Genomic DNA, 41,154 nt, shown 5'->3' with positions numbered 1-41,154 from the left:
TGGTACTGGCGAAAGCCGGGAGAGTAGGTCACTGCCGGAATTACTCACTCAAAGCCCATCCCCTTAACCTCATCACCTGGATGGGCTTTGCTTTTTTACACCGTATAAGCCTTAGTTATTACGCTATAATTAATATTTTTGTTCTCTATGTTATCTGAAGAAGAGAAATTTAAAGAATATCTCTTATCGAAAAAATTAAAATTTACTCCGGAAAGACAGGCAATACTCGATCGTATATTTGCAAACCATAAGCATTTTGAAGCAGATGAATTATTGGTTGATCTTAGGAATAATAATCTAAAAATATCAAAGGCTACCATTTATCGTACTCTTTCACTCCTTGTGAAAAGCGGATTGTTGAGAGAAGTGATTTTTGGTGAGAGGCATGCGCATTATGAACATGTATATGGGCATGAACATCATGATCATTTAGTATGTAATAAATGTGGAAAAATTATTGAATTTATAGAACACAGGATAGAAAAACTACAGGATGAAGTTTGTAAAAGTAAAAAATTTAAACCAGAATCTCATCGCTTACAGATACAAGGCTTGTGTGAAGATTGTAACAAAATAGAGGATTCTGCTAAAAGATAAAATATTATAAAGATAGGAGTATAGTGTATGGCTCGGGTATGTGAAATATGTGGTAAAAGAACCGAAGTGGGGAATCAGATCGAACGGAGAGGTTTGGCTAAGTGGAAAGGCGGTGTAGGAAAAAAAATCACTGGTAAGACAAGGCGAAAATTTAAGGCAAATTTACAGAGAATAAAGGCGAATATTGAAGGTTCCGTAAAGAAGGTTAAGGTATGTACCCGATGTATTGGTGCTGGAAAGGTTACGAAGGCTCTGTAAAAAGAAAATAAATAATTATTATCTATATATTTATAGTAATGGATAAAAAAGAAATTGAATATATTGCTAACCTTTCTCGGATAGAGCTTACAGAAGCTGAAAAAGAGGTTTTCATTCATCAATTGAGCAATATTTTATCTTATATTGAAAAATTAAACACTTTAGATACAGAAAATATTAAACCATTGGCACATACTATGAATGTATCCAACGTGTTTAGAGAGGACAAACCCGAATCATCAATTTCAAGAGAAGATGCCTTCATCAATGCCCCTGCCAAAATTGATGCTTTTTTTAAAGTGCCAAAGGTAATTGAATAAAGGTATTTGAAAATAAGAGAAGCATCTTTGAAACTTCTAGAATTCAACTCGTTACAAATAAAGGAAAAAATAGTATCCAGAGAATTGCATTCTGCAGATATTGTTAGACATCTATTTGAACGGATAAAAGACCTTGAGCCTGATGTTCAAGCATATATAACTACTACCGAAGAAGATGCTTTAAAAAAAGCAATAGAAATAGATAAGAAGATAGAAAATAATCAGCAGGTAGGCTTGCTTGCAGGTATTCCCATCGCAATTAAAGATAATATTTGTACAAAAAACGTACCCACTACCTGTGCCTCAAAAATTCTTAAAGATTTCATGCCTCCCTATGATGCCTTTGTTACGAAACGTCTAAAGGAAGAAGATGCCATAATTATTGGTAAGACGAATTTAGACGAATTTGCAATGGGATCATCCACAGAAAATTCTCGTTATAAGATAACACGTAATCCATGGAATGTAGACTATGTTCCTGGTGGGTCTAGTGGCGGATCTGCCGCTGCCGTAGCAGCAGATATGGCATTTATGGCCTTAGGATCTGATACAGGCGGTTCTGTCAGGCAGCCCGCTGCCCTATGTGGTATTGTGGGTGTAAAGCCAACCTATGGCAGGGTATCACGGTACGGTTTGGTTGCCTTTGGATCTTCTTTGGATCAGATCGGTACATTGACAAAGAATGTTAAAGATGCTGCGGTTCTGCTGCAGGTAATTGCAGGTTATGATCCCCGTGATTCAACTTCTCTTCAAGTTCCTGTTCCTGATTATTTAGATACTATTAATTCTGGTGTTAATGGCTTACGGATAGGTATTCCTAAGGAATACTTTACTGAAGGATTACATTCAGACGTTAATAAGGCAATAAAAGATGCCTTGAAGATATATGAGAAGCTCGGCGCAAATATTGTTTACCTGTCGCTGCCACACACTGAGTACGCTGTTGCAGTATATTATATCGTTGCAAATGCAGAGGCAAGTTCTAATTTAGCTAGGTATGATGGAGTCAGGTACGGCCACAGAACAAACAATGCACGTGGAATAATAGATATGTATAGCCGTACACGATCTGAAGGATTTGGCAGTGAAGTCAAGCGCCGCATTATGTTAGGAAATTACGCATTAAGTTCCGGATATTACGATGCATATTATTTGAAGGCATCGAAAGTAAGAACTTTGATAAAAAACGATTTTGATAATGCCTTTGAAAAAATTGATTGTATAATTTGCCCTACCTCTCCTGTGCCTGGCTTTAAAGTCGGTGAGCGTGCTAATAATCCCTTACAAATGTATCTCTCAGATATTTATACTATCCCGGCAAATCTTGCAGGTATCCCAGGAATTTCCATTCCTTGTGGATTTTCAAGTGATGGTTTACCCATTGGAATGCAGATTCTCGGAAAGCATTTTGAAGAAAAAAGATTACTACAGATTGCGTATGCCTTTGAGCAGGAAACGGATTTTCATGTGAAGAAACCTGCATTGAGAGTTCCATCAAGACAAAGATAAAATACAAGGCTATTCATTATGAAATATGAAGTTATTATAGGCCTGGAAACCCATGCAGAATTATCCACAATAACAAAGCTGTTTTGTGGATGCGGCACACAATTTGGCGTTGAGCCGAATACCCAGGTGTGTCCTGTGTGTCTCGGTATGCCAGGTATTTTACCAGTGATGAATAGGAAAGCCTTTGAATATGCACTTAAACTGGCTGTTGCATTAAGTTGTGATATTAACAGGTTCACAAATTTCGATAGAAAAAGCTATTATTATCCGGATTTACCAAAAAATTACCAAATATCCCAGAATTACTATAATTTGGGCGTAAACGGATATATGAATATTGAGGTAAATGGTAATGTTAAAAAGATTCGAATTCATAATGTCCATTTAGAAGAAGAGGCTGGCAAGCTTATTCATCCTGAGGAAATTGGCGCTGACTACAGTCTCGTTGATTTCAACAGAGCTGGTGTTCCCCTGCTTGAGATTGTATCGCATCCCGATATGCGGAATGGAGACGAAGTAGAAAGCTATATGCAGACCTTAAGAAAAATCCTCTTGTATACAGAAGTCTCCGATTGCAAGATGCAGGAAGGATCATTGAGATTTGAAGCAAGTATCTCCCTTAGGGAAAAAGGTTCTGATAAGCTCGGTAACAGAGTAGAGATAAAAAACCTTAATTCAATGAAATCCGTTATAAAAGCTATTGAGTATGAGACTGTAAGGCAGGGTAAGCTGTTAGATAAAGGAGCAACAATCGCCAGGGAAACGAGATTGTGGGATGAAGTAGCTGAAAGAAGTGAACATATGCGTTCAAAAGAAGAGGCCCAGGATTATCGGTATTTTCCTGAACCAGACCTATTACCTGTCTTGATTGATGAGAAATGGCTTCATGCAATAAAAGATACAATTCCGGAACTTCCCTTAGACAGAAAACAGAGATTTATCGGGGTATTTAAACTCTCGGATTACGATGCCGGTATTCTTACAGAAGAGAAGGTACTTGCGGACTTCTTTGAAGCATGTGTAAAAACCTTAGATCGTCCGAAAGCCTTTTCTAATTGGATTATTAATGATTTATTGAGAGAAGTAAAGGACAAAAAATTAGATACAAACAACCTGCCAGTTAAACCAAAGCAGTTGGCGGCATTAGTTGAGGTTATTGAAAAAGGTATAATCAGCAGCACAATTGCAAAAGAAGTTTTCTCTGAGATGATCCAAACTGGAAAAGCCCCTCAATCAATCATTGAAGAGAAAAAGCTAGCACAGATCAGCGACGGAAGTTTGATCGAGGCGGTGATCGCTAAAATTATAGCAAGCAATCCGGAAGCAATAGAAGACTACAAAAACGGGAAAAAGAATGCCCTTACATTTTTGGTAGGGCAAGTAATGAAAGAAACAAAAGGTAAAGCAAACCCCAAGATGGTGAATGAGCTTTTAAAGGAAAAAGTAGGTATCTGATGGGAAAGTTTCGTTTGTAATTCCCGATAAAGACATTCGGGAATTACAAACGAAACAGAGGATTGTACTTGTCTGGGTTATAGCTGTAGGATCAAAGGAATGTCTTAGAAATACTCGCAAACATGGTCAAGTGCTATGAAAACCATGATAATACCACGAACTTCATGTGCTTCTCTGTCATGATTTTTGATATTACCAGACTTATAGCGAAGTAGAAAGAAATAAACAAATTATTGAGGTATTGTTCATCAGGGCATTATGCTTGTTTTGAACACTAAACGATAGAATCGAGATGTCGCTTGTGATGTGCTATTGTTACGAAAGCGTTTCTGGCGCGTATTTGATTGTTTATAAACAATGGTGCTATTCTTATTGAGCTACCAGCCGTTTCCTACGAATACCTAATGTTAGAAAGCCGCTGCTCCTGCCTCTGCTACAGCATGATCCTGTTCTCCAGAACCACCGCTTACACCTATAGCTCCAACTATCTTACCATTGCGTTTAAGAGGGATTCCACCTGCAAATATCATGATTCGCCCATCGTTTGATGCATGTATACCAAAGAACTGACCTCCGGATTGGCAATGAGGAGCCAGATCTTTCGTAGCAACATCGAAGGCACGTGAGGTATATGCCTTCTTTATTGAAATATCAATACTTCCTATCCAGGCTTCATCCATTCGCACATGGGCTACCAGATTTCCTCCAGCATCAGCGACAGCTATATTCATAGGCTGACCAATTTCTTGAGCTTTCTTCTCTGCAGCAGTAATAACTCTTTTTGCATCATTGAGTGTAATCATATTGTTTCCTTTATATTTTTGACGGCGAGCGGATCTTTAAATTTGCTGTTTTGGACAACTTGTTTATCAACCGATTTATAATTGTGTAATGTAACTTAAGCTATCGGCTATTTCCTTTTGATTGCAATCATATCTCTTTATTATTGATTCTATTCTTTTATGCTCTTAGGAACGTTTCTGTGATATATAATCTATCAATTACACAATCATGTTTCAAGAAGAACATTAAAGTCTTGATTTTGCCGGTAAAATAATTGATAGTTTCGTAAATTTTCCCTCAATACTGTCCACCATGAGTTTACCGCCATGGTCTTTAACAATACTATAACTAATACTCAGACCTAATCCGGTTCCCTCCCCTCTTGGCTTTGTAGTAAAAAAAGATTCTATTACTTTATTCCGTATTTTAACAGGAATTCCTGTACCATGGTCATAAAAGGTTATCTTTACGTATGGCCAATTATCAAGCATTATCTCTTCGCCTAAGATCTCAAGAATTTTATTCTCATGTGTGCTTGAATATTTTTGATTTAAGGCATACCTTGCATTATGAATAGCATTTAAGAACACTTGTTGAATGAGGTGCTTGTTCGCTACAATTTCTGGTAGTCTTTGGGGAATATCGAGCCTTACTTTGATACCATCTTTTCTTAATTGTGTACCTATTAGTACCAATGTATCGGACAGTATTTCGTTTACATGGACGATCTCTTTATTTTCTTTGCAGGTAGGCCTTGCAAAGGAAAGGAGGTTATGGACGATCTTTGCTATACGATCACCTTCTTTCATAATCCGTTTGGCAAGGTCTTTTTCTTTGCTTCCTTCTGGACTTTTATTGATAAGTATTTGGGTACAGTTAATAAGGCCGGTAATGGGATTGTTGATCTCATGCGCTATACTGGCTGCGAGTTCTCCCAATGATGCCAAATGTTTGGATCGCTCGGATTCCTTTTCCAGGAGTACTTTTTCAGTGATATCCTGATTTATCCCATCCATTTTAATGGGCCTGCCGGAATCATCGAAGATAACTTCACCCTCTGAATGGATAGTGCGTTCTGTACCGTCTGGTAAAACGATACGATAGTTAATACTGTAAGGCTTTTTTTCATATAAGGCCTCATGAATAGATTTCCTTACAAATTCCTTATCGTCAGGATGGATGCGTTCCAGGAACGTATTATATGTTACGATAGATTCCTTTGGACACACACCAAAGATGTGATAATTCTCATGAGACCAATACACACTATCTTTTACGATATCCCATTCATAATTTCCTAAATGAGCTATTTGTTGTGCACGAACAAGACTAGCTTCACTCTTTTGTAAAGCAGCTTCTACCTGCTTGCGTTCCGTAATATCCGATGCAACACCGTGCAGACGTATGGTCTTATTTCCAGTTTTCTTTGCAAGAACACTATCGCGTACCCATCGAATCTCTCCATCCGGCAAAGTAATCCGGTATTCTTCCTCTGTGTGATCCAATTGTCCGGTTGTAATTTTCTTAAAAACATTGCTCAATCGATCTCTATCATCGGAATGGATCGTATTTAGCCAGTGTTCAGGTCCTTTCATATAGAATTCCGGCGGCCGGCCCGTAATTTTCTCAACTACAGGAGAGTAATAGTGGTAAGTAAATTGACTTTTCTCATTAATCTCAGCACTCCAAAGATAATCTGAGATAGAGCTCATTATTTGCCGAAGCTCTTCTTCTATCTGTTTGCGATCGGTTATATCACTTATGGCAGATTGACACAAAAAACCTCTCTTGCTATCGTGCATAGCAATACTTTCTATTGATACAGAGAATGGGGTTCCATTCTTTTTTAATAACATCAATTCACATCTCTGTTTGGTATTCGCCGATAAAACCTTTTGGACGTGGTTGAGAAGCAGAATTTTAAATTCATTTGCTATAAAAAGAGGAAATGGCTTATTCATAAGATGTTTTCTCTCTATACCTAGTAGATTGCAAAGGGTAAGGTTTGCTTCTACAATTATTCCTCTTGGATCAAGAGTTACATACCCGATAGGGGCAAAGTCGTACAGATCAACATATTTGATTCGTGATTCTTCAATTTCTTGCTGTACCTTGAGAAGCTCATTATTTTGCATTTCCAGTTCAATTTGATGTGTCTGTAATTCGTGGATTAATTTCTCAATATCGGATGCAGGCATCTTTTTAGTAGTTTCTCTATTTTTTCTGCATCGTGTCTGTTGTGCCTGTTTTTTCAGTTTACCGGTTTGTTTTATGATAGTGGATTCAGATTTTTTGTAAGGGTCATTTCTTTTATCTTTCATAATATATCTCAAGCAGAAGCTGTATCTTAGTGCAAAATAATTTTAGAACTGATACTATCTCAAAGGGATATATTGTTTGATTGTATTGAAGAAAAAACTAAAATTAGTATCTAGCATGGCTCTAAAATATCTTTGTAAAATACTTACTAAATTACCTATTGATTATATCAGGAATATTCTGTTACAGGTAATTGTTTTTTTTTTTTTTTTGAATTTCGTAAGTAATTAATATGTAAATATTTATGTATTTTAATAATAACTATTTTGTAATTGTTGTTAAAAAATAATTGAGACTAAGCAAAGTTTGTACGCTTTACAGTATGGGTTGTGAATTGTGTAAAACTTGGATTGCCTTTTGTTAATTCCTTAAGCAGGGAATATTTGAAGGTGGTTTTTCGTTTAATATTGAATAATTATTTTTGTATAATATTACATTTTATAGAGGTAAAGAAGATAATAATTGTATGGAATCTCTCTGTTTTATTTAACTTGATTGGCGTATAGATGAAATTAAAGGATGAGATGCGAAGCCAGGTTCTGTCGAAGGTAAAGAAGATCGTTATCAAGATAGGGACAGGAGTTTTGACTACTGATAATGGATATTTGGATAAGGAGCAGATCAAGGGCCTGGCAGGGCAGGTTGTAGAATTAAAGAAGATGGGATACCGTGTGGTGGTGGTAAGCTCCGGGGCGATTGGCTCTGGAATGGGGGAGCTCGGTATCGGGAAGAGGCCAGGTACACTGCCAGAGCTACAGGCGGTAGCTGCAATTGGTCAGAGTAAATTGATTAGTATGTACGATGCGTGTTTTAAACTCCACGGTTACCATGCAGCTCAAATACTCCTTACCCGTGAAGATTTTGAAGACAGGCAAAGGTATTTGAACACCTGCAATACGATTCATACACTATTTCAACTCAATGCCATCCCTGTAGTAAATGAGAACGATACCATTTCTGTGGAAGAAATCAAGTTTGGCGATAATGACGCGCTCTCTGCAATGGTCACAAATCTCCTGAATGCAGAATTACTTATCATCCTCTCCTCTGTTGATGGGCTCTATGACAGATGTCCAACAGCGAAAAATAAAGCAACGGTTATTCCCGTTGTAGAAGATGTTTCTGATGAGATTAAACAATTGGCATTTAACTCAAAAACACAAAGAGGCGTGGGGGGAATGCAGACGAAGTTAGAAGCTGTATCTGTTGTAGTAAAAGCGGGAGAAGCGGTGATTATCGCAAATGGGAGAACGGATAAGGTATTAAAAAGGATTGTGCAGGGTGAGGATATGGGCACCTTGTTTCTCCCGAAAAAGGAAAAGCTTGCAAACCGTAAGAGATGGATCGGTTTTACTATAAAGCCAAAAGGTAAAATCTATGTTGATGATGGAGCGATGAGTGCCTTAACCGAAAAAGGGAAGAGCTTGCTTGCTACGGGCATCGTATCGGTAGAGGGTGCTTTTGATAAAGGAGATACTATTTCTATTTGTAAAAAAGGGGATGGAGCGATATTTGCTAAAGGCCTGACAAACTATTCTTCTAAGGAGATTGAAAAGATTAAGGGATGTAGTACGTCTTCTATTACTAAAATACTTGGTTATAAACTCTATGATGAGATTATTCATCGGGATAATATGGTAATTTTGTAAATAGATTTGGATATATTGGACTCAGATGAACACAGATAGACGCGGATTGTTAAGATGCTTTTTATCTGTGTTTATCTGTGTCCTATGTAACTAGAACCCGGGGCAAATTTCTAATTGTTTCTCAATCTCCTCAATCATAGCAATATACTTCTCATGAACGCCGGTCTCAATATCATTTTTCTCCAAGGCCTCAAATTTGTTTTTTAATAATATTTGCTCATCATGAGTTAATACCTTATTTACCCAGGGGAAGAGAACTTTTTCCTCTGTTTGAATATGTTTCCTGGTATGTTTGATATAGGCATAGGCAATTTTGGTGAGCTTCTTTTTTGCCTTTTTACCGAGATAAAGATTGTTGAGTGATAGAGACAGATCCCGTATTTTGTCACGCGAAGTTACATGCTCCATAAGCAACCGTCCCAAAAGATCTTTTTTTTTCCCTTCTTCTTTGTCCTTCATAAGTGGAAACAGTATCTTGTCTTCTTTCTCTTGATGGCATTTGTCCGAAAACTCTTTAATAATTTCTATAATATTACTAAACGTTTTCTGAGAAACCGGCTCACCCTTATCGAGGCAATGGGAGGCTTTTTCCAGGATGTGGAGTACTCTTCTTATCGTCTCAAACTCCTGGTGTAACATCTCTGTCGCAAGTAAGCTCTGGTCAACCGCAGATGTATTGTGTTGATATGTGCTGTATGCGGATGAGATATACGGAGAAAGATAGGTACAAGGAATAAGAACAATTATGATAAAAATTTTTTTCATAAAATTACTATTTTATGGTAAAAGTAATGCTTCTGCGAGGCGGAGATCCTCAGGCGTTGTAATTTTAATATTTTCATCTGAACCGGGGACGATACAGACAGGATAGCCTGCTTTTTCCACCATTTCAGCGTCATCCGTAAACTCTCTCTCTGAATTTTTAAACTCGTGAAATACCTTGAGAATGAGATGCTTCTCAAACCCCTGGGGGGTTTGAGCCATCCATAAGCTGCTTCTCGGTACAGTCCGTTGGATGAATAAATCATTTCCTGTTTCTTTAACGGTCGCTTTCATGGGCGCTGCAAGGATAGCCGCCCGTGATTCTCTTACTTTTTCTATAACGGCTTCAATATGCTCTTTTCTCACCAGAGGTCTTACAATATCATGAATAAGTATAATCCCGGCATCTGCTGCTACCTGGCAAAGCCCATGATAGACACTATCCTGACGTCTTTTGCCGCCAGGAATAATTTTTTTAACCTTATAAGTATCCAGAACCGTTTTCCATTGCTCACAGAGCAATTTTATTTCAGTCTCACCGATAACAAAAATAATTTCACTAACGGTATTGACTTGTGAAAAACGTTCAATAGTATGGAGGAATATTGGCTTACCACAGAGCTGTAAAAATGGCTTTTTGACAGATCCACCCATCCGTAACCCAAGACCTGCTCCCACTAAAATTGCTGACACTTTCATATTCAAACCCTCTCGTATGGATAGAACAGCTTCTTGTATTCATCCTGCGCAAAACGATCTGTCATTCCTGCGATATAATCGCAAACACCTTGATAAAGCCCGGCTTTTTCTATCCATTTTTGATATTCAAGAGGAAGCTGTTTCGGGTTTTTGATAAAAGCGGTGAATAGTTCTTCCAAAAAACGCTTTGCTTTATCTGCCATTCGGGCTACCCGGTAGTGTTGGTACACATTTCTGAAGAGAAACTGTTGAAGTTTCTTCTTTTGCTCGGATAGCAATGGGGAGAAGGATACAATGGTGCCCGGGTACTTTCTTACATCCTGGATGCACTGTATACCCTCATGCTTAATTCTGGATACCGTGTTTTCCAGAAGATCAATAACCTCAATATTAATCAGGGCTTTAATGGTTTGCGCGATTAATACATCATGATCGTGGATGGTATATTCTTGTTTGACTTTTTTTTGTGTTTCCCGCCATAATTCGACCGATAGCAGCTCATCATGAGTAATAATGCCTGCCTTCAAACTGTCATCGAGATCGTGGTTATCATAAGCAATGGAATCTGCTTTATCCACAATTTGCGCTTCAAGTAACGGTTGCTCATTGGTATTATATTCTGCTGAAACCGAGGTATTATCGTAAGGAGATTTATGCTTTACGATGGATTCCTTTAACTCCCATGATAAATTTAATCCCGGAAAGTCCGGATATTTTTGTTCAAGGATATCAACAACGCGAAGTCCGTGAAGGTTGTGTTCAAACCCTCCATGTCCTTCCATCAACTTTTTCAAGGCGTCTTCACCTGAATGCCCAAAAGGGGTATGGCCAAGATCATGCGCAAGTGCGATAGCCTCTGCAAGATCCTCATTGAGATTCAAAGCCCGGGCAATGGTTCGTGCAATTTGTGAAACCTCAATGGTATGGGTTAACCGGGTCCGGTAATAATCTCCTTCGTGATTTACAAAAACCTGAGTTTTATACTCAAGGCGCCTGAATGCTGTAGAATGGATAATACGATCCCGGTCCCGTTGATAGATACCGCGATAATAGTGCTCCTTCTCCGGATATTTTCTGCCCCTGGAATCCTTACTTTTCATGGCATAAGGGGCAAGATCACGTTCTTCTCTGGATTCAATTTCTTCCCGTGTCAACATACAAGTAATTTACCAATATTTTTTGAATTCTTTATGGACATCTTCCAGAGATTGTGGGATAACCTTTACGTCTGAAATGACAGGCATAAAATTGGTATCACCTCCCCATCGGGGTACGATATGGAGATGAAAATGTCCAGCAAGACCTGCCCCCGCTGATTTCCCCAAATTTATACCGATATTGAATCCTTCTGGTTTCATTATTTTCATAAGGGTTTCTTTCATATCCCTTGTCAATTTCATAATCTCCAGCATTTCTTCATCGGTAAGATCGGAAATATCTGCTTTATGCTTGTTGGGCGTAATCATCAGGTGCCCACTGTTGTATGGGTATCTGTTAAGGATGCAGAAACACTCCTTACCCCGATAAATAACGAGATGTTTCTTATCCTGATTATCCTGAAATGCGTTACATAAGAAACAACCGTTTTCTTGAGAAGATTCTTGTATATATGCTATGCGCCAGGGCGCCCAAATATTCTTCATTTTTTATAACTCTCTTATACAGTAAATAAATTGCCAAAGGCAATCTGATCAGGTGAATAATTGCAGGAATTCATGCGGTTGAAATTATTACCTTGTCCATGGATAATCATATTCTCTCAGGAACATCCGGTACAGGTGGAAGCAGTGCAACTACCACAACTGCTGGAATCACCGTTTCCGTCACTACCCGAAGACATTCCAAACAGGGAGAACAACTTATGGATATGATTACTCTGACAGGATGGACAAAAGAGCTCTTTCTGTTCGGATGCACTCCGGAAATATTCGTCAAACTTTGTATTGCACTGGTTGCATTGAAATTCGTATATTGGCATAGTAATTACTCCTTTACATGACCAGACATTATTTAATAGATTGCATCTTTACGGGCGATAGGTTTTTGATTGGCATCTTTCGGTTTTTTGCCTTTGGTGTTAAAATCTGTTAGTCTCTGCTCGCTGGTGGGGAAATTATTCCCTAAATAAGATTGGCGCGCAATGGGATTGCTTAAGATTTCCTGTGTAGTGCCGCTGGCAACGACAGTACCCGCGTTGATAATATAAGAGCGCGTTGTGATACTAAGGGCTTCACGGACGTTATGGTCGGTTATCAGTAAGCCAATGCCTTTGCTCTTTAATCGTAAAAGGATATCCTGTACCTCATTTACTGCAATAGGATCAACGCCGGTGAATGGTTCATCTAAAAGAATCATAACCGGAGAACTGGCAAGCGCCCGTGCAATTTCCAACCGCCTTCTTTCTCCGCCCGAAAGGGTACATGCTTTATTTTTTGATAATGGCTTCAGATTAAATTCGGTAAGTAATTCTATCAGTCGCCTGTATTTTTCGTCAGAATTGTATCGATGTGTTTCAAGGATAGCAAGGATATTTTCCTCTACCGTTAAACGTTGGAAGACAGATGTTTCCTGGCATAGATAGCCCATCCCTTTCCGGGCGCGGAGATATATGGGAGAATCAGTGATATCCTCATTCCGGAAGATAACCCGTCCGCTATCTGGCTGAATAGTACCGATAATCATATTGAATGAGGTGCTCTTTCCCGCTCCGTTTTGACCAAGTAATCCTACAATTTCCCCATCATTGATTTCAAAACTAACCTGATTGACGACAACACGTTTGCCGTATGATTTTGTTAAACCTTCTGCCCTTAATAAATTCATAATAAACCTTTAGCTATAACCTTTAATCCCCGGGCCATAAAGGCTGTATAAAGAAGGCATTTATGCCTCCGGGTGTTTGCTTTTCTGAGTTAAGACTATTTTATAAACTCGATAGTATCCAGCGGCCAGAATACAAAGAATGCTTTTCCAACGATATTTTCCTCCGGAACAAACTTCCACACACGGCTGTCGTTACTGTTCCTGCTATTATCACCAAGCATAAAATAATCCTTTTCTCCCAACTGGATTGGTTGTTCTGTTCCCCATGCATCAGGAGAAAGATTGGTATAATAAATATCGTGAAAGATTTTGATATTTTCAAAAGTTGCGTGTACGTGACCACCGCCAAAATGAATTCGGCTTACATCAAATGGACGCGGCGCCGGTACCGTTCCATCGTCATTATCAAAAGAGAAAACTTCTTTATCATCTATCCGGAGAGAAACAATACGGTCGACATGGGAAAACTCTATCGTATGTTTTTGTCCTGTTTGTAAATGGATATCCTTTTCCAGGACAACGTTTCCTGATTTTGTAAGGCGACCTTTTTTATCCACATCGCTGGTTGGGATAATAGCGGTAAATACATCCTGGTTTCTTTCCAGGGCAAGCTCCAGATAATGAGATCCTTTTGATGGTGTTACATCAAAGCTGATCTTTATATCCCCCATCTCACTATTACTGCCCCTGTTGTAACCATTTTGGTCAGAAATTTTCCGCCCAAACGTTACCATAGATACCGGTGAATTTCCATCTGAAATAGTATTCAGAGTGAGCGATTCTTTATCGATCTTCCACGCTTTGCTATCGGCTATCCATAGTGGGTTAACTTCGTCTTTTGCCGGATAATGGCTATTGTAGACAGGCAACCACAGGGTGTCCTGTACTTTTTGGGGTTTTCTTTGTATCCTATCGTTGATATAGATATCGCCGTTAATAATCTGCAGTTTCTCCCCTGGTAAACCAACAAGTCTTTTAATATAATTTTTCTTCTTTTTTGAAAACCGTGTTGAACCGCATCGGGGACAGCGCAGTCCCTCACTCCATTCCGTATCGGGCAGTTGTGTATAACACCCTTTGCACGTAAGGTCATACAAAGGATAGATAAATACCATAACATCCCAACGTTCTGGATTTTTAAATTTATACCAGAATTTATTAACAAGAATCCTGTTCCCGCCATGAAGTACACGATTCGATAAATCTGACCAGGGAATGGTAATTTGGCATTTTGGACATGTTCCCTTCCTCCATAGCCATGCAGGCCAATTGTACCGGATTCTATCGTTACAAGCACTACAATACATAGAGATATTCGTCTCAGCCTGGCAATTAGGACATAGAGCGATTTCCGTATTACGGTCTGCATAAAAGAACCAGCCGCAATTTGGACATTTTACATCTTTGTGTTCGCCCAGTAAGGTGGGCGCCATAGAGCCTGTTGGGATTTTAAATGCTTCTATTACAAAATAGCGGATGGCAAAGGCGAGCGCAATGGCAATCGCTATGGATTCAATATTTTCCCGTAATTTGCCTTTCCGTTTTTTCCCCTTATCATCTGCCGTAGATGTTGTTTGTTTTTCTTTTATATTAGCCACTCTGTACCTCATGAGTATTGTTAAATTTAACCACAGAGAACGCAGAAAATAGAGATATCCTGTTATTCATCAACAGACAATACCGATAAAAATGCTTTTTGTGGAATTTCTACGTTACCTACGGATTTCATCCTCTTTTTACCTTCTTTCTGTTTTTCCAAAAGCTTTCGTTTCCTGGTAATATCACCACCATAACACTTAGCGGTAACATTCTTTGCAATCGGGCGGATTGATTCTCTTGCAATAATCCTGCTTCCTATTGCTGCCTGCAGTACGACCTCGAAGAGGTGCCGTGAAATCTCATTCTTGAGTTTTTTTACTAATTTTCGGCCTTTCATGTCTGCATCCTTTCTATGCACGATTGTCGAAAGGGCGTCTACCCGTTTTCCAGATACAAGGATGTCCAATTTTACAAGATCTGCGTGCTCGTATCCGATAAAATCGTAGTCCAATGTTCCATAACCTCTGGTGGCAGATTTCATCTTGTCAAAGAAATCAAAAATGATTTCAGATAAGGGGAGTTCATAGGTAAGAATTGCGCGTTTTTCACTCAGATATTCAGTGCCTTTGTATTTTCCTCTGCGCGCCTCGGCCAGTTGCATAATGGCTCCTAAGTATTCAGTTGGCAAGACAAAGCTGGCGCGTACTATCGGCTCCCGAAATTCCTCAATTTCATTTACTGGAGGTACTTTTTCGGGATTATCAACCTTAACTATCTCTTTATTTATTTTTAATATCTCATAGGTTACGTTTGGTGCAGTTTGTACTATATTAATGTTGCTCTCGCGTTCCAGGCGTTCCTGGACAATTTCCATATGCAAAAGCCCAAGGAATCCGCATCTGAACCCGAATCCGAGGGCTTGTGATGTTTCCGGCTCAAAGGTAAATGACGAATCGTTCAGGCTCAGTCGCTCTAATGCTTCGCGAAGCAGATGAAAATCGGCATTATTTGCCGGGTAAATACCACAATATACCATGGGTATCGGCGGCCGGTATCCTGGCAATGCTTCTGCCGCTCTTTCTCTCGCATGAGTAACCGTATCTCCTACCTTGACGTCCCGGATGGATTTAATATTAGCAATGCAATAGCCTACTTCCCCGGCGGAAAGGCCGTCTTTGGCTACCATTTTGGGTTTGAATACACCTACCTCTTCCACCTTAAAAGAACGGTTTGTTTTCATCATATATATCTCATCACCCACCTTGATAGAACCATCAAAGATGCGGAGGTAAATAATAACACCACGATATTCATCGTATACCGAATCAAAGATCAGCGCCTTTAATGGCGCATCTGAGCTATCTTTTGGCGGCGGGATATGTTTGATAATGGCGTCAAAGATTTCGTCAATACCAGCTCCTGTCTTTGCGCTAACCATGAATGCTTCTTCCGGAGAAATGCCTAACGTTTTTTCCATTTCGGTAAGCACATCGTAGGGCCGGGATTGTGGCAGATCGATCTTACTGATAACCGGGATAATTGCCAAATTGTGTTCCATCGCAAGATAGGCGTTCGCAACAGTCTGGGCCTCTACGCCCTGTGAGGCATCCACGAGAAGAAGAGCGCCTTCGCAGGCGCCCAGGCTTCTGGAGACTTCATAACTAAAATCTACATGGCCTGGCGTATCTATGAGGTTTAAATTATACTCCTGACCGTTCCTTACAAGTTTTAGTGCAACCGCACTTGCCTTAATGGTGATGCCGCGTTCGCGTTCCAAATCCATATCATCAAGCATCTGGTGACGAAACTCTCTGGAGGTAATAGTATGTGTCTTTTCCAGAAGACGATCTGCCAGGGTAGATTTTCCATGGTCAATATGTGCAATTATACAGAAATTTCTAATTCTTTCAGTAGACATCCTGCCGCTCCAATAATTCCCGCATCATTTCCAAGTTGTGAAAATACAATTTTTGTATCTTTATACGAGGCCTCGAAGGCCTTTTGCTTTGTTAACTGTCTGACGGGCTCCATCAGTAATTCTCCCGAAGCTGCCATTCCTCCCGCTAATACAATTACCTCGGGATTTACTATATGCATAATATTTACAAGGGCAATACCGAGGTACTGTCCTGTTTCTTTGATAATATCCAAAGATGCTTTATCGCCCTGTAAGGCTGCATCATTGATCATCTTTGCCGTTATTTCATCTGAATTTTTGAGTAATGATACGGCACCGCTCTTTAATAACTCCTTAAAACGCCGCACCATGGCCGTAGCCGAGGCATATGCCTCGATACATCCGTAGTTGCCACAATTGCATTTTCTTCCGTCCTTCTGAATTACCATATGGCCAATTTCACCAGCCACGTTATTAGCGCCGCGCCAAAGTTTGTTATCTATAATAATGCCGCCTCCGATACCTGTACCAAGAGTTATCATTACTACTGAACTGGCTTCCCGGGCTGCCCCTACCCACTTCTCACCCCATGCGGCTGCGTTCGCATCATTTTCCAGCACACAGGGAACAACAAACCGTTTTGTTATCATTTCTTTAATGGGTATATTACGCCATTGTGGTAAGTTTGGTGAAAATAGAATAGTTTCACCTCTTTTATCAATGAGGCCGGGAGAGCCAAGCCCGATACCCACAATATCGGATGTTTTTACCTGAGCTATCATGATAATATCATGAATGAGTTTAAATATTTGGTCGGAAATTGTTTGAGGATCGGCATTATAATGAGTTTTTATTGAGAGCCTGGAGTGAATTTTCCCTTTTTTATCTACAATACCTGCCTTTAAATTCGTACCTCCCAGGTCAACGCCAATAACGTAGTTACTCATGTTACCAATCCTCATGAATCCGCACTCTTTTATTTATTTTACACAAGCTAAAAATTCTAACAAAAGTATTGTTTTAAGTCAACTTATATACAGGTATAGAGGATAGCAGGCATTAAGTAATAGAAAATCTTACATTTTGATTTCTCAAACCATAAAACAATTCCTTGCCTGTCTATGGATGATTTTATACAATAAATGACTATGAACATTTCTATTTTCATGAGTCGCTGTCAAAGGCAGCTTAAATGTAACAATAGGGTTTTTACGTGCTTAGATTAAGATTTCATGGCAGGGGTGGTCAGGGGGCAAAGATCGCGAGCAGGATCCTTGGCACTGCTGCTTTTTTTGAAGGGTACTGTGCCCAGGACTTTCCGCTCTATGGTGCAGAACGGAGAGGTGCGCCGATATCTGCCTTCACCCGCATATCGAAAGAACCCATTCTGGAGCGTGGTGTAATAGCAGAACCAGATAGTGTGTTTGTGCTGGATGAAACCCTCCTTGACGATCCCCATGCGCATCCTTTATCAGGGCTTGAAGAGCATGGTATTGTTTTTGTTAATACCGCTCGCAGTGCAGCAGAATTGAAGGATACGTATAAAATTCCTGTGCACGTTATTACCTTAGATATAACAAAAATCAGCTTAAAGATGCTGGGGAAACCTATTCTTAGCGCCCTGGCAGGAGGAATTGCCGCAAGGATTGTTAATCTTGGAGAAGATTCCCTAAAAAAGTCCATTGAAAAGGAACTGTCGGAGATTGTAACAGAGAAAGAGTTTTTACTCAAGAACAAAGAAGCATCACAGTACTGTTTTCATGCTATAAAGCCTGTCGAAATAAAGATTGCTAAAGGTATTCACAAAGCAAACCCAGTTATCGCAGTTCCTTTTGAAACAGCCCTTATTTCTAGTCCTGCCATATATGCTACGGGAAATACCCCTTTACGGAAAACAGGTAACTGGAGGGTATTTAAGCCTGTCTGGAACTACGATATCTGTACTAAATGTATGGTCTGTGTAGTCCGATGTCCCGATGCCTGTATTTCTGTGAATGAGAATGGCTATCCATATACTGATTACGATAATTGTAAAGGATGTATGATATGTGTTGAGGAATGTCCGGTAAAAGCAATAGAGAGCGTGCGGGAAGTCCGTGCGTGGTAAGTTTATATACTCATTATTTTTGTGAAAGACAAGAACCATCTGACTGAAATTTACCTGGGGAAGTTATTGTGGCAATGATAAAGGAAATGCTTACAGGTAATGCTGCGGTTGCCTGGGGTGTTAGATTGGCAGAAGTTGATTATATTCCCGCATATCCGATAACACCGCAGACAGAGATTATTGAGACGCTGGCAAGGTGGATATCCAATGGAGATATGGATGCCAGGTTTGTAACCCTGGACTCGGAGCATTCCATGATTACAGCAGCGGGCGCTGCTTCTGCTACAGGGGTGAGGGTCTTTACGGCAACATCGAGTCAGGGACTGCTGTATGGATTTGAGATGCTCTATACGGTAGCAGGATGGCGCGTTCCTCTGGTAATGGTAAATGTATCAAGGGCTTTATCCTCCCCGATAACCCTTGAACCTGATCATAATGATATCCTTGCTGCAAGGGATGCCGGATTTTTACAGATCCACTGTGAGACCTGTCAGGAGGTGTTAGATTCGGTCTTGATAGCATACCGGTTAGCAGAGGATGAGCGTGTCCTTTTGCCAGTACTTGTTAATATGGATGGGTTTCACCTCTCCTTTACGAGAGAACCGGTAGAGGCGCCTGATAGAGAACAGGTGGTAAGGTTCCTGCCGCCATATCAACCTAAACACGCATTTTTCAAGGCAAGTCAACCAATGGCACAGGGAACGGCAGTTATTGGCGGTTCCGGATATTCTTATTTTAAATATCAGATGCATTTGGCTAGTATGGGCGCATTAGATGTTTATAGAGAGGTATCAGAAGAGTTCGGGAGGCTTTTTGGGAGAAGTTACAATACTACTGAAGGCTATATGACCGATGATGCGGAATATATTCTGATCATGACCAACTCATTTTCAACCCTTGGGAAGGCCGCTGTAAAGAGGGCGCGGGAAAAAGGTGTTAAAGCCGGGCTTTTGAGGTTGAGACTTCTAAGACCGTTCCCGGAATTGTGCATAAAGGGGGCGATAAGAAAAGCAAAAGCTGTAGCTATTGTAGACCAGAATATCAGTGTAGGGAAGGGCGGTATCTTGTATTCAGAAATTTCCAGCGTCATGTATAATGAAAAAGAACGACCTCTCTTGTTGTCGTTTATTGGCGGGCTTGGAGGAAAAACTCTTAGTTCTGAGGAGTTTGAGTTTATCTTTGACCGTATGATTGAGGCGGTCGGTACAGGAGCAGGTAAAGTTCCTTACCTTCTTTATACAGAAATGGAATGGAAGGAGATGAAGAAATTGAAGAACGTTGCCGGGAAGGGGACTGAAAACGATAATAATTATCACGGAGAAACGCGCAATACATAGAACACGGAAAGAATACTATATTTGTTCCTTAAATTTATGAATATAACAACGATAAAATCCATAAAAGATATTCCTCAAGAGGAAAACCTTTCTCCAGGCACTCCTACCTGTGCAGGATGTGGAGGGCTTTTATCCCTGAGGCATTGTTTGAAGGTATTGGGGGAAAATATTGTTGTCGTAAACGCCGCAGGCTGTTTTACTTTACTTGCTGTTTATCCGTTTACCCCTTTTAAAAGTTCCTGGCTTTACACAGCAATGGCCTGTGCTCCGGCCGGAGCGCAAGGTATAAGAGACGCCCTGGATATACTGATAAGGAAGGGGCGGCTTGATTTGAAAGAAAATGTAAAGGTAGTTGTATTGACAGGTGACGGAGTTGCTTACGATATCGGTCTTGCATCCACATCGGGAGCCCTCTACCGTAACCTCGATTTTTATTATATATGCTCTGATAACGAGGCGTATGGAAACACAGGTTTCCAATCGTCCGGAGCAACACCCTTTGCATCAAAGACCGGAACTACACCGATAGGGAGAATAAGCCCAACAGGGTTAGAACTTCCGAAGAAGAATCTCTTTGAGATATGGAGGAGCCATACACCACCCTATCTTGCTACCATTTCTCCCGCTCATCCTGTTGACCTGATCAATAAGTTTAAAAAAGCAGAGCAGTATAAGGGACCAAAACTCTTCATAAACCTTTCTCCTTGTCCTGCCGGATGGGTAACAGATCCATCACATTCTGCTAAATTTGCAAGGTTAGCTGTCGATACAGGTATCTGGGCTTTAAAAGAGGCAATCTACGGTGAAGTAAAGCATACGGTTGTTCCGAAAAGTTTTAGGCCTGTTGAAGAATATTTAAAGGGACAAGGGAGATTTGCGCATCTTTTTAAGCCTGTAAGACAAGAGGAGACACTCAAGAGAGTACAAGAAATGGTTGATCAGTACTGGGATAATGCTCGTAGCAGTGAATCACGAAAGAGATAATCCATCGTTTAAAGCAAGCTCATCCTAACGTTGAATAAAATAGAATGCACGAACAAAAATCATCTCTGCTTAAAGCTTGCAGGGATAAGGTTTATCCATGCCACTCTGTCTCTTGACGGAAATAAGAGATAGGAGCAATGTGAGCTTGTGCAGAAAGATATAACCGTACCAAATGTTTCAGTTCAATCGGGGACGATTGCTTTATCTGTAGTAAAAAATATAAGTTGAGCAGGTATAAGATACCTATATTTTCCGAATCAGAGGCATTATCCGCTCTTTAAATTGCTTTAATGCATCCGCACGGTGGCTAATCATATTCTTAATTGAAGAGTGCAGTTCTCCAAAGGTTTGATGGTATTGAGGTACATAAAAAATAGGGTCGTATCCAAATCCTCTTTTTCCTTTTGGTTCTTCGGTAATGAAACCCTCACAACGGCCTTCTACCACAAAGAATAATTCGTGTGGACTTGCAAGGGCAATAGTACAGACAAACCTTGCCGTACGCCTTTCTTTTGGCACTCCCTTTAATTCTGATAATACTTTTTCTCTATTCTTTTCGTCGGTAGCATTTGGACCGGCGTACCTGCATGAGAAGACGCCAGGACGGCCATTGAGCGCATCAATCTGAAGTCCGGAATCATCTGCCATTACCCATGTATTACAGGCCTTTGCCAAAATGGTTGCTTTTTTCACTGCGTTTTCCTGAAAGGTATTTTTGTCTTCTTCTACCGTTGGAAGAAAAGGAAAATCCTCAATATCCCGAAATAAAATTCCGGGAATGTTTTTAAGGATATCCAGGATCTCTATTCTCTTATTTTTATTTTGTGTAGCAATGAGTATAGTTTTTTTATGAATATCGTTTGTAATTGATGTCATATTTCCACTCTCTCTTCTAATACCTTTTTTTGAATTTCAGTAATCTTGCAAATACCTTTTTTTGCCATCTTCAACATTTCAGCCAATTGTTCATCGTCAAAGGAATATTCTTCCCCAGTACCTTGAATTTCAATAAATTTACCCTTACCGGTCATTACAATATTCATGTCAACCTGAGCAGCAGCATCTTCTGCATAACAGAGGTCTAAGAGAACCACGTTATTTACAATTCCCACACTTACCGCAGCAATACTGCTCAAGACAGGATTTTCCTGAATCATGTTTTTACCTTTTAACCATTGAATAGCGTCCATTAATGCTATATAACTACCCGTAATGGCTGCAGTGCGTGTGCCTCCATCTGCCTGGATGACATCACAATCGATCCATATCGTTCGCTCTTTCAATACAGCAAGATCGATAATAGAACGTAACGAACGGCCAATGAACCTTTGGATTTCATGTGTTCTGCCAATTACTTTTCCTTTGGTAGATTCCCTGGGAACCCTGACGGGGGTGGACCCCGGGAGCAATGAATATTCTGCTGTAATCCAGCCTTCACCGGTGTTTTTTATATGCGGAGGAACACTTTCTTCAACCGATGCGCTACAGAGAACCTTGGTATTTCCTGTTTCAATCAGTACAGAACCAGGCGCGTATTTCGTAAAGCGCCTTTTCATGGTTATTGGACGTAACTCATCTTGTTCACGGTTATCGACTCTCATATTAGAAATATCTCATCTCTCTATCTTTCATAAATTCTCTGTACGAAATCCAATTCGTACTCCAAAGCATTTCAGAGAACAACCTGCCGATGGTTTATTATTTTTCATGAAATTTCTTGTAGTTCCATGATAAACTCCTCTTATCTGCGCAGCAGGAGCTTCAAAAGCGCCTTTTCCAGATGAAGTCTGTTTTCAGCCTGATCATATACAATAGAATGCTGACCATCAATAACTTCATCAGTTATTTCTTCTCCCCGATGAGCCGGCAGGCAATGCATTACCTTGACATCGTCTTTTGCCACCTTTAAAAGATCACTATTGATTTGAAAGCCCTTAAAGGCTTGTTTTCGTATTTGCGCTTCAGCTTCTTGCCCCATGCTAACCCAGGTATCTGTATAGAGTATATTCGCATTCTCAGCAGCTTCTTTGGGGTCCTGGTAGAGATGCAGTATATCGCTCCTATCGGTCATCTGTTTCACTTGAGAAGTAAAATCTGATGTAAGCTCATATCCTTTTGGAGAGGCAATATGGAACGGGATACCAAGCTTTGCACTGATCTGTGCCAGAGAGCGTGCAACATTATTCCCATCCCCGATAAAGACTATCTTTATATTGGTATAGGCGCCAAATTTTTCCTGAATAGTATACAGATCACTGAGCGCCTGGCATGGATGAAGATAATCCGATAAAGCATTAATAACAGGTACGGTAGCATACCGGGCAAGTTCCTGAATTACTTCCTGACTAAAGGTGCGGATAACAATGCCATCTACATATCGTGATAGCACCCTGGCGCCGTCTTTTACCGTCTCCCTTTTTCCCAGATTGATATCATTTTGGGTCAGATAGATAGGATGACCACCGAGTTGTACCATTGCTACTTCAAAAGAAACGCGCGTGCGCATGGAACTCTTCTCGAAAATCATCCCCAGGGTTTTTCCACTCAGGCACTTTTCATCATACCCCTTACTGTGCCATTCTTTTAACTCTCTGGTAACGCTAAATATTTCCTCAATATCGGATGGTGTAAGTTCTGCGATTGAAATTAAATCCTTACATTTCATGGATATTCTCTCACTAAATTAAGGTTTAGAAAGAACCGTTTTTAAAATATTTAGCCCTTCATCAATATGCTGTTTTTTAACGTTAAGTGGCGGCATAAATCGAATAACTTTATCATGGGTACAATTGAGGAACAAACCTGCCTGGATACATTTTTTAATGAGGTCTGCGCCATTCACCGTGAGTTCAATTCCGATCATGAGACCTATACCGCGAACTTCACGGATAATTCCCTGCGTCTTCTGAAGGGATTTTAATTGCTCTACGGAATAGCTTCCCATTTCTTTTGCATTATTGAGCAAGTTTTCTTTTTCTATTGTTTCAAACACTGCTATTGCTGCTGCGCATGCCAGCGGATTTCCCCCAAACGTAGAAGCATGGCTGCCGGGGACAAGACTTTTTGCAATCTCTTTTCCGGCTACCATAGCTCCAATGGCTACACCGCCGCCAAGCGCCTTTGCCAGCGACATAATATCCGGTTCTATGCCGTAATGCTGATAGGCAAAATATTTTCCAGTCCTGCCCATACCACATTGTACCTCATCAAGGATAAGCAACAATCCTTTCTCGTTACACAGTTTTCTCACACCTTGCAGAAAATCTTTGGTAGCGATATTAATTCCGCCTTCGCCCTGAATCGGTTCCAGCATAATGGCACAGGTCTTATCATCTACTGATTTTTTTAATGCTTCCAGATCATTAAAAGGAACATAGGAAAATCCTTCGACGAGTGGCGCAAAGCCCTTATGATACTTCGGCTGTGCGGTTGCGGTAACCGTAGCGATTGTCCTGCCGTGAAATGAATCGGCAAACGTGATTATTTTATATTTTCCTGTATGAGAATTATGGATACGGGCAAGTTTAATTGCTGCCTCATTAGCTTCAGCTCCGCTGTTGCAAAAGAAGCACTGCCCTCCAAAAGATTTTTCTGATATGTGCTTTGCCAGTAAACCCTGTGGTTCTGTGTAATAAATATTCGGGGCATGTTGTAATTTGGCAGCCTGACGTTGAATAGCCTCTACAACATGAGGGTGGCAGTGACCAAGTAAGCTTACTGCCCAGCCTGAGAAGAGGTCAAGATAGCGTTTGCCTTCTGCATCCCACACATCGACACCGCTACCTTTCTCTAAGAGAATAGGGTTCCGAATATAATTCGGAATAACGTACTTGTCATACACTTCTTTTATCTCTTGTGTGTTCATATTTTATTCTTTACATCCCCTCGAAAATGAAAAGGGGGATTGAAATTTTCAATGGGCTTCAATCCCCAATGGTACAATTATACAATATTCATTATGAGATACAATAGTCTTATAGAAATATATACACCATTAAAAGGCGCTGAAAACAATACTTCCAAAGGCGCCAACGGGAATTTGCTCGCGATAGCTTTGTATTGTTTCTCTCATATCACTCAATAATTTTTTCACTTCTACATACAGTTCATCATTGGTAAGCATTTTAGATAAGGAACCTTCGCCCTGCTCTATCTTTTTAAGGAGATTCTTTACACTTTCCGAAGCCTCAGAAAGTCTTGACAGGGTATTATTGATAGTTTGTTCATTATTCGCAAGTACCCTTTGAGTAGTATCCACAGCAGATTCTATTTTGTTGCTGAGTGTTGTATCAACGATTAGTTTGCCCAATGTCCCTTGTCCTGAATTAATTTTTTCAGTGATGTTAAGCGTAGAATCCAGCAGTTTATTCAATTTAATGTTTGCTTTATCCAATGATTTTCCGGCGACCTTGAATGAATCAAAGACTTCTTTGGTTCCTTCAAAGGATGCAGAAATGTTTTGCACACTTGCCAGTGCACTATCCACTTTCGCTAACATATCAGCAAGGCTCGGTGATTCAATAGTTTTTATTATTTCACCAGCATTATATGCTGGATTAGAGACCGATGCAAGGGTAATGTTTACATGGCTTTTTCCGAGTAAGAAATCGGAGATAATCGACGCTTCCGATCCTTTCCGGACTACGATATCTTCTTGAATAGATATGACGACCTTAATCATATCACCTTCAACCGTAACACTTTTCACATGTCCAACCTTTGTGCCTGCCAGGGTAACATCATTTTGAGCCTCTAAACCTCTGGCTTCTTTGAAATAGGCTATAAGATCGTAGTAGTTGCCCCATTTCCTGAATGTCTCCAGGCGGAAGGTTAAAAGGGCGAGTATCGCTATGCCAATGATAAAGAATATGCCTACCTTAGTAGCGGAGATTGATGTTGATTCCATATTACATTCCTCCAAAGTTTAAAGGTAATTAATGAAAGAAATGTCCTCATAGGATTCTTGTCTTTTTCAGGATAAACACAAGGTTCGTTTCTGCAAAGAATATTCTGCAGGAAATCCTCTCTGGTTAGCTTGATGCATATGAGGAGCCAGGCTAAAGCCTTGCCCTGCATTTTCAATGGTTTATGTTTGTACACTTTTATGTCGGGTAATAAATTGAATAACGTAATCGTTGCTACTGCGCCTGATAGATTCCGGACTTCCTTCCTCAATGATCTTCCCCTGATAAAGCATGCAAATGTGATCACCAATATAAAACGCCGATTCCATATCGTGAGTTACAACAACTGCGGTCATTTTAAATTTCTGTTTTAATTCGAGGATAAGCTCATCAATATTTCCGGCCATAATCGGGTCAAGACCAGCTGTCGGCTCATCATACAGCACAACCTCCGGACTCATAGCTAGGGCGCGGGCAATGCCGACCCTTTTTTTCATTCCTCCGCTGAGCTCGCCCGGCAAACTGTTATATTTATGTTCCATTTTTACGAGTTTTAATTTTTCTATAACAATCTCGTTAATTTCCTTTTTTGAAAACCGGTGTTGTTCTTTGAGTCCTAATCCGACATTTTCAGCAACGGTAAGTGAATTTAGTAATGCAGCAGATTGAAATACCATAGCGAACCGGCTTCTGATGGTATCTAACGCAGGGCCTTTTTGTGTTGTAATATCTACACCCCGTATGAATATCTTCCCGGAATCCGGACTGATTAATCCAATAATGTGTTTTAGCAGGACGCTTTTTCCTGTTCCACTGCCGCCCATAATCACCGTCGTCTCACTTGCCCGTATCTGTAAATCGAGATCCTTTAATACCTGAAAGTTGCGAAAGGATTTATTGAGTTTCTGTATATCGATTTCAATAGCGTTTACAGCCATAATCTTGTGATAAAATAATTCAATATATATATGGTAACAAATGAACAGACCACAGATCTCGTTGTTGCTTCACCCACACCTGCAGCCCCTCCTTTAGCCTCCAAACCATAACGGCATCCTATAATGGCTATCGTAGCGCCAAAAACCGCTGCCTTTGTCAGTCCCTTAATAATATCAATAAATTGCAGGCTTTCTGCCATACGATCAAAATATATTTTTGCAGGGATGTGGAAATAGGTCGCAGCTACAGATGCACCGCCCAGAATACCTATCACATCTGCATAGACAACGAGAACAGGCAGCATACATAAACAAGCCAGGAAACGGGGCATAGCGAGATATCCTACCGGATTAATGCCCAGGGTCTTCAGTGCGTCTACCTCTTCTGATACCGTCATGGTGCCGATTTCTGCGGTAATTGCAGCGCCAATCCTGCCCGCGAGTAAGAGCGCTGTGAGTACCGGCCCTAATTCCCTTGCCATTGCGATGGGGACGATGGCGCCCAGAGATTCTGCCATACCGAATTTTTCCAGAGTATAACCAGTTTGAAGCACCATAACCATTCCCACAAAGAGCGAAGTAAAGGTGGCGATTGGTAACGTGTTAACCCCCATTTTTACCATAAAGTGGAAAATCTTGTCTACATTCCTGAAGGTATGTTTAGACCAATAGATGGTGCTGGCAAGAAGTTGGAGTAATTCACCTGTCAATTGAAATAAGGTAAGCGCTTTTATCCCTATATATGCTATTGGATTTGCCATGATATGAAAATTCCTCTTTATCGAAAATCTTCTTCCTTATTGTTCTATGGTTACCTTCTCATTTTTCGCCGTAAGAGTCAAAGGTATTTTTACGAGATACAACAGCTTAATATATCGGTCTGTTTCTTTTTTCTTATATTGAAAGATATTGCAGAAGAGAGAGAAACAGGTAATGTTGTTATTTTTATTTTTATAGAGAGAGAAAAAGGGTGCCATCTCCAGATAGGAAAGTCGCTCACTGTTTTCTGTATGATAGAGCCTCCACAACAGGCGTGTTGTTTTTCTCCCGGATGTCTTATCATTTCTCCGTTCATACATATGAAAGAACGATTTCCAGTTTCTTTCCCATGATTCATCATCTAAGAATGGATAGAGAGAGAATACTTCAAAATTTGTGGAATGATCAGGCTCTTTTTCTCGTTTATAAAAAGGCCAGATTTGTCTTAGTCCGGTGTATTTTTCCTCATGAATCAGATATTCATCACGTTTCCAGTAAAAAGGCAGAAACCGTACGGTATCTGTCTTTCTGGAATCACCCGTTTCATAGTGAAGTAACCAGAACAAGGGATAAGCAAACGATACGGTTTCTGAATTACGTTTGCGGTCAATATTCCAAAATGGTAAGAAGGTATTTTTATTCCTTTCCTTACCCTTTATCCTTGTCGCAATGGGAAACGGATAATCCCATCGTTCAAGCCCTCTCTGCTTGTCATCTACATGATTAAAGAGTGGCCATAAAATTGATTGGGAATCAGATACAGGAGATTTTTCTGAGATATAGAACGGAATAGTACCCCATCCTTCATATCTTCCAACGTTTTCTATCTCTGCATTGACATACGTGTACAGCGGCCACATGATAAAGCCCTTTTCAAACGATCTTTCCTTCTCGTGTTTTCCATAAAAAGGCCATACTTTATAACCGTACTCATCGCCTTTTGTGGATTGAGAATAATTAAAAATTGGCCAGATAATATTCCACGAATGGCGATCACCTTTTATAACCTCTGTATAGATAGGCCACAGGATAAATTGTATCTTGTCGCGATTAAACCGATGGTGAAATGTGCCATACAAGGGAAATATGGCAAAGTCTTTGTCCTTCCCGTTTTGAGTCCTGCTAAAAAAGACAGGGAAAAAGGTTCTCTCCTTTTCCGGAGTCTCACCGCTGGTATCTTTTGTATATGAATAGAATGGAAAGGACTTTGTATAAGTCCTGTTACCGGCGTGTACGGTATAGTTGAGAGGCCAGAGAAACTCTGATTTCTTATACTTTTCTTTCGGTATTTTTTTTACACTGTAGACGGGTCTAAAGCAGAATACCCTTGCATCCTTATCCTTGTGCCAACCGACGACGGGATAGAATGCCTCAATCTCCTTTTCACCTGTATCCGTATCTTTATTATAATAAAAAATTGGCCAAAAGTTTATATCCGGATCATAGTCTTCTGCATGTATATACGATAACGCAAAAAACAGGGTAGTTGATATCATGGAAAGCAGGACGCATTTTTGAACCATCCATATCCTTTCTTTATGAGGATTGTTACGAGATAAGAATTAATTTCATAATTCCTTAATCTTGCTGGTTAAAAAATTTGTAACTACTCAAAATACGGCGCAAAATAGAGGTAGGGGAGAACCTTGTGTTCGCCCTGATTATGGAAAAGTGCAGAGGCTTTAGGGTTTGCACAAAGTATGGGCAAACACAAAGTTCGCCCATACTATGATCCGACAGTATTTGGAGTAACTACGAGAATCCGGAGATCATCTCCTGCAAGAAAGCCCTTGTATTTGATTTACAAGGTAATACTTTGGTATATTTCTCTTTGAATCTCTATACAATGATTTGTGTTCCAACGCCTTTATCAGTAAAAATTTCCAATAAAAGCGCATGGGGAATTAATCCATTAATGATGTGTGCTTTTTTCACTCCCGCTTTAACCGCACTAATGCATGCTAACGCCTTAGGAAGCATACCACCACTAATTATCTTTTTATCAATAAGCTCATGAACTTCATTCTCATGCAGTGTAGAAGCCAATGAGGTTTCATCGCCCGGTCTTGTCATAATGCCATGGGTATTCGAGAGAAAGACCAGTTTTTCTGCTTTAAGTGATTCTGCGATAAATGCGGCCACATTATCTGCATTTACGTTATAGGCATTCCCATTTGTTCCTTTTGCAATAGGAGGAACAATGGGAATTGTGCGTGTATTACATAAACTTAAGAATCTATCTTTATCGATCGATGTTACCTTGCCTACAAAGCCAATATCTAATCTTTTAAACGTACCATCATGTGCTTTTGTCTCGATATAATATTTCTCTGCCTTTATTGGACAGTATCCATTTTCCCAAATGCAGGTTGCCTCATTACCTAATTCAGAGATTTTCTTTACGATAGAAGCGCTTATTTGATTTATGAGGATGTCTTTTGCTATTTCTAAGGTCTCAACATCGGTAATTCTATGTCCCTCAATAAATTTTGGACTCAAACCCCTTCTTGTCATTTCCTGGGTAATATGAGGGCCGCCACCATGAACCAGTATGGGTATAATGCCAACGGTTTTCATAAACACAATATCCTGGAGTACATTTGTCAGCACTTCATCGCTGGACATTGCTCCTCCACCAAACTTAATAACTACAATTTTATCTTTAAAAGATCGTATATAAGGAGTGGCTTCTATCAGTATACTTGCCTTGCGTATGGCATTTTCCATGTACTGTTATGCTCGCAAAAAGGGTGAATGATATCGAAAAAAAATAAGATAAAAAGAAATTGGATTATAGCAAAAGAGGCCCTTGTGTCAAGCTTAAACACAGGGCTTTTTGTGTTTGTTCATAGCAAAAAGTGTTGCAGCTAAAAATTGCAGTTGAAGCAGTTGGACACAGAAGAACACAGATAAAAAACACAGATTTTTCAGAAGCATGCCGTTAATCATCTATCAGGTGAGTTACCTGATAAATTTTTTTATATGTATCTGTACTTATCTGCGTTCATCTGTGTCCTGTTGTAAAATTCGGGCTACATTATGGCTATGACAAATTGCAATAGCAAGTGCGTCCGAAACATCATCAGGTTTTGGGATTTCAGACAGGCCAAGAATGATTTTTACCATTTCCTGCACCTGACCTTTGTGTGCATTTCCGTTACCTACGACCGCTTTTTTGACAACCGTTGCTGCGTACTCTGTAATAGGGATGTCTGCCAATGCAGCACATAAGAAGACAATGCCTCTTCCTTCACCAATCTTTATTGCAGACTTTATATTTTTACCGTAAAAAATTTCTTCGGTAGCCATTTGATCCGGTTGATGTTTAGAAATAATATCCATGATTTTATAATGGATGAACTTAAGGCGTTGTGGGAAATTGTGGCTTTTATCGGTTTTAATAGAACCATACTCTATGACCGTTATCCCCGGGCCTCTCTTTTCTATTAAGCCATAACCGGCAATACGTGTTCCTGGATCAATTCCGAGAATTTTCATAAACGGTTAATTCCCATCTCATTGTTTTTTGTATAAAGAATTCCTTCTATTATATTTATATTCATTTACTTGATTGTCAATGACAAATCTTTTAAAATCTTGTATAAAAATTATTTTTACATTTTTCTTATTGTTACTATAATACTCAATCTCATGTCGAAAGTAAACGTATCAGTTACTCTATGCAATATCAAATTAAACAACCCTACCATCTCGGCATCGGGAATTTTAGGTACTACGAGGGCATTACTAAAAAGAGTAGCGGAGAATGGTGCAGGGGCGGTAACTATCAAATCTATCAGCAGAGAGCCAAGGGAGGGACACAAAAACCCTACGGTCATCACATTTGAAGCAGGAATGCTGAATGCAGTAGGGTATTCTAATCCGGGCGTTGATAAAGCTGCAAGGGAATTTACCAATCTTCAGGATGTAGGCGTACCCGTGATTGCGAGTGTTGTCGGTACGCATAAAGATGATTTCGTGCGGGTTATCGAAGGTCTTTCCGTTACAGAATTTTCAGCAATAGAAATACCACTCTCCTGCCCGCATACCCCGGGATTTGGTCTTCTTGCAGGTCAGGGAACTCCTCAAGCCACCTTCGACATCACTTCTGAGGTAAGGAAGGTTACCGGCTTGCCGATATTTATTAAATTATCTCCCAATATCTCTGAAATCTGTACCGTTGCAAAAGCTGCGGAAGATGCAGGGGCTAATGCTATTACGGCGGTTAATTCAATGGGGCCCGGAATGATTATTAATATAGAGGCTCAAAAGCCCATTTTAAGTTTTCAAGTGGGAGGCGTTACCGGTGATGCCTTAAGACCTATTGCTGTAAGATGCATCTATGACTTATACAAGGCTATAAAAATTCCCGTTATCGGAGTAGGGGGGGTTTCAACGGGACGACACGCTATAGAAATGATGATGGCCGGGGCATCTGCTGTAGGAATTGGAACGGGTGTTTATTATCGGGGTATCGATGTTTTTAAGAAAGTATGTGAAGAGATGATTCAGTGGATGCAGGAAAACAGTATCGATGATATCAACAAGATTGTGGGTGCTGCACATGATTGAGCAACCAATTATGGTAAAGATTTGCGATATCCGGGAAGAATCCCCGAATGTTAAAACATTCTTTTTTGAACGAAAGATACATTTCAATCCGGGACAGTTTGTTATGGTATGGATACCTCTTTTGGATGAAAAGCCCTTTACCATATCCTACATTCAAGAAAACCTTCTGGGTATTTCTGTGCTAAAAAAGGGTCCATTTACCAGGGTATTCCATAGTAAAAAGGCAGGAGACCGTATTGGTATACGCGGTCCTTATGGTAAGGGATTCAATTTACAGATAAATTCGTGTGTTGTAGGGGGAGGGATAGGGATGGCATCTTTGGCAACTGTTATTGATACATTACCTGATGTAACCATTATACAGGGGGCGAGAAATTCCTCAGAGATACTCTATCAAAAACGCTTCAGGAATATGAGATTATGTACCGAAGACGGCGCTGTGGGATTCAAGGGAACAACAGTTGATCTTCTTGGTGAAATAATAAAAAAACAGCATTTTCGAAAGGTGTATGCGTGTGGTCCTGAGCCGATGTTGTACAAGGTGGTTGAATTATGCAAAAAGTATGACGTTGATTGCGAAGTATCTCTTGACCGATACATGAAATGCGGTTTTGGTGTATGTGGTCAGTGCGATTGCAGTGGTCAACGAGTCTGCGTTGATGGTCCTGTTTTTACTACCAGTGAATTAAATAAAATGGAAGATTTTGGGAAGATTACTATAACAAAGACCGGAGAAAGGGTTGTTATTGATAAGCGAATAATATAGAGTCGAAATTTTATTGACATTATAAAATAAATATAGTAACCTTTATTAGCTATTTTTGTTACATCTTTAAGGCCCCCATCGTCTAGTGGCCCAGGATGCCAGGTTCTCAGCCTGGAGACAGGGGTTCAAATCCCCTTGGGGGTACATTTATGAAAGATGAATAGAATGCCAATAAGCACATTTCATCAAGCACCACAAGATATTGGCGTATACTTTTCGTCAAGGCAACCTATTTTCAGAATCTTTTTAAAAGACATTTTAAAGTAACTTTATATTCTATGACCTTTGGGAATATTGGATAGAAAGGAAAGGTAAACTATATTATGGGCACTATTTATAGTTGTGGGACGTGTGGTTCAGTAACAACAGACAAGGGCCATTTATGTAAGCCGATACCTGCCAAAAAGGTTATTGCTTGTAAATTTTGTGGTACGTTAACAGATGACCCAAGGCATGTATGTGCGCCTAAGCTTGTTAATTTAAAGTATGCTTGTAATTCTTGCGGTCGTCTTGCTCCCAAACGGGAACTGCTCTGTAGTCCATCACCTATAACAAAACCGAAAAAAGCAGCAAAAAAGCCTTTAGTGAAAGCAACGAAAAAAAAGAAAGGAGCCTCTAAAAAGCCAAAATAAAGGAAAGTAGTATTCTAAAAGCCCTTTCCACCTGATCTATCCCATTTCATTTCTCCTGTTTTTTTAATTTTTCTCTCCATGCTGTGCCATGTCACACTTCTGTAGTGTCACAGTTCTGTGTCATGTCACATTTATTCTTGCCTGATTTTGATAATTTCATATTGTATATTTCAATTCTTTTTTAATTTCAGTTGCTATAAGATAATTTTTTAAAGTTATTCTTTATGTTATCACTTCAAATACTGGCTGTAAGACAATGTATTCTCAGTCATTGTGATTATTTAAAAACTGATAGAGGTTTACTACTAAAGAAATATATAATTATTTTACATTCCGATTATATATTGGCATGTCTTTTTCTATAAGAACACTTCAATAAAATGCGATACATTTTTCTCCATGTACCATACAGTATCTTTCAGGATTTACCATTAACTTTCCCGTAGGTGTTCTGCCGGTTATTTAAAGAGGAAGAAGCTAACGTGTAGATTATGTTGGTTGGTCGGGGCGAGAGGATTTGAACCTCCGACCTCCTGCTCCCAAGGCAGGCGCGCTAGCCAAACTGCGCTACGCCCCGTTATTTAAGAATGAATCACTTAAGACTTATATTATACGCTGTATATATTGAAATACAAGAAAAAATAATATTATAAAGATGTATAAGGGCTTATATTGCTAATTTATACAATACTGTAACATTTTTATAGCAGATAAATAAAAGTTCTTATGTCAAGAATAATTAAAATATTTGGAACAATAGTATTAGAGAGTTTTGTTTTTTTAGATAGTAGTAATTTATTTTGTTAACCTTATCTAGGAGGCAGAAGATGAGCGTACAGCAAAAGGAAAGATCCAGACGTAAAGTTATGAAAAGATACAACGAAAAAAACCTCTCCCTAAAAAATATTTGTACAGATAAAGCCGAAAGGTCTTGTCTTATGTGCGGTAGAAAATTTATTAGCCGGGGTCCCCACAACAGAAGATGTCAGAAATGCAATCAAAGGATAGATCAGGCTGCAGAAAATACATTTTACATGCCAACTGTGTATACGAACGAAGGTAGTGTTCTAGGTGAATTTGTGCCTATAATTGAGTAATAGTTATCCACAGTAATATTATAATTTATATAAAGGGTTGTGTCTCCGTGTTACACAACCCTTTTATTTATGTGACATAGGTGTGTCAATAGAATCGAGCCATATGTGTCATTTTTGCGTCATTTCCACGTGACTTTTTCTTATGTATGGAAACGGGCGGGGATCAAGTATACCTTCTTGATCTTCTTCTATAATATCAGGATTCCGGATAAAGCCGTTCGAGGATGACGTAAAGGGTCATCATAGATTAAAGCTTACACTCTTCTTACACCCATAGTGTACCAAATCATTCCCCTGTTTTACTTGCCATTCCCGAGAAACTTGTCATTCTAAAAACTTCTGTTTACCCCTAGCGTGCCTGAGGTTGCGCGTTGTCAGAGAAGTGAAAGTCATCTCCAGGTAAAACACTTTTCGGCCTGTAACTGACCATAACTGTGTCACCGTGAGACTTAAAATCGGCATGGGAAAGAGTAAGAGGAGCGTCAAATATCATGTGCTCGCATTATGATAGGCCATCAGAGTAGGAATTGATGTATGGACTTAACTGTGCAGCCTTTAGTCAGTGTAGTAACACCTGTACATAACGGTGAAAAGTATTTAGCGGAATGTATTGAAAGTGTATTAGCACAAACATACCAGAATTGGGAATATCTCATTGTAAATAATCGGAGTACAGATCGTACTTTAGCTATAGCGCATGATTATTCAAAAAAAGATAAACGGATACATATTTATAATAATGATCACTTTTTAAATGCTCTTCAGAATCACAACCATGCATTTCGTCTTATATCTCATGAGAGTAAATATTGCAAAGTAGTGCATGCTGATGATTGGATATTTTCGGAATGTTTAACAAAAATGGTAGAGCTTGCCGAAAAGCATCCTTCTGTAGGTGTTGTAGGATCTTATCGCCTCGATAACATTAAGGTAAATTGTGATGGAATTCCCTATACCGTCACTGTTATATCAGGACGGGAAATATGCAGGTCTATTATACTTGGCGCCCGATGTATTTTTGGTTCACCAACAACAACATTACTACGGTCTGATGCTATAAGAAGTCGTAAATTCTTTTATAATGAAAATAATTTCCATGCTGATAAAGAGGCTTGCTTTGATGTTCTGCAGGACTATGATTTTGGCTTTGTGCATCAAGTCCTTTCGTTTACGAGGAGACATAACAGGACGATAACTTCGTCTGCAGGGGAATTTAACACATCTTTTTTAGGAAACCTTATTATCCTGAAAAAATATGGTTCTCTCTACTTACATGAAGAAGAATACAAAAAAATATTTAGGAAGTGGAGAATGAAGTACTACAGATTTTTTATGAAAATTTTTTTTTCCAAGAAAAAGAAAAGAAAAGAATTTTGGAATTATTATAAGGTTGGGCTAGAAGAAATCGGGTTTCCTGTTACTCCGGTAAAATTATTGAAGGTATTGTTTGTGCATTATCTTATCAAAAGTTTTATCTAATCAGGTACAAGTAAATTTTATGAGTGATATTGCAGTTTATGCAGAAGGACTTGGCAAGCAATTTAAAATAGGCATTCGGCGGCTTTTATCTTTTATCAAAACGTAGGGCAAGGCTTTAGCCTTGCTTCCCCCGCCTGAATTGTGCACGGGGATAGCAAACCTAAAGGTTTGCCCTACGGAATTGAAATTCCTCTATATTCAATTAGGTAACAAACTGCACATGTTTTACAAATTTGACCCGGTCTGCTTATGTGTGCCCGCCCATTGAGCAAGTTCAAGCCTATGTGTGTGTTTTAACTGGATTAGGTGGAGGGATCTGCTTGGGGATTATTGTATTCAAAGATTATTTCTTCTGAATGAAAAGTCAGAAGAATCAAAGAGCGAATTCCCCGGTATGAGCAAAAAGCCTCTTGCTAAAATATTTCTTGACAATATCTTTTTATATTTTATATAATGCCACCTCTCGTTTTGAGAATGAGTCTCATTTACTTTCTATAAGGAGGGCAGTTGTGCGGTATATTCGTTATTTGATGTTCATGGCAGTACCTTTGTTTGTAGCTTTATCTATTGCAGATGTCTTTGCAGAATCTGCAGAAACAGAGGCTTTAAGTGACAAAGTTGATAAACTGGAAAGGGAATTGGCAGAATTAAAAGACTTGCTCAAGCAACAAGTTGAAAGAGATACTCAAAAAGAAAAGGAGATTGAATCGTTAAAGGCAAAAGATACCCAAAAAGATCAGGAGATCGCTTCATTAAAGGAAGACGTCCAGAGAGGAACTACGTATCCGGAAATTCCTTATGCAGGAGAGCCTGCTGAGAGATCATATTTTGCTGAAAAGACTGCCGAACTCGAGAAAAAGAAATTAGGTCCGGCCTTTAGTGGGCCATATACAAAGCCATTTTTGAGAAGGTTTGGTAGAAATACCTATCTTGGCGGTTATATGGATTTTGAGTTCTGGCAATCAGAAAATAATAGCAGCGGGAAACATGGCTTTGACCAGCACAGATTTATACCATTTATATACTCAGACATCTCCGATCGTGTAAAGCTTGCGGCAGAATTAGAATTCGAGCATGGTGGTGTTGGAGGCGGCAGGGATGGAGAGGTAATTCTGGAGTTTGCAACGGTAGATTTCCTGATAACAGATTGGATTAATTGGAGAGGCGGTTTTCTTCTTACTCCTCTGGGAAAGTTTAATCTGGTTCATGATTCTCCTTTACAGGATCTTACCGACCGGCCATTGGTAAATCAATTTATTATTCCAACAACTCTTACTGATGCAGGCATGGGTTTTTTTGGTAGCCTCTATCCATCAGAATTAAGCAAATTGGATTATGAAATCTATATTACAAACGGTGTATTCCATGGTTTAGACGATGATGGCACGCCGCATTTTGCATTAAGCAACGGGTTGAGAGGTTCACGGGGCGGATTTGAGTTTGATAATGAGAACCAAAGTCCCGGTGTTGTAGGACGTGTTGCATATAGCCCGTTTATAGGCCTGGAGTTGGGTGGTTCTGCTTATACGCAGCGATATGACGATGCTAACGAGAATCAGATAACCATTTCAGCAATAGATTTTGCATACCAAAGAGGAGCCTTTGAACTGGTAGGTGAAGGGGCTTATGCCTTCATAGAAACAAATACTGCTGCTGAAACTGCCGGTATTGCCGATTCCATGTGGGGATATTATGTGGAAGGCCGGTATCATTTTATGCCTCCTGTGTTACGAGCATGGGCGCCGCAAATCTTTACAGAAAATTCAACATTCACCGGTGTTGTAAGATGGGATCAGGTGCAAACATCTGCGCTAGCCGGAGGCGAAAGGGTTAATCATTTAAGGACTCGTATTACACCCGGCCTCAACTATCGCTACACGGAGGATACGGTGTTTAAATTCGATTACCAGATTAATGTTGAACAAAAAGAGCTGGCTGATGTGGGTAACAATGCCTTTGTATTCTCTGTCGCAACGTATTTTTAATGTTTAGGAGTCTTCCTAAAGTAAGGGGCATATTCCCACATGCCCCTTACTGATTTTTTCATGAGGAGAGAGATTGTAAGATTTTACGTCTCTCCTGCCAAAGGTAGTCCCCTGTATGATTCATGTAAATACCGAGTGAAAGGATAATGAACAGGTTGAAAAGAAAGATAGTGGTGCTTGGTGGCGGACCTTGTGGCCTATCCGCTGCGTGGGAATTGTCTAAATACGGACATGACGTCACCGTAGTTGAAAAAGAACCAATGGTAGGAGGGTTATGTATCACGAATGAATACAAGGGTTACCGGTTTGATCTTGGCGGCCATCGTTTTATTTCCCGGAATGAAGAGCTTGTTTGTGATATTCGTAAGATGATGGGTGATGAACTCCTGGTGTCAAAGAGAAAAAGTGTAATCTTATTAAAGGAAAAGGTTTTTCATTATCCGCTATCAATAAAAGATATTGTTCTCAAGATGAATGTCTGGACGAATCTTAAGGTGCTTACAACGTATATCATGGCGGCCTTTTTAAAGATTGTTTTCCGGAAAAAAGATATCTCTTTTGAGAATTGGATTGTCAACCGCTTTGGAAGAACTCTGTATACTCTGTTTTTTGGTCCTTATACCGAAAAGTTATGGGGTATCTCACCAAAACGTATCTCATCAGACTGGGCATCTCAAAGAATTTCACTTCTGGATCTCAAAGATGTACTTTTTCGTCTCTTTAGGTTAAAAAAGGATACACCCCGGACCTTTGCTCAAACCTATTTTTATCCTAAAAAGGGTATAGGTCAGATGTTTGATATGATGAGCGAAGAGATTAAGAAAAAAGGTGGAAAGATTGTTCTGAACGCAAAGGTTTCTCATATAAGAGTGCATGATAATCATATCGAAGGTATAGATTACCTGCAGCGTGGGAGTATGAAGACGGTCAATTGCGACTTTATTATTTCAACCATACCCCTGCCAGATCTCATCCATGCTTTTCCCCGTCATCTTGCGAAAGATGTTTTGTATCATGCAGATGCCTTAAAGTTCCGTGCAGTTCGTTTCGTAAATATCTTAGTGGATCTTCCCGATATTAGTGAAAATACCTGGATGTATGTCTCTGAGGGTAAATATATCATGACGCGTATCCAGGAGCCAAAACGGAGAAGTATCTTTAATGCACCGGAAGGAAAGACTTCCGTTCTTTTGGAAATTCCCTGTAATGAGCATGATGAAATATGGAATTGTTCAGAAGAAGATTTATTACAACGCTGTTTAAGAGATTTAAACGAGCTGGGTATCGATATACAGGATAAGATTATAGATTATTTTACAACAAGGGTAACTCATGGCTATCCTGTCTATAGTCACGATTATGGAATACACCGGCTGGAGATTTTTAGCTTTCTTGATACCTATGAAAATATAGTTACCTGCGGCAGACAAGGCACATTTCGGTATCTTTTTATGGATACAGCGATGGAGATGGGTATCGCCGCTGCCCGGAATCTTATGCTCGATAACGTAGCCGGAAGAGAGAAGGTACAACTCATGCGTTCCGGGGGTGAACTGATTGAGGTAAGTTCTGTAACAGCATAGGCATTGAAATGTAAAAAATTTTATATATTTGTTGAGATTAAGACTCAAGATAATCTAATGTATAGGAATTTCAATTCTGTAGTGGCAAGGAGCACCTTGCCACTACATGCTTTTGCGATTTGAAAGTCACCAAAGGCCTAGTTTAAGTTGCTATGTGGTTTATTCCTTTTAAAGGAATATCTTTAAAATTTTAGAAAAAGGAGAACTTGAAAAAATGGAACGGCGATATAAAAAAATTGTATGTGGAATGGGAGCTATTGCTCTTCTCAATGGATTGACGTTCTTTACCCATACCGTTGTAGCACATGCCGTGGATGTTATTAGCAACGTTGCCAAGGACCCTGCTGATATTCCAGGCCGTATATCGCGGTCCTGCCCGAAGACTGTAACGGTAAATCTGGTTGCCAAAGAGGTTGTTGCTGATCTTGCCCCCGGAAAGAAATTCTGGTTCTGGACTTTTGCAGAAAAAAAAGGGGATACCGTAGGACCAGCAACTGTTCCGGGTCCTATGGTACGGGTAATGGAAGGCGATACGGTAGTCATTAATCTAACGAATGACTTACATAACGAGGAACCACATAACCTTGATTTCCATGCCGGTTTTGGCGCCATGTTAATGGATATTGAACCTGGGGAGACTGATACCTTAACGTTCAAGGCGAAGCGGGAAGGGGCATATATCTACCATTGCGGCGCTGAAGGAATGCCATGGGAGCATGTAGCCTATGGGATGTATGGCCTGATTGTTGTCGAACCAAAGGGAGGTCTTTCAAGGGTCGATAAGGAATTCTATATCGGGCAGGGTGAATGGTATATCAAACCAGGTATTGAGGATCATCCACACATCCGTGGTTATTCCCTTGATGAGGATAAGGCGCTGGCTGAGCATCCCGATTATTTTACCTTTAATGGTCATACACAGGCGCTTATGGATCCATCAATATACGGCAACGCAATAACCGTGAATCAGGGTGATAAAGTCCGCCTCTTTTTTGTCGCCGGCGGCCCTAATATTGGCTCAAATTTCCATATTATCGGCCAGATCTTCGATAAGTTTTATCCTGGCCATCGTCGTGATTTTATCAGGAATGAGGAGACAGCTTACATTCCTCCCGGATCTGCCGCAGTATTTGAGTTCAAGGCGTTAGCGACCGGCGATTTTCTTATTGTTGACCATGCGCTGTTCAGGGTGCCAAAGGGGGCTGGAGGTTTACTGCACGTAAAATAAGTTGACCGAAAAAGTTAAAATAAAAGGAGTAATCGTAAGTGAAGAAAAGGCTAAAAATATTGTTGTTTGCTTTCCTAGTATAAGGTTTCATTAAAACATCGACAATATCAGTGATATTTGCTATAATACTTGCCAAAAACTTCGAAAGGAGAGATCATGGCAAGAAAAACAAA

Annotated in this window: 37 protein-coding genes and 2 tRNA genes; 17 read left to right on the top strand and 22 right to left on the bottom strand. The window is 39.9% G+C overall.

The features are described from left to right. Positions 1–147 precede the first annotated feature (147 nt). From FBQ94_RS10090 to gatB, 5 genes are read left to right on the top strand one after another with little or no spacing between them, the layout of a single operon-like run. Positions 148–597, top strand: coding sequence for a Fur family transcriptional regulator (locus FBQ94_RS10090; RefSeq protein ID WP_007223356.1), 450 nt, complete (start codon positions 148–150; stop codon positions 595–597). A 27-nt stretch (positions 598–624) separates the two neighbouring features. Next, positions 625–855 carry a 50S ribosomal protein L28 gene (gene rpmB, locus FBQ94_RS10085; protein ID WP_007223355.1) on the top strand — a complete coding sequence of 77 codons (231 nt, stop codon included), beginning with the start codon at positions 625–627 and terminating at the stop codon, positions 853–855. Positions 856–893: 38 nt separating this feature from the next. After that, positions 894–1,175, top strand: a complete 282-nt coding sequence (gene gatC / locus FBQ94_RS10080) for an Asp-tRNA(Asn)/Glu-tRNA(Gln) amidotransferase subunit GatC (RefSeq protein ID WP_007223354.1) — start codon at positions 894–896, stop codon at positions 1,173–1,175. A 27-nt stretch (positions 1,176–1,202) separates the two neighbouring features. After that, positions 1,203–2,684, top strand: a complete 1,482-nt coding sequence (gene gatA / locus FBQ94_RS10075) for an Asp-tRNA(Asn)/Glu-tRNA(Gln) amidotransferase subunit GatA (protein WP_040544646.1) — start codon at positions 1,203–1,205, stop codon at positions 2,682–2,684. Between the two features lie 18 nt (positions 2,685–2,702). Further along, on the top strand, positions 2,703–4,139 hold the full coding sequence (gene gatB / locus FBQ94_RS10070) for an Asp-tRNA(Asn)/Glu-tRNA(Gln) amidotransferase subunit GatB (RefSeq protein ID WP_007223352.1): 1,437 nt from the start codon (positions 2,703–2,705) through the stop codon (positions 4,137–4,139). Positions 4,140–4,546: 407 nt separating this feature from the next. On the opposite strand, the gene FBQ94_RS10065 is transcribed toward gatB, so the two are convergent. Then, positions 4,547–4,942 carry a GlcG/HbpS family heme-binding protein gene (locus FBQ94_RS10065; protein WP_007223351.1) on the bottom strand — a complete coding sequence of 132 codons (396 nt, stop codon included), beginning with the start codon at positions 4,940–4,942 and terminating at the stop codon, positions 4,547–4,549. A gap of 225 nt (positions 4,943–5,167) precedes the next feature. Beyond that, positions 5,168–7,243, bottom strand: a complete 2,076-nt coding sequence (locus tag FBQ94_RS10060; protein ID WP_007223350.1) for a PAS domain-containing protein — start codon at positions 7,241–7,243, stop codon at positions 5,168–5,170. A 522-nt stretch (positions 7,244–7,765) separates the two neighbouring features. On the opposite strand from FBQ94_RS10060, the gene proB reads away from it, so the two are divergent. After that, on the top strand, positions 7,766–8,890 hold the full coding sequence (proB, locus tag FBQ94_RS10055) for a glutamate 5-kinase (RefSeq protein ID WP_040545107.1): 1,125 nt from the start codon (positions 7,766–7,768) through the stop codon (positions 8,888–8,890). A 90-nt stretch (positions 8,891–8,980) separates the two neighbouring features. On the opposite strand, the gene FBQ94_RS10050 is transcribed toward proB, so the two are convergent. From FBQ94_RS10050 to FBQ94_RS10010, 9 genes are all read right to left on the bottom strand, one after another. Further along, positions 8,981–9,655 carry a hemerythrin domain-containing protein gene (locus FBQ94_RS10050; protein WP_007223348.1) on the bottom strand — a complete coding sequence of 225 codons (675 nt, stop codon included), beginning with the start codon at positions 9,653–9,655 and terminating at the stop codon, positions 8,981–8,983. Between the two features lie 12 nt (positions 9,656–9,667). Beyond that, the gene (ispD, locus tag FBQ94_RS10045; protein ID WP_007223347.1) at positions 9,668–10,351 is read right to left on the bottom strand and encodes a 2-C-methyl-D-erythritol 4-phosphate cytidylyltransferase; all 684 of its coding nucleotides are present in this window, start codon (positions 10,349–10,351) and stop codon (positions 9,668–9,670) included. Between the two features lie 2 nt (positions 10,352–10,353). Continuing rightward, entirely contained in the window at positions 10,354–11,508 is a 1,155-nt protein-coding gene (locus tag FBQ94_RS10040; protein ID WP_007223346.1) for a deoxyguanosinetriphosphate triphosphohydrolase, read from the bottom strand. Between the two features lie 9 nt (positions 11,509–11,517). Next, positions 11,518–11,994 carry an HIT family protein gene (locus tag FBQ94_RS10035; protein WP_040544644.1) on the bottom strand — a complete coding sequence of 159 codons (477 nt, stop codon included), beginning with the start codon at positions 11,992–11,994 and terminating at the stop codon, positions 11,518–11,520. 116 nt (positions 11,995–12,110) lie between these two features. Continuing rightward, positions 12,111–12,329, bottom strand: coding sequence for an FmdB family zinc ribbon protein (locus FBQ94_RS17460; RefSeq protein WP_083849340.1), 219 nt, complete (start codon positions 12,327–12,329; stop codon positions 12,111–12,113). Between the two features lie 32 nt (positions 12,330–12,361). Beyond that, positions 12,362–13,174 carry an LPS export ABC transporter ATP-binding protein gene (gene lptB / locus FBQ94_RS10025; RefSeq protein ID WP_007223343.1) on the bottom strand — a complete coding sequence of 271 codons (813 nt, stop codon included), beginning with the start codon at positions 13,172–13,174 and terminating at the stop codon, positions 12,362–12,364. A gap of 95 nt (positions 13,175–13,269) precedes the next feature. Further along, positions 13,270–14,772 (bottom strand): S26 family signal peptidase, encoded by a 1,503-nt coding sequence (locus FBQ94_RS10020; protein ID WP_007223342.1) that lies wholly within the window; start codon positions 14,770–14,772, stop codon positions 13,270–13,272. A 62-nt stretch (positions 14,773–14,834) separates the two neighbouring features. Beyond that, positions 14,835–16,631, bottom strand: coding sequence for a translation elongation factor 4 (gene lepA / locus FBQ94_RS10015; protein WP_007223341.1), 1,797 nt, complete (start codon positions 16,629–16,631; stop codon positions 14,835–14,837). Continuing rightward, positions 16,598–17,572, bottom strand: a complete 975-nt coding sequence (locus FBQ94_RS10010) for an ROK family protein (RefSeq protein ID WP_083849339.1) — start codon at positions 17,570–17,572, stop codon at positions 16,598–16,600. Before FBQ94_RS10010 ends, lepA begins: the two co-directional genes overlap by 34 nt. Before the next feature lie 251 nt (positions 17,573–17,823). On the opposite strand from FBQ94_RS10010, the gene FBQ94_RS10005 reads away from it, so the two are divergent. The 3 genes from FBQ94_RS10005 (at position 17,824) to FBQ94_RS09995 (ending at position 21,038) form a co-directional block, all read left to right on the top strand. Beyond that, entirely contained in the window at positions 17,824–18,717 is an 894-nt protein-coding gene (locus FBQ94_RS10005) for a 2-oxoacid:acceptor oxidoreductase family protein (RefSeq protein WP_007223339.1), read from the top strand. Positions 18,718–18,791: 74 nt separating this feature from the next. After that, positions 18,792–20,054 carry a pyruvate synthase gene (locus tag FBQ94_RS10000; protein WP_040544643.1) on the top strand — a complete coding sequence of 421 codons (1,263 nt, stop codon included), beginning with the start codon at positions 18,792–18,794 and terminating at the stop codon, positions 20,052–20,054. Positions 20,055–20,075: 21 nt separating this feature from the next. Beyond that, on the top strand, positions 20,076–21,038 hold the full coding sequence (locus tag FBQ94_RS09995; RefSeq protein WP_007223337.1) for a thiamine pyrophosphate-dependent enzyme: 963 nt from the start codon (positions 20,076–20,078) through the stop codon (positions 21,036–21,038). A gap of 243 nt (positions 21,039–21,281) precedes the next feature. On the opposite strand, the gene FBQ94_RS09990 is transcribed toward FBQ94_RS09995, so the two are convergent. The 10 genes from FBQ94_RS09990 to ruvC form a co-directional block, all read right to left on the bottom strand. Further along, positions 21,282–21,914 carry an XTP/dITP diphosphatase gene (locus FBQ94_RS09990; protein WP_007223336.1) on the bottom strand — a complete coding sequence of 211 codons (633 nt, stop codon included), beginning with the start codon at positions 21,912–21,914 and terminating at the stop codon, positions 21,282–21,284. After that, a complete protein-coding gene (gene rph / locus FBQ94_RS09985; protein ID WP_007223335.1) occupies positions 21,911–22,639 on the bottom strand; it encodes a ribonuclease PH in 729 nt (242 codons plus the stop codon). Before rph ends, FBQ94_RS09990 begins: the two co-directional genes overlap by 4 nt. A 140-nt stretch (positions 22,640–22,779) precedes the next feature. After that, entirely contained in the window at positions 22,780–23,703 is a 924-nt protein-coding gene (gene argF, locus FBQ94_RS09980; RefSeq protein WP_007223334.1) for an ornithine carbamoyltransferase, read from the bottom strand. Between the two features lie 18 nt (positions 23,704–23,721). After that, entirely contained in the window at positions 23,722–24,903 is a 1,182-nt protein-coding gene (locus FBQ94_RS09975) for an aspartate aminotransferase family protein (protein WP_007223333.1), read from the bottom strand. 129 nt (positions 24,904–25,032) lie between these two features. Beyond that, the gene (locus FBQ94_RS09970) at positions 25,033–25,944 is read right to left on the bottom strand and encodes an MlaD family protein (RefSeq protein WP_007223332.1); all 912 of its coding nucleotides are present in this window, start codon (positions 25,942–25,944) and stop codon (positions 25,033–25,035) included. A 180-nt stretch (positions 25,945–26,124) separates the two neighbouring features. Next, complete coding sequence (locus FBQ94_RS09965; RefSeq protein ID WP_007223331.1) at positions 26,125–26,880, bottom strand: ABC transporter ATP-binding protein; 756 nt, start codon at positions 26,878–26,880, stop codon at positions 26,125–26,127. Next, the gene (locus tag FBQ94_RS09960) at positions 26,871–27,641 is read right to left on the bottom strand and encodes an MlaE family ABC transporter permease (RefSeq protein WP_007223330.1); all 771 of its coding nucleotides are present in this window, start codon (positions 27,639–27,641) and stop codon (positions 26,871–26,873) included. The genes FBQ94_RS09965 and FBQ94_RS09960 overlap by 10 nt, the downstream gene beginning before the upstream one ends. 36 nt (positions 27,642–27,677) lie before the next feature. Beyond that, positions 27,678–29,162 carry a hypothetical protein gene (locus FBQ94_RS09955; RefSeq protein WP_007223329.1) on the bottom strand — a complete coding sequence of 495 codons (1,485 nt, stop codon included), beginning with the start codon at positions 29,160–29,162 and terminating at the stop codon, positions 27,678–27,680. Between the two features lie 316 nt (positions 29,163–29,478). Continuing rightward, complete coding sequence (argB, locus tag FBQ94_RS09950; RefSeq protein ID WP_007223328.1) at positions 29,479–30,366, bottom strand: acetylglutamate kinase; 888 nt, start codon at positions 30,364–30,366, stop codon at positions 29,479–29,481. Positions 30,367–30,633: 267 nt separating this feature from the next. Further along, positions 30,634–31,137, bottom strand: coding sequence for a crossover junction endodeoxyribonuclease RuvC (gene ruvC, locus FBQ94_RS09945; RefSeq protein ID WP_007223327.1), 504 nt, complete (start codon positions 31,135–31,137; stop codon positions 30,634–30,636). Between the two features lie 153 nt (positions 31,138–31,290). Between ruvC and FBQ94_RS09940 the strand changes: the two genes are divergently transcribed. From FBQ94_RS09940 to FBQ94_RS09925, 4 genes are all read left to right on the top strand, one after another. Further along, entirely contained in the window at positions 31,291–32,211 is a 921-nt protein-coding gene (locus FBQ94_RS09940) for a dihydroorotate dehydrogenase (protein ID WP_007223326.1), read from the top strand. Continuing rightward, entirely contained in the window at positions 32,204–32,977 is a 774-nt protein-coding gene (locus FBQ94_RS09935) for a dihydroorotate dehydrogenase electron transfer subunit (RefSeq protein WP_040544639.1), read from the top strand. Before FBQ94_RS09940 ends, FBQ94_RS09935 begins: the two co-directional genes overlap by 8 nt. Positions 32,978–33,048: 71 nt before the next feature. Next, a tRNA-Glu gene (locus FBQ94_RS09930) sits at positions 33,049–33,121 on the top strand. Between the two features lie 179 nt (positions 33,122–33,300). Further along, positions 33,301–33,609 carry a hypothetical protein gene (locus tag FBQ94_RS09925; protein WP_007223324.1) on the top strand — a complete coding sequence of 103 codons (309 nt, stop codon included), beginning with the start codon at positions 33,301–33,303 and terminating at the stop codon, positions 33,607–33,609. 499 nt (positions 33,610–34,108) lie between these two features. Here FBQ94_RS09925 and FBQ94_RS09920 read toward each other — a convergent pair. Beyond that, a tRNA-Pro gene (locus FBQ94_RS09920) sits at positions 34,109–34,186 on the bottom strand. Positions 34,187–35,240: 1,054 nt separating this feature from the next. Between FBQ94_RS09920 and FBQ94_RS09915 the strand changes: the two genes are divergently transcribed. From FBQ94_RS09915 to FBQ94_RS09900, 4 genes are all read left to right on the top strand, one after another. After that, positions 35,241–36,185, top strand: coding sequence for a glycosyltransferase family 2 protein (locus FBQ94_RS09915; protein ID WP_007223322.1), 945 nt, complete (start codon positions 35,241–35,243; stop codon positions 36,183–36,185). Between the two features lie 509 nt (positions 36,186–36,694). Then, complete coding sequence (locus FBQ94_RS09910) at positions 36,695–38,170, top strand: hypothetical protein (RefSeq protein ID WP_007223320.1); 1,476 nt, start codon at positions 36,695–36,697, stop codon at positions 38,168–38,170. 155 nt (positions 38,171–38,325) lie between these two features. Further along, positions 38,326–39,753: an FAD-dependent oxidoreductase gene (locus tag FBQ94_RS09905; protein ID WP_007223319.1), complete on the top strand. Its 1,428-nt coding sequence runs from the start codon at positions 38,326–38,328 to the stop codon at positions 39,751–39,753. Between the two features lie 214 nt (positions 39,754–39,967). After that, positions 39,968–40,981, top strand: coding sequence for a multicopper oxidase domain-containing protein (locus tag FBQ94_RS09900; RefSeq protein ID WP_007223318.1), 1,014 nt, complete (start codon positions 39,968–39,970; stop codon positions 40,979–40,981). The last annotated feature ends 173 nt before the right edge of the window (positions 40,982–41,154 follow it).

It is taken from the genome of Candidatus Jettenia sp. AMX1, from assembly GCF_030263775.1.
In the GTDB taxonomy this organism is placed as follows: Bacteria; Planctomycetota; Brocadiia; order Brocadiales; family Brocadiaceae; genus Jettenia; species Jettenia caeni.
This window is presented reverse-complemented; position numbering and strand designations above follow the sequence as displayed.

Coding starts and splice junctions, on each gene's coding strand:
- FBQ94_RS10090 (WP_007223356.1), top strand. CDS start 148: ATGTTATCTGAAGAAGAGAAATTTAAAGAATATCTCTTATCGAAAAAA.
- rpmB (WP_007223355.1), top strand. CDS start 625: ATGGCTCGGGTATGTGAAATATGTGGTAAAAGAACCGAAGTGGGGAAT.
- gatC (WP_007223354.1), top strand. CDS start 894: ATGGATAAAAAAGAAATTGAATATATTGCTAACCTTTCTCGGATAGAG.
- gatB (WP_007223352.1), top strand. CDS start 2,703: ATGAAATATGAAGTTATTATAGGCCTGGAAACCCATGCAGAATTATCC.
- FBQ94_RS10065 (WP_007223351.1), bottom strand. CDS start 4,942: ATGATTACACTCAATGATGCAAAAAGAGTTATTACTGCTGCAGAGAAG.
- FBQ94_RS10060 (WP_007223350.1), bottom strand. CDS start 7,243: ATGAAAGATAAAAGAAATGACCCTTACAAAAAATCTGAATCCACTATC.
- proB (WP_040545107.1), top strand. CDS start 7,766: ATGCGAAGCCAGGTTCTGTCGAAGGTAAAGAAGATCGTTATCAAGATA.
- FBQ94_RS10050 (WP_007223348.1), bottom strand. CDS start 9,655: ATGAAAAAAATTTTTATCATAATTGTTCTTATTCCTTGTACCTATCTT.
- ispD (WP_007223347.1), bottom strand. CDS start 10,351: ATGAAAGTGTCAGCAATTTTAGTGGGAGCAGGTCTTGGGTTACGGATG.
- FBQ94_RS10040 (WP_007223346.1), bottom strand. CDS start 11,508: ATGTTGACACGGGAAGAAATTGAATCCAGAGAAGAACGTGATCTTGCC.
- FBQ94_RS10035 (WP_040544644.1), bottom strand. CDS start 11,994: ATGAAGAATATTTGGGCGCCCTGGCGCATAGCATATATACAAGAATCT.
- FBQ94_RS17460 (WP_083849340.1), bottom strand. CDS start 12,329: ATGCCAATATACGAATTTCAATGCAACCAGTGCAATACAAAGTTTGAC.
- lptB (WP_007223343.1), bottom strand. CDS start 13,174: ATGAATTTATTAAGGGCAGAAGGTTTAACAAAATCATACGGCAAACGT.
- lepA (WP_007223341.1), bottom strand. CDS start 16,631: ATGTCTACTGAAAGAATTAGAAATTTCTGTATAATTGCACATATTGAC.
- FBQ94_RS10010 (WP_083849339.1), bottom strand. CDS start 17,572: ATGAGGATTGGTAACATGAGTAACTACGTTATTGGCGTTGACCTGGGA.
- FBQ94_RS10000 (WP_040544643.1), top strand. CDS start 18,792: ATGATAAAGGAAATGCTTACAGGTAATGCTGCGGTTGCCTGGGGTGTT.
- FBQ94_RS09990 (WP_007223336.1), bottom strand. CDS start 21,914: ATGACATCAATTACAAACGATATTCATAAAAAAACTATACTCATTGCT.
- rph (WP_007223335.1), bottom strand. CDS start 22,639: ATGAGAGTCGATAACCGTGAACAAGATGAGTTACGTCCAATAACCATG.
- argF (WP_007223334.1), bottom strand. CDS start 23,703: ATGAAATGTAAGGATTTAATTTCAATCGCAGAACTTACACCATCCGAT.
- FBQ94_RS09975 (WP_007223333.1), bottom strand. CDS start 24,903: ATGAACACACAAGAGATAAAAGAAGTGTATGACAAGTACGTTATTCCG.
- FBQ94_RS09970 (WP_007223332.1), bottom strand. CDS start 25,944: ATGGAATCAACATCAATCTCCGCTACTAAGGTAGGCATATTCTTTATC.
- FBQ94_RS09965 (WP_007223331.1), bottom strand. CDS start 26,880: ATGGCTGTAAACGCTATTGAAATCGATATACAGAAACTCAATAAATCC.
- FBQ94_RS09960 (WP_007223330.1), bottom strand. CDS start 27,641: ATGGCAAATCCAATAGCATATATAGGGATAAAAGCGCTTACCTTATTT.
- FBQ94_RS09955 (WP_007223329.1), bottom strand. CDS start 29,162: ATGGTTCAAAAATGCGTCCTGCTTTCCATGATATCAACTACCCTGTTT.
- argB (WP_007223328.1), bottom strand. CDS start 30,366: ATGGAAAATGCCATACGCAAGGCAAGTATACTGATAGAAGCCACTCCT.
- ruvC (WP_007223327.1), bottom strand. CDS start 31,137: ATGAAAATTCTCGGAATTGATCCAGGAACACGTATTGCCGGTTATGGC.
- FBQ94_RS09940 (WP_007223326.1), top strand. CDS start 31,291: ATGTCGAAAGTAAACGTATCAGTTACTCTATGCAATATCAAATTAAAC.
- FBQ94_RS09935 (WP_040544639.1), top strand. CDS start 32,204: ATGATTGAGCAACCAATTATGGTAAAGATTTGCGATATCCGGGAAGAA.
- FBQ94_RS09925 (WP_007223324.1), top strand. CDS start 33,301: ATGGGCACTATTTATAGTTGTGGGACGTGTGGTTCAGTAACAACAGAC.
- FBQ94_RS09915 (WP_007223322.1), top strand. CDS start 35,241: ATGGACTTAACTGTGCAGCCTTTAGTCAGTGTAGTAACACCTGTACAT.
- FBQ94_RS09900 (WP_007223318.1), top strand. CDS start 39,968: ATGGAACGGCGATATAAAAAAATTGTATGTGGAATGGGAGCTATTGCT.